The sequence below is a fragment of the Streptomyces albidus (ex Kaewkla and Franco 2022) genome, assembly GCF_013870515.1.
Taxonomy (GTDB): domain Bacteria; phylum Actinomycetota; class Actinomycetes; order Streptomycetales; family Streptomycetaceae; genus Streptomyces; species Streptomyces albidus.
This window is the reverse complement of sequence record NZ_JACBXA010000014.1, coordinates 1-53,464: the sequence shown is the minus strand read 5'-3', so window position 1 is coordinate 53,464 and position 53,464 is coordinate 1. Positions and strand designations below refer to the sequence as shown.

Genomic DNA, 53,464 nt, shown 5'->3' with positions numbered 1-53,464 from the left:
CCTTCTTCCGGCCCTTCTTGCCCTCCCGCATCGCCTGAGCGGCCTCCGCTCGCAGCCCCTGGGCCCCGCGCCCGGGGGCTTCTCTCCGTACGGGCTCCGGCAGATCCCTGCCTCGCCCCTCCGGACGGTTTACCCGTCTGCAACAGGCCCCCGGCAGAATCCCGGCGCATGAGGATCGAGCAGGTCGCCTGGACGCACCCCGACGCCGTCGCGCTGCGCGCCGGGCAGCGGGCCGAGATCGCCGAGCGGTACGGCACCCCGGACAGCGAGCCCGGCACGCCGCCGTCGGCGGTGGACGTCGCGGTGTTCGTCGTGGCGTACGAGGACGGCGGAACCGCGGTCGGGTGCGGAGGACTTCGCGACCTCTCCGATGGCGTGGGCGAGGTCAAGCGTATGTACGTCGACCTGCCCCGGCGTGGCTCGGGCGCGGCGCTGCGGATCCTGCGCGCCCTGGAGGACTGGGCGCGCGAACAGGGGTGGAGCAGTCTCCGCCTGGAGACCGGGGACAGGCAGCCCGACGCCGTCCGCTTCTACACCCGCGCAGGGTACGAGCGGATCCCCAACTTCGGTGCCTACAAGGGCCTCGAAGGCTCCTGGTGCTTCGAGCGTCCGCTCCACGGCGCGCCGGAGCGCCGGGACCCCCTCGGATCCCGGCGCCCGGACAAGGTGTAGCGGAGCGGAGTCGGTACGCCGGGGTCAGCGCGCCCGGTCGAAGTCGACGGCGCTGTACGCGCGCAGCTTGGACAGCTTGTGAGTCGACTCGATCTTCCGGATCGTGCCCGACTTCGACCGCATCACCAGCGACTCCGTGTACGCCCTCTCGCCGCGGTAGTGCACCCCGCGCAGCAGGTCGCCATCGGTGATGCCGGTGGCGACGAAGAAGACGTTCTCGCCGCTGACGAGGTCCTCGGTGTGCAGCACCCGGTCCAGGTCGTGCCCCGCGTCGAGCGCCCGCTGCCGCTCCTCCTCGTCCTTCGGCCAGAGCCGGCCCTGGATCGTGCCGCCGAGGCACTTGATCGCGCAGGCCGCGATGATGCCCTCGGGGGTGCCGCCCACGCCCAGCAGCAGATCGACGCCAGTTCCCTCGCGTACGGCCATGATCGCGCCCGCGACGTCGCCGTCCGAGATGAACTTGATGCGGGCGCCCGACTCCCGCACCTCCTTGACGATCCCCTCGTGCCGCGGGCGGTCGAGGACGACGACCGTCACGTCGTCCGGCGAGCAGCCCTTCGCCTTGGCGATGCGGCGGACGTTGACGGCCGGCGGCGCCGTGATGTCGACGAACTCGGCCGTGTCGGGACCGGTGACCAGCTTGTCCATGTAGAAGACCGCGCTCGGGTCGAACATGGTGCCCCGCTCGGCCACGGCCAGCACCGAGACCGCGTTGGCCATGCCCTTGGCGGTGAGCGTCGTGCCGTCCACGGGGTCCACCGCGACGTCGCATTCGGGGCCCGTGCCGTCGCCGACCCGCTCGCCGTTGAAGAGCATCGGCGCCTCGTCCTTCTCGCCCTCGCCGATGACCACGACACCGTTCATCGAGACGGTCGAGACCAGGGTGCGCATGGCCTTCACAGCTGCACCGTCCGCGCCGTTCTTGTCGCCGCGGCCCACCCACCTGCCGGAAGCCATCGCACCGGCCTCGGTGACCCGCACCAGCTCCAGGGCGAGGTTGCGGTCGGGGGCCTCGGGGCTGACGTCGAGCGGGGAGGGGAGGTGCTGATGATCGGTCATCGGGGCACACCTTTCTGCTCGGCCGAGTCGCCGCCGGGCTACTGAGGGTGCTTACGAGGGTACCCAGCATCCTTCCGGGTGAGCAGAGGGCCCCACGGATGAGCGCCGGTCCCGGCGCTGCCCTGAGGACGGGATGCCGGTGTGCGACCCGTTGTTCAGGCGATTCCGGGTGTAGGGGACGATGGAGCCGTGGCAGCAGAAGCAGACAGGCAGCAGGAGAAGCCGGCCAGGCAGGCCAGGGGACGGACCGTGCGCGGCATGGTGCCCTCCCTCGCCGTCGTCCTGCTCGCCGCCTGGGTGATCTACCTCTTCGTCCCGCACGACGAGGACGTGGACCCGGTCAAGCCCGTCCGGTACGGAGTGGAACTCGACTCCGCCCGCCGCGCAGCCCCCTACCCGGTGCTGGCGCCGGAAGGCCTGCCCCGCGACTGGCGGGCCACATCCGTGAAGTACGAGGCCGACGGACCCGAAGGCTCCGCCTGGCACTTGGGCTTCATCACGCCGGACACCGAGTACGCGGCCGTGGAGCAGAGCGACGAACCGCGCTCCCGGAAGTACATAGAGGAAGTCACGCAGGGCGCCCGCAGAACGGCGAAGTCCACGCGCGTGGGCGGCGAGGAGTGGACCCGCTACGAGGGCGAGAAGTACGACGCACTCGTACGGAAGGTCTCCGGCAAGGCCGCACAGAAGGACGACCCCGAGCAGGGCAGCAGTAAGGGCGGCCACCCGCACACGGTCGTCGTCACCGGTACGGCGGGCTTCCAGCAACTGGAGAAGATGGCCGCCGCGTTGAGCGCGGGACAGGCCGGCGAAGGCGGGGGCGGCGCCCAGCGCTGACCTCACACCGCCCCTCCGGCTCGTCCCGCCCCGCCCGGCCGATGTCGCGGCCCGTCCGTCAGCGGCGTCATCCCCGCCGGTCCGTCAGCGGCGTCAGACCGTGGTGAAGGCGTCCTCGAAGGCGAGGCGCGGCGAACGCGGCCTGTACGCCTCCTCGCCGGGCTTGCCGATGTTGACCACGAGCAGCGTCTTCTGCCTGCCGTCGCCGAAGAACTCCTTGTCGACGCCGTCACGGTCGAAGCCGCTCATCGGGCCTGCGGCGAGCCCCGCGGCGCGGATCCCGAGGATGAAGTAGCCCGCCTGGAGTGCGGCGTTGAAGCTGCCGTGGAGCTCCCGCGTCTCGGCCTCGGAGAAGACGGCGTCCTTGATGTGCGGGGCGTGCGGGAGCAGCTCCGGCAGGCGCTCGTGGAAGTGGAGGTCCACGGAGAGCACGGCGGTGAGCGGGGCCGTCGACGTCTTGGGGCGGTTCCCCTCCGACATGTGCCGCACCAGGCGCTCGCGCGCCTCGGGGGAACGGACCAGGGTCACCCGCAGCGGTGACTGGTTGAACGCTGTGGGGGCGTACTTGACCAGCTCGTACACCGCTCGCATCTGCTCGTCGGTCACCGGCTCGTCGGCGAAGGTGTACGCGGTGTGAGCCTCACGGAAGAGCAGGTCCTGGGCGGTGGGGTCGAGGGCGAGAGTCATGTGCGGAAGCCTTGCCTTTGCGCGCTGTTGATCGAGTCGGACGCTCCACCGTAAACGCGCTCCGCTGGTGGTCTCCAGCGGAATCAGGGCAAACCCCCACCTTCCACTTCGGGGAAGACGTGAGGTCAACGCCCTGTTCATTCCGTGCCCTCGTGGCCCTACGCGTCGGGGCCGGGCTCGGGAGGTTCGAGATCGTCCTCCTCCTCGGCCTCCGCCTCCAGGACGGCGTCGAGGCGCATCCGCGCCCCCTCCAGCCATTCGCGGCAGATGCGCGCGAGCTCCTCGCCGCGCTCCCACAGCGCCAGCGACTCCTCGAGCGTGGCGCCGCCCGCCTCCAACTGCTGGACGACCCGGACCAGTTCGCCCCGGGCCTGCTCGTAGCTCAGGGCGGACAGCGCCGGGTCCGCGTCCGTCCCGGCCTGCGCGCCCGCATCCGTCTCCGTCTCCGAGGTCATGTGGCCACCCTAAGCGTGCGGACCGACAGTCACGTTGAACTCCCCTTCCGAGACCCGGGCACGGAGCTTGTCGCCCTCCGAGGTCTCGTCCGCGGCCCTGATCACGGTGCCGTCCTCCCGCTGGAGCACGGCGTAGCCCCGTTGGAGCGTCGCGGCAGGGGAGAGCGCGACGACGCGTGCGCGGGTGTGCGTCAGCTCGTCCTCCGCCCTCTCCAGACGGTGCCTCAGCGTGCGCCGGGCCCGCTCCAGGAGGAAGGCGACCTCGTCCTCGCGCTCGCTCACCATCGCGTGCGGATCGGCCATGGCCGGGCGGCTCATGACGTCCGTGAGGCCTCGGTCCTCCCGGTCCAGGAAGGCGTTGATCACACGCCAGGAGCGGGCCCTCAACTCCCGTACCCGCTCGTGCTCCTCGCCGACGTCGGGCACGGCGTCCTTCGCCGCGTGCGTGGGGGTGCGGGAGCGCAGGTCGGCGACGAGGTCGAGCAGCGGGGTGTCCGCCTCGTGCCCGATGGCCGACACGACGGGCGTGCGGCAGCCGGCGACCGTACGCACCAGCCGCTCGTCCGAGAAGGGCAGCAGGTCCTCCATGCTGCCGCCGCCGCGGGTCACGATGATCACGTCCACGTCGTCGAGCGCGTCCAGCTCGCGGATCGCCTCGATGACCTGCGGGACGGCGCGTACGCCCTGCACCGCCGTGTGCCGGACCTCGAAACGGACGGCGGGCCACCGCTCGCGTGCCGTGTGCAGCACGTCCCGCTCGGCGTCGGAGGCGCGCCCGGTGACCAGGCCGATGCGGTGCGGCAGGAAGGGCAGCGGACGCTTGCGCTCCGCCGCGAACAGGCCCTCGGCGGCGAGTGTCTTCTTCAACTGTTCGAGCCGTGCGAGCAGTTCACCGATCCCGACGGGCCGGATGTCGGCGGCCCGCAGGGAGAGCGAGCCCCCGCGCTCGTACCAGACGGGCTTGGCATGGACGACGACGCGCGCGCCCTCACCGATCACGTCCTTCACCCGGTCGAAGACGTCACGGAAGCAGGTGACGCTGATCGACACGTCACGCGAGGGGTCGCGCAGGGTGAGGAACGCCATTCCGGCACCCGGCCGGGGCGAGAGCTGGATGATCTGGCCTTCCACCCACACCGCGCCGAGCCGGTCGATCCATCCGCCGATCAGCCGGGAGATCTCACCGACCGGAACGGGGGACTCGGGGGAGGAGATGAGAGCCATACGACGACACTAGTGGGAGCCGCGGACAGCGGTGGCTCGGCGGCAGCCGGTCCGCTTCTTCGGCAGCCGGGTCCGGATCATCCCGGAAAGAGTGGCTTCCGCTACCGGCGCCCGTAGGCCCGGGGCAACGCCTTTACGATGGACGCATGTCTGCAACGCCCTCCCGCCCGTCCGTCGCCGCCGCCACCGACGAACGCCGCCGTGTCCTGCTCGCCGCACCCCGTGGCTACTGCGCGGGTGTGGACCGTGCCGTCATCGCCGTCGAACAGGCCCTCGAGCAGTACGGCGCCCCGATCTACGTCCGCCACGAGATCGTGCACAACAAGTACGTGGTGAAGACCCTGGAGAAGAAGGGCGCCGTCTTCGTCGAAGAGACGGAGGAGGTGCCCGAGGGTGAGATCGTGATCTTCTCCGCGCACGGCGTCGCCCCGCAGGTGCACGAGGAGGCAGAGCGCGGCAAGTTGGCCACCATCGACGCCACCTGCCCGCTCGTGACGAAGGTGCACAAGGAAGCCGTGCGCTTCGCCAAGGAGGACTACGACATCCTCCTCATCGGTCACGAGGGTCACGAGGAGGTCATCGGCACCAGCGGCGAGGCGCCGGAGCACATCACCCTCGTCGACGGTCCGAAGGACGTCTCGAACGTCGAGGTCCGCGACCCGGAGAAGGTCGTGTGGCTCTCCCAGACCACGCTCTCGGTCGACGAGACGATGGAGACCGTGGACGCCCTGAAGGGCCGCTACCCCAACCTCCTCTCCCCGCCCAGCGACGACATCTGCTACGCCACGCAGAACCGCCAGACCGCCATCAAGCAGGTCGCTGCCGACGCCGACTTCGTCCTCGTCGTCGGCTCCAAGAACTCCTCCAACTCCGTCCGCCTGGTGGAGACCGCCATCGCCCACGGCGCGAAGGACGGCCGCCTGGTCGACGGTGCGGACGAGATCGAGGAGGCCTGGCTCGAAGGCGTCACGACGATCGGCCTCTCCTCCGGCGCCTCCGTTCCCGACGTGCTGGTCGACGGCGTGCTGGAGTGGCTCGCCGAGCGCGGCTGGGAGGACGTGGAGATCGTGCAGCCCGTCGAGGAGCGCATGCAGTTCTCCCTGCCGAAGGAGCTGCGCCGCGACCTGCGCGCGGAGGCGGCCCGCAAGTCGAGCTGACGAGGCGCCCCACCCCCTCCCCGGGCTACGGCTCGGGTCGGGGGCGATCAGGGGCGTCGGCGACGGTCAGGGCATCTCGCTCTCGGCGTCTTCGAGCGCCTCGTCCAGGGCTCGGGCCCGCGAACGCTGCACGATCAGCCCCACCTTCCGTACGAGCACGATGAGTCCGGCGATCAGCGTGCCCCCGTACAGCCAGACGGCGTTCACGGCGAGCGCGGGGAAGAGGCTCGTCAGGTGCCCCATGAAACCCTCGGTGCCCGCGCCTCCGCTGATGAAGGCCAGGCCCGCTGTGAAGGCGAGAGGGGCCGCGACGGGTGCGGTGAAGAGGTCAGCCGGCCGTACCCAGGACGCGCACGCCACGCAGACCAGGACGAAGGCGCTTCCGTACGCGGGCATCGAGTTGCTGAGCAGCAGCCTGTCGAGGACACCTGCCAGCACCATCAGCAGCACGGCCAGGAGCCCGGTGCCGAGTGCCGTGAGACGGGCGCGGGGGAGCCAGGAGAGGGCGTCCGTCAGTCGGGCCGGAATGAGGGGGAAGCGAAGTTGCGCGTGGTAGAGCGCGGCGGTCTCCTGCCGTACCGCTCCCGAGTCGCCTCGTCGCCGGGCCTCCCGCGGCATGGATCCGGGCGCACCGGTCAGCGGCGAGGCCGCCTCTCCTCCGGCTGCGGCGGCAGCGGCGGCCCGTGGCTTCGCCCCTTTCCGGCGCCGCATACCGTGCCCATGATCCTGCCCTTGCTTCTGCCCCTGCCCCTGCGGCTGACCGGGACCTTTCCGGTCCTCACGCGCGCTGTGCTGCTGTTCCACCGCTCCAACGTAGGCCGCATCACTGCCGTTCACATGGGACGGACACGCGTTGACCGTCAGTTCGAGCCCTAGACTGGTGGATCGGTCCGGCCGCAAGGACGCTCTCCGCGGCCCGTGCGCCCGGCTCAGCCCGGCACCGGCCGGACGCTCTCCACTCTCCAGACCGCCTCAAAATCGCTACGGGAAGTCGCCACGTGTCGCTCACGATCGGAATCGTCGGCCTGCCGAACGTCGGCAAGTCGACCTTGTTCAACGCCCTGACCAAGAACGAGGTCCTGGCGGCCAACTACCCGTTCGCCACCATCGAGCCGAACGTCGGCGTGGTCGGAGTGCCGGACCCGCGTCTGGGCACGCTCGCCGAGCTGTTCAAGTCGGAGAAGGTCCTGCCCGCCACCGTCGACTTCGTCGACATCGCCGGCATCGTCCGGGGCGCGAGCGAGGGCGAGGGCCTGGGCAACAAGTTCCTGGCGAACATCCGCGAGTCCGACGCCATCTGCCAGGTCATCCGGGCCTTCCAGGACGACAACGTGGTGCACGTCGACGGCAAGATCTCGCCCAAGGACGACATCGAGACGATCAACACCGAGCTGATCCTCGCCGACCTGCAGACCATCGAGAAGGTGCTGCCCCGGCTGGAGAAGGAAGCGCGGGTCAAGAAGGACAAGCAGCCGCAGGTCAAGGCCGTGCAGGAGGCCCAGGCCATCCTCGAGCAGGGCCGCACCCTCTTCTCCGCCGGGCTCGCCCAGGGCAGCGAGAAGGCCGCGCCCCTGCACGAGCTGCACCTGCTGACGACCAAGCCGTTCATCTACGTCTTCAACGTCGACGAGGACGAGCTCACCGACGAGTCGTTCAAGGCCGACCAGCGCGCACTGATCGCCCCCGCCGAGGCCGTTTTCCTCAACGCCAAGCTGGAGGCCGACCTCGCCGAGCTGGACGAGGACGAGGCGCTGGAGCTCCTGCAGACCGTCGGCCAGGAGGAGCCGGGCCTGGCCACCCTCGCCCACGTCGGCTTCACCACGCTCGGCCTGCAGACGTACCTGACGGCCGGTCCCAAGGAGTCCCGCGCCTGGACGATCAAGAAGGGCGCCACGGCCCCGGAGGCGGCCGGAGTCATCCACACCGACTTCCAGCGCGGCTTCATCAAGGCGGAGGTCATCTCCTTCGACGACCTGGTCGCGGCCGGGTCGGTCGCCGAGGCCCGCTCCAGGGGCAAGGCCCGCATGGAGGGCAAGGACTACGTGATGCGGGACGGCGACGTGGTGGAGTTCCGCTTCAACGTGTAGCGGGCGCGGGCCGCCCAGCAGTGCTGGTGTGCCGCGCAGAGAGACCGTGCACGACTTCGAAGGCCGTGTGGAACCGGCGTCAACCGGGCCGCCGCGCCCTCTGTCAGAGACTCCGCGACGCCTTGCGTCCGCACCGCCCCGCGCCGACAACTGGCGAGGGACATCCACTAACGCCTATGTTACTAACATCGTCGTTAGTGTCATGCGTGGAGGTCGACCGCCGTGGTGGATTTCGTAGGCCGTCGCCAGGAGCTGGCGACGTTGGAGCGAGAGCTGCAGAAGGTGGCGGCAGGGGTCGGCGGGGAGCGGCCCGGTCGGTGCGTGATGCTGCGCGGACGGCGCCGGGTGGGCAAGTCGCGGCTGGTCGAGCGGTTTGCGGAGCGCTCCGGGGCCCCGTTCCTGTTCTACGCGGCGACCGGTGCGTCCTCCAGAGGTGATCTCGCACGGCTGGCCCGTGACGCCCAGGCGTCGACGCTGCCGATGGCGCAGCTCGTTGCCGCCGCACGGCCGGAGAGCTGGGACGCCGCGTTCGACGTGCTGGCTGCGGCGCTGCCCGCCGACCGGGCGAGCGTGCTGGTCATCGACGAGGTGCCGTACCTGATGGATGCCGAGGGCGCCTTTGAGGGGATGCTGCAACGGGCCTGGGACCGGGTACTGGAGACCAGGCCGGTGCTGCTGGTCCTCATCGGCTCCGATCTGTCGATGATGGAGGCCCTGAACAGCTACGGACGGCCCTTCCATCAGCGCGGCCGGGAGATGGTGCTGGGACCGCTGAACCCCGCCGAGGTCGGGCGCATGCTCGGGCTGGACCCGGCGGAAGCCTTCGACGCCGCGCTGGTCACCGGCGGACTGCCGCTGATCTGCGCGGAGTGGCCGCACGGAGCAGGGCTGTGGGACTTCCTCGGTGAGGCGCTGAACGATCCGGTATCGGCCCTGCTGGTCTCCGCCGAGCGCTCGCTGGCTGCCGAATTCCCTCCGCAGGCCCAGGCCCGTACGGTGCTGGCGGCCATCGGAAGTGGCGAGCGGACCTTCACCAACATCGCCCGTGCAGCCGGCGGGATCGGGGCCACACCGTTGCAGCGGGCGCTGGAACTGCTCACGGAGAAGCGGATCGTCGCCGCGGAGCTGCCCGTGTCGCCGCGTCCGTCGAAGGACCGCCGCTACCGCGTGACAGATCCCTACCTGCGGTTCTGGCTGCACCTGCTCGGCCCGTCCATGGAGGAGGTCGAGCGAGGGCGCGGCGATCTGACCTTGGCGCGGATCCGGGAGAGCTGGACCAGCTGGCGCGGCAGGGCGATCGAGCCGCTCGTCCGGGAGGCGCTCGCCCGGACACTGCCCGACGACCGACTCCCCGCGGCGCCCGCAGTCGGCGGCTACTGGACCCGCACCAACGACGTCGAGATCGACATCGTCGGGGCTGACCGCGCCCCCGTCGCCAAGGAGCTGCTCTTCGTCGGCTCCATCAAGTGGCTGGAGCAGTCGCCCTTCGACCGGCACGACCTGGCAGCCCTCCATCGGCACCGGGCCGCCCTCACCAGCGAACCTGTTCCAGTCGTGGCGGTCTCGCGCAGCGGAGTCGACTGTCCCGGGCTCGACGCCGCCTACGGCCCCGGCGATCTCCTGACCGCCTGGCCGCTGTGAGAGGCGGATTGCGGGAGAGGCACGGGAGTTGGTGCCCGCGGTAAGGCCTCAGACGTGGCGGGGAGTTCCGCTTCAACGTCTGAGCACCTGACGCGACACCCCCTGCGGGAAGCGGCCGGACCCGCGCTCCGCCGCCGCTCACGCCCCGACGCCGGGCGGCCTGGACTGGCGAAGGTGCGCGGCGAGTTCCCGGCGGGTGGCGATGCCGAGCTTGGCGTACGCCTTCTGGAGGTGGTTGTCGACGGTGCGGACGGACAGGGTCAGGGCGGCGGCTATCTCCTTGCTCGTCTCCCCTGCGGCGGCCAGCGTGGAGATCTCCCGCTCGCGGCTCGTCAGGGGAGTCGTCGTGCGGACCGTGTCCAGCAGTGGCGTCTCGGCTCCCTGGCAGTGCGCCGCCGCGACGGTGTCGGAGCGGACGGTGGCGGCCGTCGCCTGACGTCCCTCACCGCGGCGGCGCCACAGATCGGCGGCCGCCGCGGCGGCCTCGGCGGCCTGGAGATACGAGCCCATGGCTTCGAAGCGTTCCGCCGCCTCCAGGAGCTGAGCGGGTTCGCCCGCGGCGAGCGACGAGGCGAACTGCGCCCGTACGGCCGCCAGGTCACCGTCACACTCCTCGGCGATCTCGCTCAGGCGGTCTGTGACGTCCTTCGCCCCGCCCAGCCTCGCGATCTCGGTCAGCAGCAGGCCCTCCGAGGTGATGTGCCCCGTCGAACGTGCCGCGTCGGCTGCGGTGCGCAGCACCTGCCGCGCCTTGCTCTGGTGACCGCCGGCGGCCAGCAGCCAGGCGTCGCCCAGGAGTTCCTCACCGACGGAGAAGTACCCAGGAGGTTCGTCGGGCAGGGTCCGCAGCTCGGCGAGGGCGCCCTGGGCCGCGTCCACGTCTCCCAGCACGGACGCGCACGCCGCGAGACCGCTGAGGGCGATGCGCAGCGCCTTGACGTGGTCCTCCCTGCGGGCGAGGGCGGCCAGTTCGGCGTACATGCGGCGGGAGGTGGCCGGGCGGCCCGCCACCCATTGCGTACGGGCGTTGAGCAGGGCGGGGAAGACGCGCAGGATCGGGCTGTGCCGGGCGAGGTCGACGCTCACGCTCTCGCAGAGCGCGACGGCCTCGTCCAGCCTGCCCGCCTCGGCGAGCGCGAGGGCCAACGTCCCCTGCTGTACGGCCGGGTGCGCGGGGCGGGCCTCCTCATGGGTCTGCTGATGCGCGACGTGGGCGCGCTCCGCCCAGACGGTGGCCTCCTGGATGCGTCCGACGAGGGCCAGGGCGACGGTCCTCACCGCCGCCGCGCACAGCCACATGCGCCGGTCGAGGGCCTGGTCGACCTCCGGCTCCAGCCGGTCCAGCAGGGCCAGACCGGCGACGGGCCGACCGCTCGCGAGTTTGATGAAGCCCTCGTTGATGAGCAGCAGATCGCGGACGGGGGCGATGGACATGTCGGCGCGGGCCGCCTCGTTGACCTGGAGGACCTCGGCGATGGGAGCGTTGCTGACCAGAAGGTTGGTGGTTCTGGTCACGGTGATCGCGAGCCGCGCCGGCTCGTCGTGGGTGGATTCCGCGGCCTGGGCGAGGACGGCGTCGGCCAGGTCCGGCTGGCCCGTGTGGAAGTACGCCTCGCCCTGCATGAGACGCGTCCCGGTGTCGTGATGCTGCTCGGGGAGCGCGTTGAGGAAGGCGAGGGTCTGCGGATGGTCGTGTGCGTAGTGGGCCAGTGAGGCCGCCCGGCGCAGCAACGCGGGGTCGGCCTCGCCGGAGGCGTCCAGCCGCCACGTGGCTATTCTCAGCGCGTCACCCCGGCGGCGCGCCCCCAACGCCTCGATGCGGTCGGCCTGTTCGAGCTGCGTGGCCCGGTACGTGAGCGCGGGCACGTCGGCCCGCAGGACCTCCTCGTACAGGGGGTGGGTCAGCGAGACCCGGGTACGTCTGCGGTCCGTGTCGAAGTGGATCAGGCCGTTGCGTTCGAGATCCACGAGTACGCCCAGTGGGGCGGTCGCCTCGATCGCGGTGAGGGGGAGCGCCCCGCAGCACGCGAGGAGTTCGAGGGCGTCACGGGCGCAGCCGGACACCGAATCGACCTTCACGCGGATGAGTTCCGTCAGCCGCATCGTGTTCCACCCGGCGCACGGGTCCGCCTCCCAGACCTCCCCGTCGTTGACCAGGGCGTCGCCTTCCAGCGCTCCTCGGACGAGCTCGCGCAGGAAGAGCACGTTCCCGCCCGAGACCTGGTGCAGGTCCCGCACGGTGCGCTGGCCGACGGGCCCGCCGAGGACTTCCTGCAGCAGTGCTTCGGTCTGTTGCAGGTCGAAGGCGTTCAGTTCGACGTGGCGGACGGATTCGCCGGACGTCAGCGCCTGCACCGCCTCGCTGGGGGGCTCCCCGGTGCGGATCGTCGCGATGAGGGTGATCACTCCGGCATCCATCAACTGACGCAGCAGCATTGCCGAAGTCGCGTCCAGCAGATGAATGTCGTCGACGAATACCGCGTACCGGTCCTGCGAATCCTGCGAATTCGAGCCGCGGAGGGCGTCGGCCACCGCGGCGAACCCTTTCACCGGATCGGAAAGGTCCACGCCGGTGGGCAGGAGATGCGCGATGGCCCCCAGCGGGACGGTTCTGGCCGCCGTGCTCGCCACCGCTCTTCCGACGCGAAAACCGGATCGCTCTGCTCCGGCAAGGCATTCTTCGGCCAGGCGGGATTTACCCACCCCCGCCTGACCGAAGATGACCATGCCCGAGTACTCGGACAATGCCTGCGTGAGGTAATCAAGCTCCTCATCCCGCCCGAACAAGGGCCAATTCGCCCTCCGGGCCGCAATGCGCGAGTCGTCCATGCGGCGATTCTACGTATCGGGGTGTGAAGTTCAGCTGGTGAGCGAGGGCTCCTTTTGTGCTCCTGTGCGGCGCCCGTCCTTACCGGAGAGCGTTCTGCGAGCGCTGGTGACGCCCGACAGCGGGAACGGCGCGGGGAGCAGGAGTTCGGCGTTGCGGTCCTTCTCGGCACCACGGTGCGATTCGTCGACCTGGAGGTCGTTGACCGCCAGTTCGCGTGCGAGTGAGGAGAGCGCCTTCGGGCTGCCGAGGTCGCCCGCGTTGCTCAGGGGCGCGTCGATGTCCAGGACGGTGGTGAAGATGGAGATCGATTCCTTGCCGTCCGCGTCCTGTCCGGCGGCGATTTCGATGACCCGGCTCTGGACCGGCCAGTCGATGTGGGCGGCGGCGGAGACCTCCCAGAAACCGCCGGGCTTCGCGTGATCGGCCGGCCGTGCGTGCGGGTTGATCTCGTTCCGGTGGGTGTGACCGTTGGCCATGAGGATCACATTGGGGAAGCGCAGCAGAAGGGCTTCGACTTCCTCCCCGGAATGGTGATCGCCGTCCGTGTTCGTCATCGTGTGGATCGGGTGGTGACAGAAGACGACGATCAGCTTGTCCTTGACGCCGTCCTGGGTGACCTCGTTGCCGTCGGCGTCGAAGTAGGTGTGGCTGTATTCCTTGAGGCGTTCCTCGAGCCACGAGAACTGGTCCTCGTCGATTCCGCCGTCGGCGTTGTTCTGGATGTTGGTGAGCCCGCCGGGGTTCGTGGAGTCCAGCGTGATGTACCGGATCGGGTCGTCCGCCTCGGCCGGTATCGCGTAGTACGCCTTGTCGCTTCCCGCGGAGAATCCGTGCCCCACGGGGAGCCCGGCGGTGCGCTGGTGCTCCTCGATGAACTCCCCAGGCGTGAGCAGACGTCGGGCCGGGTCCGGTGTGACGTCCTCCGACTCCACACCGTCGAAGACGGCCTTGATGACGTCGAAGAGGTCCAAGTCGTCCATCTCGGCCGGGAGTTCCGGGCCCTCGGTCCATTTGGACCCGTTGACGGTGTGGTACTTCAGGGAGTGGAAGAAGGGCAGGTCGGTGTCGATCGGCAGGTTGCCCTGTGCCATCACGTCGTGGTTGCCGTAGACCGCGTACCAGGGCATGCCGAGCCCCCCGGAGGTGAACGGCTTCCGGGCGGCCCCCAACAGGCCGGGGATCTGCGTGAATCCACGCTCGTGGTACTTGTTCCCGGCCTGAGGCGCGTCTTCCGGACGCCAGTAGTGCTCGTCCTTCCCGAACGCCCCGTTCGCGAAGCTCTCGTCCCGGGTCGGTGAACCGGAGTCGGCCTGCACCGACTTGCCGCCGTCGAGCAGGTCGATGTACCAGCGGGTCTCGTTGAGCTGCGCGTTGTCCACGGCGTCGCCCGTCACGACGGTGAACGCCAGCGGAAGGTCCGTCCGGGGGCCCTTGCCGAGTTCCTTGAGCGACCGGCACATCGCGTCGACCAGGTGGAGCGAGAGGAATTCGTGAGCGCGGTAGGCGGCGGAGAACGGCCAGCCCGAATCCGGCTTGTCGTTGTAGCGGTCCAGGAACTCCACGCGTGAGGGTGACTGGTCGTCGATGATGTGGAGGTCGCTGAGGTGCCCGAATGCGACAAGAGGCTGCAACTTCTGCGCGCGTAGAGGCGTGATGTCCGTACGCAGAAGGTGCTCTTCGCCGGCTCCCTCGACGAGCTTCCGGTAGCCCTTCCCGTCGGGCGGGCCGGGCAGCACGGTCTTGCTCAGCGTCGTGCCGGCGCCCTTCTTGGGCAGGGCGGCGCCTGAGGAGAACAAGTCGGCGGCGGCCTGCGCGGCACGTCCCACTCCGCCGACATCGATCGCCGCCGCGGCGACACCCGCCGCAGCAAAGGTCAGCATCCTCCGACGCGAAACAGACACCGCACACCACTCCTCATTCGACTTGCTCGCCATGGCTGGGACTTCGGACTCATGGGTCGACCGATACGGCACACCCCCCGTCTGCGCCGTCACGCCGTCGCGGCCGCGGAACCCCGGCCGCCGTTGCCGTCACCGCACCGGGTGCTGCCTCCGGGGGAGCCCGGCTGCCGCTCCGTACCGCGATGACGAGAGAGACGCTCTGCCGATCAACCCCCTGCGATCCCGTACCTGTTCGCCCGTGCACCGTCCGGACCGCACGATGCGGGCGGATGCCCGGTGCCGGGCACGGTCGTGGAGGAAGGACCCTCGGCGGTCAGTCCGGGCGGCCTTCCTCACGACGGTGGATTCTCGACCGGATCCGGGCCGGGCGCATGAGGAATCACTACTCTTCCTGCCTCCCCGAAGGAGCCCGGCACCCGGACGGGATCCCCCTTTCCGGACGAATGCGGCACGTTCACTCGTGGAAGGGGCCGACCTTCGACTTCGGACCGCAGACGATCAGCCCGCCGGAGACCGGGTCCGCGTCACCCGGTTCGTTGGCACGGATCTCGGCCTGCCAGGTCGCGTCCTTGTTGGAGATCCCGGCGGAGGCGGCCTCCTTGCCGCAGCTGATCCCGTCCTGCGAGCCGCCTTCGCTCACCGGGCCGCTCTCGTACGTCAGATCCGCGGTCGCGACGCCCGCGGGGTCCACGGTGACGAGCAGCGACTCCTGGTTCTCGTCGACGCTCGGCTCGTGATTGAGGATCTCGTCGTCGCCGGACCGCAGTTCGACGTTCGGCGCGTCATGGATGGAGCAGGCGCGCTTGCTGTTGTTCACCAACTGGATCGCCGCCTTCCCCGATCCCTTGGCGGTCCGGACGGTGATCGAGGTGTTCTTCTCGGTGCAGGCGGGCGGGTCCGGCTTGTGATTGCCGATTCCGCCGTCGGCCTCTTCTCCCCCGGAGCCCGACCCGCTCCCGCCGTTCTCGTTCTGCGTGCCGTCACCGCCATTCCCGTCGGCGGAGCCGCCGTCGGTCTTCTCCGTGCTCGCGGTCGGGCTGACGGAGGCGGCTGGTGCACCGGAGTCGGAGTCGTCCGGGCCGCATCCCGTGAGCACGAGGCCGCACGCGGCCAGGACGGTACCTGCGGCAAGAAGCCGGAGTTGAGAGCGCATTGCTGTTCCCTGAGCGTTCGATCGGTCATCGGTCGGTACGGCGGCGGGACCAGGAGGCCCCGTCCTCGCGCGCGGCGACTTCCCCCGCCGTACCGCTCGAGCCCATCACGCACCCTGGGGACGGTCGTGAGTAGAAGTTACTCAGCCGTAGCAGTGCTTTCGGGGGACGCGGTTCCGGCAGCCGAGAAGTGCCGATTCCGCATGTGAGAGTGCTGTACGGGCCTCGGCCGGGCGGCGCGTTCGGCCGCGGACCAGGGCCGGGGAGGAGGTGCTGCCCGTCCCGGTGCCGGGTGCGGCGCGGTGCGTCTCCTCCCGTTCCGCGTCCGGGATTTCCGCTCAGCCTCCCGGTCGGCCGACCGCCTCGTGGCGGATGCGGCAGTGGCCGCCGACCGGTAGGGGGATGTGAACGCAGGCGCTCTTCTGTGGAGGCCCTGAGCAGCTACTCATCACATCGGGTGAAACTCTGGGTCAAAGTTGCAAGTGGCAACAGTGAGTTGCCAAGCTGTTGCCCATTGTCAACTTGGAGACTTGTCGCGACGGCGTCGTGGCTTCTTCGGAACCGGGAGGGCAGCGCATGCCATTCGGTGAACAGCCCGCCTACCTCCGCGTGGCCGGCGATCTTCGGCAGAAGATCATCGGCGGGGACCTGCCCCCTCACACCCGGCTGCCCTCCCAGGCCAGGATCCGCGCGGAATACGGCGTCTCCGACACCGTTGCGCTGGAGGCCCGAAAGGTGCTGATGGCAGAGGGGCTCGTCGAGGGCCGCTCCGGCTCGGGCACATACGTGCGTGAGCACCCGGTCCCGCGCCGCGTCTCGCGCACCGGCTACCGCACGCTGGGAGAGTCCTCGCCCTTCCGCCAGGAGCAGTCCGACGAGGACGTCAAGGGCACCTGGGAGTCCCGCAGCGAGCAGGAGGACGCGAGTCCGCTCATCGCCGAGCGGCTGCGCATCGTCCCCGGCGAGCGGGTCATGCGCACCAGGTACCTCTTCCGGGTGGAGGGCGAGCCGTCGATGCTCTCCACTTCCTGGGAGCCGTTGCTGGTGACGGGCCGTACGCCCGTGATGCTCCCCGAGGAGGGCCCCCTTGGCGGCAAGGGCGTGGTGGAGCGGATGGCCGCCATCGACGTGGTGGTCGACAACGTCGTGGAGGAGGTCGGGGCCCGTCCCGGGCTGGCCGAGGAGATGGCGGAGCTGGGCGGCGTCCCCGGGCACGGGGTGCTGGTCGTGAGCCGTACGTTCTTCGCGGGCGGCCGTGCGGTGGAGACGGCCGACGTGGTCGTCCCGGCGGACCGCTTCCGAGTCTCGTACCACCTGCCCGTGAGGTGATCGTCGGGGCCCGCGTGCGAACGTGTGGCCGAAAACAATGCCCCATTGTGGCAAGTCGAATGCGCTGAGTGAAGGCCGGGCGTAGGGTCCGGCATATGCGAAGTGTGAGCGGTGACAGCGATGCTGTGCTCCCCTGGCATGTCATACGTGAGGACAGCCACGGCAACCGCTACCGCGTGGGCAGCTATGCCACCCGTACGGAAGCAGAGCTGGCAGCGGACCGGCTGTGCGCGGGTGGCAGCCACGCGAGGGGTGCCGGCGAGGGCAGGGCCAGCTATCTGGTCGAGCCTCTGGGGTGCGCGAGCGGCGAGTACGCCTGACTAGGCCCAAAATCGGGTATGTGGACTCTTCAGTCCTCCTCGTCCGGAATGACCGGGCGGGACGGCTACCCGATCAGGGACGTGGGCGGTGTGAGCACAGGACCCTCCGAGGGAGCGGCCTCGATCCTCGACACCCTCCGGGTCGGAACCGTCATGCTCGACGGGAACGGCAGGATCCTGCTCTGGAACCCGATGACGGAGGAGATCCTCGGCTGGCGCGCCGAGCAGGTCGTCGGCCGTCGCATCCAAGACTTTCTGGAGGACGGTTACGGCGAGGGGGAGCGCAAGCGCGACGACGCCCTGAAGCGTGACCGCCGCTGGCGGGGCATCATGAGCATCCTTCACAGCGCGGGCCACCGTGTCGCCGTCGAGGGCCGTGTCTCGTTGCTCTACGACGCCAAGGACCGTCCCGTCATACTGGCGAACATCGTCGAGACCAGCAGGATCCGGGCCGTCGAGCACGACCTGGCCGCGCTCGACGCGCTCTTCGAGTCCTCTCCTCTGGGGATCGCCCTCTTCGACAACGACAAGCGGTTCGTGCGCGTCAACGAGGCCCTCGCCCGGCTCGACCAGATGCCGGTGGAGGAACACGTCGGCAGGTCCGTCTACGAGGTGTTTCCGGCATGGATGGCCGAGGAGGTCTCCACCGTCATGTCGACGGTTCTCGAGACGGGGCGGCCCGTCGTCGACGTGGTGATGCCGGCACCCGACGGCCCCGGATCGCGCTCCGTCTCCTACAGCAGGCTGACCAGTGACGAGGGCGAGGTGCTCGGCGTCAGCTGCGTCGTCATGGACATCACCGAGCGGCGCGAGGCGCTGGAGAAGATCGAGGCCGCGCGGGAGCGGCTGACCCTGCTCGACGAGGTCGGCGTGGGCCTCGCGGACCGCTTCGACGTCACCGCGATCGCGCAGGCCCTGGCCTCCAGCCTCGTTCCCCGGCTCGCCGACTACGCCGGCGTGATGCTCATCGAAGCCGCCGCGCACGGCGGAGACCTGCCCGACATCGAACTGCTCACCGGAACTCCGCTCTTCCAGCTCGGCGTCGCCGCCCGCGACGAGGGGCCGACGGTGAACCGCATGCTCCGCGTCGGCCAGGACGTCCCCTTTCTCGCGGACTCCTTCTTCGGCCGCACCCTCGCCACGGGCGTCCCCCACGTCGCCTCGTCCCAGCGCGAACTGCTCGCCGCCACCTATCCCGGTGACCCCAAGATGCAGGCGGCGCTCGACCTCAACGTCCACTCGCTGATGGCGGTACCGCTCCGCGCCCGAGGCGTCGTCCTCGGCCTGCTCATGGTCAGCCGGGCCGAGGGGCGCCAGCCGTTCGGCCGTGACGACATAGCACTGGCCATGGAACTCGCCGACCGTGCCGGCATCACCCTCGACAACGCCCGCCTCTACGCGCGTGAACGAGCCGGAGCCCTGATGCTCCAGCGCAGCCTGCTGCCCCAGAAGGTCCCGGAGCCGCCCGGCGTGCACGTGGCCTATCGCTACGTTCCGGGAAGCAGCGGCGCCGAGGTGGGTGGCGACTGGTTCGACGTCATCCCTCTGGCGGGCGGCCGAGTGGCCTTCGTGGTGGGGGACGTCATGGGCCACGGACTGCACGCGGCGGTGACGATGGGACGGTTGCGTACGGCCGTCCGTACGCTTGCGGGGCTCGACCTGCCACCCGACGAACTGCTCAGGCGCGTCAACGACCTCGCCGACGACTTCGTCCAGAGCACGGACGACCCCCTCATCGCCACCTGCGTCTACGCCGTCTACGACCCCTCGACGCGCCGTTGCAGCATCGCCAAGGCCGGCCACCCCCCGCCGCTGCTGCTGACCGAGACCAGCGACGGAAGCTGGGAGGCGCACACCCTGGACCTGCCCTCGGGCGCCCCTCTCGGCGTCGGAGGCGTCGCCTTCGAGGCCTTCGAACTTGAGGTGGCCGAGGGATCGGTGCTCATCCTCTACACCGACGGCCTCATCGAGTCGCGGGGGGAGGACATCACCCAGGGCATCGACCGCCTCTGCGAGATGCTCTCCGGCGGCCCCGTCGAGGACGACCCCGAGACCCCGGCCACGCTGGAAGAGGCCTGCGACAGCATCATCGACGACCTGGAGGGGCGGACCGCCTCCCAGCCCAACGACGACGTCGCCCTGCTGATGGCCAAGCTCGGCGGGCTGCCCCAGGGCAGCGCCGCCTCCTGGACCTTCCCGGCCGAGGGCTACGCCGTACGCAGGGCACGTGAGGTCGTCCGGCGGACACTTCACGAGTGGGGACTGGGGGCGTTGGAGGACGCGTGCGTACTGCTCGTCAGTGAGCTGGTCACCAACTCGATGCGCTACGCGCACGGTCCCATCGTCGTCCGCATGGTGCGGGGGAGCTCACTCCTGATCGAGGTATCCGATCCGCTGCCCGATCCGCCGCGCGAACGCAGCGCCCTTCCGGACGACGAAGGCGGCCGCGGCATCCGGCTCGTGGCCAGGGAGGCCCGCCGCTGGGGCACGCGGCACGGGCCCATGGGCAAGACCGTCTGGTTCGAACTGCCCATCCGCTGAGCGCGGTTGACGGGAGCACCGGCTCGCTGACCGTCGAATCACGATTCTGCGTCGCACCTCTGCTCCTGCAGTGCGCCCTCGCACAAAATGGTTCGAACGGCCCCAGCCGGGTTAGGAGTCAGGTGCCCCTGCGTATGACAGGGGGGAACTGCACGGAGGTGTGGGGGCCGCACGGTTGTTGCTTGAAGCGACGGGAACCGCAGAAATTCGTGCGGCGATCGGGAAGAGCGTGTTCCGGGTGCCTTACGCCTGCCACACTGCTCGGAACCGGTCCCACACTGGTCACGGGAAGGGGCGGCGTTGAGCGATATACCGGTGGAGGCGGCGGGGAAGCCGGACGACGTACGTCGCGCACTCGCTCTTCTCAACGCGGCGGGCGCCCGTATCGGCAACTCGCTCGACCTGGAGACCACTGCCCGCGAGCTGCTGGACGTCGGCGTCCCGCAGTTCTGTGACCTCGCGTCCGTCGACCTGTACATGGAAGTCCTCGCCGGGGACGAGCCGCGCCCCGTGGGTCCCGGTGACGGCAGCGGCGAACTGCGCCGGGTCGGGTTCGCCAGCTCGGTCTCCGAAGCTCCGCCGTCCCTGACCCGTGACGGCCAGAGGGGAACGACCGGTTCGAGTCCCGTCACCGTAGGCGCGACCCACTGCTATCCCTTCAACACTCCCTGCGCGAGCGCCCTGCGCACGGGACACGTGCAGCACGTCCCCGGCCAGGACAGCACCGTGCCGCTCCAGTTCGGCGCCGTCGTGCAGTCCACGCTGGCCGTGCCGATGGTCGCCCGCGACCGGGTGCTGGGGCTGGTGCAGTTCTCCCGGGTCAAGGGCAGCGAGCCCTTCGGGGAACGAGACGCGGCCCTCGCCGCCGAACTCGCCTCCCGCGCGGCGGTCTGCATAGACAACGCGCGCCTGTACCGCAGGGAACACGAGCGGGCGTTGATACTCCAGCGCAGCCTGCTGCCGCCAGGCGACCCGGAGGCCGCCGGGCTCGACATAGCCTGCCGCTATCTGCCGGGCAACCCGGCCACCGAGGTGGGCGGTGACTGGTTCGACGTGATCGAACTGCCCGGCCACCGCACGGCTGTCGTCGTCGGCGACGTGATGGGGCGCGGGCTTCGCGCAGCGGTCGCAATGGGTGAACTGCGCACCGCTGTACGGACGTTGGCGCTGACGACCGACATGGAGCCCGCCGAGGTCCTGGGCGCCCTTGACGAGATCGCCAGGGGGCTCGGCGATGCCCCCGGTTCTCAACGCAGCGGCAGCGACGATCTGTCGGAGGTCTATCTCGCGACCTGCATCTTCGCCGTCTACGACCCCGTCTCGCGACGCTGCACGATAGCGAACGCCGGCCATCTGCCCCCCGTGCTCGTCGAACCCGACGAATCCGCGCTGCTGTTGGAGGTGCCCAAGGGGGTGCCGCTGGGCGTGGGCGGCGAGCCGTTCGAGGAGATCGAGATAGAGCTGCCGGACGGTTCGATGATCGCGCTCTACACGGACGGGCTCGTCGAGTCTCGCGAACACCCCATCGACGAAGGCCTGGGAGCGCTGCGTGCGGCGCTCACCGACGCCACCGAGTCGCTGGAGAACGTCGCCGACCGTGTGCTGACCACGCTCAACGTCCACGACGGTGAGGACGACATAGCGCTGCTGGTCGCCCGCGTCCAGGGGCTCCCGGAAGGCGCCGTCGGCGACTGGACGCTCTCGTCCGAACCGCGGTCCGTTGCCCGTGCGCGTGAACTGACCCGCGATCAGCTCGCCGTCTGGGAACTGGACGGACTCGCCGACACCGCCGAGCTGTTGGTCAGCGAGTTGGTCACCAACGCCCTTCGGCACGGCAAGGGCGACATACGTCTGAGGCTGCTGCTGGACCGTACGCTCGTGTGCGAGGTCTGGGACTCAGGGCTGGTGCAGCCCCGCCGCCGCCGCGCCCACGTCACCGACGAGGGCGGCAGGGGACTGCAGTTGGTCGGCCTGCTGAGCACGGGCTGGGGCAGCAGGCGTACGCACCGCGGGAAGACCGTCTGGTTCGAACTCGCCCGCCCTGGACGGGACTCCAAGCCCTCGGACCCGACAGAGGCCTTGCTCAGCCTCTTCTGAGGCCCCAGGCCGATCCGGTGCCGACACCCGGCCCGAGCGCGGGCGGAGCCCGTCAGGGACCGGCCCGGAGGCCGGCCCCCGGAGCTCAGTCCTCGGAGAGCTTCCAACCCTCGGCCTCGATACGGGCGTTGTCAGCCGGCCGCACACTCATGAAGACGGGCCGCTTGCCGCTGAGCACGCGGATGTCGTCCACGTAGACGCCCCGCCCGTGCTGATCCTTGTCCGTGGTGTAGCTCCAGCGCACACCCGTCACCCCGTCGGGCAGCTGCGCTTGGGCGGTCAGCCAACGGCGCCCGGAGAACCCCGAGAGCTTGCCGTCGCTCTCCCAGCGGTACCCGCGCGTCCGCAGACGCATGGGTACGGCCGTCCATTCGGCCTCGCCGCCGGGTGCGCTGGTCGTGGCCTCCACCGTGCAGACGTCCGTGTCGGCCTCGGTGTCGTACCAGAGCCGGAAACGCAGCGAGGCGTCGTCCTTCACCGCTCGCCGCAGCGGGACCCGCAGGGTGCCCGTGCTCTCGTTGACCTGTCCCGAGTACCAGGCGGCCCGCGAGACGGCCGGACGCACCGGGACGGCGCGGGCCAGGTGCCGTGCGGGTGCGCGGCGGTAGACGCTCTCGGTGCCCCAATTGCGCGTCGGGTGCACCCTGTTGGCCATCAGCACGAAGAGGCTGCCGTTGATGGGGTCGCCGACGAGACAGGGGCCGGTGTACCCGGTGTGGCCGAATGTGACGGGGGACGTCATGGCGTCCATGTAGAAGCGCTGGTTCAGCTGCCAGCCGAGCCCGCGGGCGGCCTCCGGACCCATGCCCGGGTTCTCGTTGGTGATCACCTTGCGGACCCAGTCCTCGCCGAGCACCCGATGACCCTTGTACGTACCGCCGTTGAGCATCATCTGCCCGAAGACCGCGAGGTCGGCGGCGGTGGAGAAGACGCCCGCGTGGCCGGCGACACCACCCAGGTAGTACGCCTTCTCGTCGTGCACGGAACCGCGAACGATGCCCCGGCCGGTCCACGGCATCCACTCCGTGGCGGCGATGCGGTCCAGCTTGGAGGCAGCCGGGTTGTAGCCGGTGTCGTCCATGCCCAGAGGCGCGGTGATCAGCTTGGCGACCAGCTCGTCGAGGCCCTTGCCGGTGACCTTCTCCAGGAGACTGCCGGCGGTGATCAGGTTCAGGTCCGAGTACGCGTACTTCTCGCCCGGCGCACTCTGCAGCGGCTCCTTGAAGACCGCGGTGATCCGGGCCGCGTGGTCCGGGTAGGGCTTGAGGTCCATGTCGGGCTTCATGCCGGAGGTGTGCGTCACCAGCTGCTTCACGATGATCGTAGCCTTAGCCGGGTCGGCTTCGGCGAGCGCCGGAAGGTACCGCTTCACGGGCGCGTCCAGGTCCAGCGTCCCCTCCTCGGCCAGGCTCACCAGCACCACCGAGGTGAACAGCTTCGAGACCGAGGCCACGTCGAAGATCGTGTCCTTGCGCGTGGGCACCCACTCGTCGCGCGGCAGCTCGACCGCCGACTGCGTCGGCTCGTCCCAGCTGGCGTACCGCAGGGCGTGGCCGCGCGCGGCGTGCTCCACGACGACGCCGTCCCTGGCGGCGAGCAGCACGAACCCGGGGAGTGAGGGGTTCGGACGCCCGGGGCCCGGCCGCATGTACTCCTCCGCGGCGGGCACGAGCCGCTTGACCTCGGCGCTCAGCAGGCCGGCGCGTGCCGGGCTCCCCGGACGCAGGGTGCGGGGCTGGAAGCGCAGATCGTCGGGCGTCACCGTGGGCGGGCCGTCCTTGACCACTACGGACGGCGATGCCGCCAGAGCGGGTGCGGAGCTGGGGCCCACCCCCGACGCCACGACGAGGCTGCCCACGGTTCCAAGGAAGTGCCGACGTCTCATCGAGGTTCCCCTGCGCTGGTACCGGTCACGGACGTTTCGCATGCACGCGGTCGCACCCTCCCGGCTGCGTCCGAGGGAGCAGCGTATCCAGCCGGAGGGTCGCTGTGACCCGCCGTACGTGGACGCCGTTGGTCCGACCACTGGCGTGCGCGGGCCTTCAGACAGGCCCACACCGGAATTTCGCCGGAACGGCGGACCGGGGGTGTGCTTCAGCACACCCCCGGTCCGGTCCGTCAGTTCGCGTCATGCTCCGTCATGTCCGGCGGCGGATCTTGTTGCCCAGCCAGACGATCGGGTCGTACTTGCGGTCCGCGACCCGCTCCTTGAGCGGGATGAGGGCGTTGTCCGTGATCTTGATGCCCTCCGGGCAGACATCGGTGCAGCACTTGGTGATGTTGCAGTAACCCAGGCCGTGCTCGTCCTGCGCGGTGGTCTTGCGGTCCAGCCCGGACTCCTCAGCGGCGTCCAGGGGGTGCATGTCCAGCTCGGCGACACGCATCAGGAAGCGCGGGCCGGCGAACGCCTGCTTGTTCTCCTCGTGGTCACGCACCACGTGGCAGGTGTCCTGGCACAGGAAGCACTCGATGCACTTGCGGAACTCCTGCGAACGCCCGACGTCCTCCTGCTGCATCCGGTACTCGCCCGGACCGAGGCCCTGAGGCGGCACGAACGCGGGGATCTCACGGGCCTTCGCGTAGTTGTAGTTCACGTTCGTGACGAGGTCCCTCACGACCGGGAAGGCCCGCAGCGGCGTGATCGTGATGATCTCCGACCGGTCGAAGATGGACATCCGTGTCATGCACAGCAGCCGGGGCCGTCCGTTGATCTCCGCGCTGCACGAGCCGCACTTGCCCGCCTTGCAGTTCCAGCGGACCGCCAGGTCGGGGGCCTGCGTCGCCTGCAGCCGGTGGACGATGTCGAGGACGACCTCGCCCTCGAAGACCTCGACCTTGAAGTCCTCCAGGCCGCCGCCGTCGATGTCGCCCCGCCAGACCCGGAACTGCGCGATGTAACTCGTGCCCGAGGCGTCCGGTGCGCCGCCGCTGACGGCGCCCGGCGTGCCGGTGCCCTCCGCCTGCTCCGCGTCTGGGCGCGTATGCGTGCCCGCTCCCTCGCCCGCGTGGGTCTCCGCGCTCATTCGGTCGTCAGCTCCTCGTCCGTCAAGTACTTGATCAGCTCCTCCTTCTCGAAGAGCTCCAGAAGATCCGGGCGGATCGGCGGCATGTCTCGGCGGTGCAGGTCGATGCGTCCGCGGTCGGCGCGCTCAGCGGCTTCGCCGGGCTGCACCGAGGCGTCGACCGAGACCGGTTCGTCGGCGAGCGTGCACACGAGGTTCGAGCGCCTCCACTCGCGGTCCATCTCCGGGAAGTCGTCGCGGGTGTGACCGCCGCGCGACTCCGTGCGTGTGAGCGCCGCGCGCGCCACGCACTCGCTGACCAGCAGCATGTTGCGCAGGTCGATCGCCAGGTGCCAACCGGGGTTGAACTGCCTGTGCCCCTCGACCCCCGCGTACGTCGCCCGTACGCGCAGTTCCGCCAGCCTCTCCAGGGCCTGCGCCATCTCCTCGTCCCGGCGGATGATGCCGACGAGGTCGTTCATGGACTGCTGCAGGTGCTGGTGAAGGGTGTACGGGTTCTCCGCGGGTGCCCCGTCAGCGACCTCTTCGGCGCTGAACGGGCGCAGGGCCTCGGCCGCAGCCGATTCGATCTGCTGCTCGTTGACGGCCGGACGTTCCTCGCCCTTCAGCCCCGCGGCGTACTTCGCGGCGTGCAGCCCCGCACGGCGGCCGAACACCAGCAGGTCGGACAGCGAGTTCCCGCCGAGCCGGTTCGAGCCGTGCATGCCGCCGGCGACCTCGCCCGCCGCGTAGAGCCCGGTGACTCCGACGGCCGCGGCCGTGTCCGGATCGACGTCGACGCCGCCCATCACGTAGTGGCAGGTCGGCCCGACCTCCATGGCCTCCGCGGTGATGTCCACGTCCGCCAGCTCTTTGAACTGGTGGTGCATGGACGGCAGCCTGCGCCGGATCACGTCCGCGGGCATGCGCGTCGAGACGTCGAGGAAGACGCCGCCGTGCGGAGATCCGCGGCCGGCCTTGACCTCGGAGTTGATGGCGCGGGCGACCTCGTCGCGGGGGAGCAGCTCGGGTGGCCGCCGGTTGCGTTCGGGGTCTTCGTACCAGCCGTCGGCCTCGTCCTCGGACTCGGCGTACTTCTCCTTGAAGACGTCCGGGATGTAGTCGAACATGAACCGCTTGCCTTCGGAGTTGCGCAGCACACCTCCGTCACCGCGCACCGACTCGGTGACGAGGATGCCCTTCACCGAAGGCGGCCAGACCATCCCGGTGGGGTGGAACTGGATGAACTCCATGTTGATCAGCGACGCTCCGGCGAGCAGCGCCAGCGCGTGCCCGTCGCCGGTGTACTCCCAGGAGTTGGAGGTCACCTTGAAGGACTTGCCGATGCCGCCGGTCGCCAGGACCACGGCGGGCGCCTCCATGACGAAGAAGCGGCCCGACTCGCGCTCGTAGCAGAAGACTCCGGAGACGCGCTCCTCCCCGGGGGCACCGCCCTCGACCGGGGTCTTCATGATCCGAGTGACCGTGCACTCCTGGAAGATCTTCAGGCGGGCTTCGTAGTCCCCGAAGTTCTTGTAGTCCTCCTGCTGGAGGGCGACGGTCTTCTGCTGGAGCGTGCGGATCAGCTCCAGCCCCGTGCGGTCTCCGACGTGCGCGAGGCGCGGATACTCGTGGCCGCCGAAGTTGCGCTGGGAGATGCGGCCGTCGGCCGTACGGTCGAACAGCGCCCCCCAGGTCTCCAGCTCCCACACCCTCTCGGGCGCCTCCTTGGCGTGCAGCTCCGCCATCCGCCAGTGGTTGAGGAACTTTCCGCCACGCATGGTGTCGCGGAAGTGGACCTCCCAGTTGTCGCCCGCGTTGGCGTTGCCCATGCTGGCGGCGATCCCGCCTTCGGCCATCACCGTATGGGCCTTGCCGAACAGGGACTTGCAGATCACTGCCGTACGCAGACCCTGCTCACGTGCCTCGATCGCGGCCCGCAGCCCCGCACCGCCCGCTCCGACGATGACGACATCCCACTGCTGGCGTTCGACTTGCGTCATTTGTGGTGCATCCCTCTCAGAGAAGCGTGGTCAGAAGAGCTGCGGATCGGTGAAGGCACCGGTCGCCAGCAGGTACACGTACAGGTCGGCGAGGCCCACGCTCAGAAGCGATGCCCACGCCAGCTCCATGTGACGGCCGTTGAGCTTTCCGACCAGGCCCCACATTCGGTACCGCACCGGATGCTTCGAGAAGTGCTTCAGCCGTCCGCCGATGATGTGCCGGCAGGAGTGGCAGGAGAGGGTGTACGCCCAGATCAGCACGATGTTGACGAGGAAGACCAGGGTCCCCAGACCCATGTGCCCCCACTCGTAGTCGGGATTGCGGAAGCCGAGCAGGGTGTCCCAGGTGAGGATCACCGCGACGAGGACGGCGGCGTAGAAGAAGTACCTGTGGATGTTCTGCAGGATGAGGGGGAAGCGCGTCTCACCGCTGTAGCTCTTGTGGGGCTCGGCCACCGCGCAGGCCGGGGGAGAGGCCCAGAAGCCGCGATAGTAGGCCTTGCGGTAGTAGTAGCAGGTGAGGCGGAAGCCCAGCGGGAAGATCAGGATGATCAACGCGGGCGACAGCGGCCACCACTCCCCGAAGAGGGCCCAGTTGGGGCCGCCCTGCATCTTCTCGCAGCTCTCGGCGAGGCAGGGGGAGTAGAACGGCGATACGTAGGGCGCGTGGTAGTAGTCCGTGTTCGCGAAGGCCCGCCACGTCGAGTAGACGATGAAGGCGAACAGGCCCAGCGCGGTCATCGCCGGGGAAAGCCACCAGCGGTCCGTGCGCAGGTGCCGTTCTGCGATGGCGGCGCGCGTGCCGGTGAGCACTCCGCCGGTGCCGGGAGCATCCGGCGGCTTGCTCGTACTGCCCGTGCTGCTCGTATTCGGTTGGGGTTGGGTGCCAGTGGCCAACGGTTTCTCCGGTAGGGGCGACTTGATAGTTGGGGCGTCCTTGTGAGCTCACTCAGCTCGACGGCGCCTGGTTCACGGCGCGTGCCGGTCCTTGGCGCCCACCCCCTCGTCGTCGACGTCCGACCACAGGCCGTGGTCGTAGGGCTTGTCCGGGATCGTGACCATCTCGGGTCGGACGGCGCTCGTCGCCCCCGCGGTCGGTGACGAGGCACGCAGAAGCGCCAGGGACTCCCGCAGGTGCTCGGCGTCGCTGCGGACTCGCCGGATCTCCAGACCGCTGCCGACCTGGCGTTCCAGCCGGTCGACGGTACGGGTCAGTTCATCGAGGCAGCGCTGCGCCGCCGTCAGGTCGTCGTGGAGGGACGTGTGAGGTGACATGACGGGCCTACCTCCGCTGGTGGTGGCGGCTGCTTGTGGTCAAGAGCGGCTTGCGTGTCAAGGTGCGATGGCGAGTGTCGCGCGTCACTCTCCCCCTTGTGAAGGGCGCTGCACGGGTTTACCTCGTGCGGGGCACGATCACCAAGCCCAGTCACCCGGAAGGGTCACGCCGACTTGTCGCTGCTCACAAAGGGGACGGCCAGACGGAGCATCGCCGTATCGGCACCGAGCACGGCCGTGATCCGCGAGGATCAGCCGCCTCCGGGCCCGCCGAGGGTCATGCCGAGGCCGTACGGGCGACCCCGAACAGCTCCCGGCACGGCTCCAGCCCGTGCAGCTCGACCTTCACCGAACGGTGCGCCTCCCAGGAGGCGCGGTCCAGACGGAGCCGCTGCAAGGTCCGGGCGGCACCCCGTACGGCTGCCAGCTCCACCCCGTCCGGGAGGTACCCGAGCTTCCGGGAGACGGCCAGCGAGCGCGGGTTGTCCGTCATCGCGCTCGAGGTCAGCGTTCGCGCTCCCAGCCCCTGGAAGGCCAGGTGCGCCACTCCCGCCCGCATCTCCGTCCCGATGCCCCGGTTCTGGTGCGCGAGCCCCAGCCAGGAGCCGGTGTGGGCCTCACCGGTGACCGCGAAGTCGGACGCCGTCAGGTCCTGCCGCCCCACGACCTCGCCCTCGTGCAGCACGGCGAGGCTTAGGGTCCACTTCTCCGGCTGCCACTGGGCGACGGTGCCGAGCACGTGCTGGAACGTCGTACGGGCGCGCTTCTCGGGGCCGCCGTCCGTCCAGGGGACGCCGAACGGCATGTCGTCCGCCTCGTGCACGCCTGAAGCCGCCACCGCCACCAGCTCCTCGAGCAACTCCTCATCGGGGAGGCGGAGTTCAAGGCGGGGCGTGGTGATCCTCAGCCCGTAGAGGGGCCAGCAGCGAGGTGCCATGACAGGAGCCTGCCGCAGCCCGCCAGGGGGCGTCGACGCAATTTCGAGGCCGCCCGCACCACCGGGTCACAGCCCGAGCCGCCAGTCCTGGCCGACCAGGTCGTGGCCGAAGCTGCGGTGCCGCTCCTCATCGACCAGTTCGAAGCCGGCGCGCTGATAGATGTGCCTCGCCGCGGCCAGTACGTCGTTGGTCCACAGCACCATCTCGCGGTAGCCGGCAGCGCGGGCGAAGCTGACGCACTCCTCCACCAGCCGGTCCCCGAGCCGGTGGCCGCGGGCGCCCGGGTCGACCAGCAGCAGCCTCAGCCTGGCCGTGTCGGGGGCGCTGTCGGCCACGCACATCACGCACCCCGCCCTCCGCCCGTCGAGTTCGGCCACCCAGGCCGCCTCCCTCTGCGGGTCGTGGCCGCCGGCGAACTCGGCGACGATGCGGGCGACGAGCGCCTCGTAGGTGCTGTCCCAGCCGAACTCCTCGGCGTAGACCGAGGCGTTCCGCTCGATGATCCAGCCCAGGTCGCCGGGGCGCGTGGCCCGCACTCGCGCCAGCGGGGCCGTTCCCGCCGAGCCGCCCTCCAGGATTCCGCGAGCCGTGCGCAGATTCTGCGCCAGCAGCTCACGCTCCGGCTCCGGTATCCGGTCCAGCAGCGACTCCACCGCGCCCTGCGAGCGCTCCTCGAGCAGCTGCGCGGCCTCCCTGCCGTCGGAGGTGAGCTCCACGCTGAGCCGCCGGGCGTCGCGCGCCGAGGGCCCGCGGCTGACCAGCCCCCGCTCCTCGAAGCGCGTGAGCATGCGGCTCAGCTGGCCCGCGTCAACGGAGAGCGCGGCGCGCAGATCCGCGGCGTCTGTCTGCGGGGCATGCACCAGCTCGTACAGCACGCGGGCCTCGGTCAGCGTGTACGGGGTGTGCAGGTGACGGCTGTAATCGAGCGCGCCGATGAGGTTGGTGTAGAAGCGGTTGAACGCCCGCATCTCCTGAACCGTCCCGTCAGCCACGGCCGCCCCCTTCGAGTTCTTCGAGCCCACAGCGATTTCCTTGACTGAGTCAAAGGTATCCCACAGGTCTGACGTCGTGGGTCCCGTCGCCGCTCCTGCTCCCTCTGGGTGGCGTGCCGTCTCGCCCGGCCGAGCCTCCGCGCCGCGACGCGTCGCCTCCCCTTCAGTGGTCGATAGATGTGATGAAACGCCTATGCCGCCGAATGTGCTCATTCCGGCAGGCGTGCAAGCACAGTCCGTCCGCGGTCAGCCCCGGAGGTTCAGCCATGCCAGCCGTGCCAGCTCTCGACGCAGCCACCCGGCGTTCCCTCGCACTTCTCTTGGCCGGCGCTCTGATCCCACTCGCCGGGTGCACTTCCTCCGACGACGGGCCGAGTTCCGAAGGGGGCGGGAGCGGTGCGTCCAGGGACGTGCCCCACCTCGACCGCGAACACGTCGCCTCCGGCGGCACGATGCGCTGGGCGATCGACTCGCTGCCCAGCACCCTCAACGCCTTCCAGCCGATGGCCGACTCCTCCACGGAACGGGTCACCGGCGCGACGCTGCCCTCCCTCTTCACGCTCGACTCCGCGGCCCGCCCGCAGCTGAACACCGACTACCTCGAAGCAGCCGACGTCACGGACAAGAAGCCCCGGCAGACGGTCGTCTACAAGCTCAACCCGAAGGCGAAGTGGAGCAGTGGACGGAAGGTCGGCGCGGCCGACTTCAAAGCGCAGTGGAAGGCTCTGAGCGGCAAGCGGAAGTCGTTCAGCGCGGCACGCAACGCGGGCTACGACCGGATCAAGTCGGTGACCAAGGGCTCGGCCCCGAACGAGGTGAAGGTCGTCTTCCGCAAGTCGTACTCCGACTGGAAGTCACTCTTCACGCCGCTGTACCCGACGTCCGTGACCGCCCACGCCGACGACTTCAACAAGGGCGCCCGGGCCTCCCTGACCAACTCGGCGGGCCCCTTCCGGGTCAAGAAGGTCCACGAGGACGACACGTCGGTGACCCTCGTACGCGACAAGCGCTGGTGGGGCGACCCCGCCAAGCTGAAGCGGATCGTTCTGCGGGTCGTACCGCGTGACGAGCGGCAGAAGGCGCTGGCGAGCGGACAGCTGGACCTGGCCGAGATCGACGTCAGCACGCTTCGCCGGATCGTCCGTGCGCACAAGGACGGTGGCGGAGGCGACGCCAAGAGCGAGGCGAAGGAGCGCGGCGAGCACCGCGAGCACGGCCGCCTGACGAAGAAGCAGACGCGTGAGCAGGCACGGCTGGACGGGCAGCTCCGCGACATCGCCGTACGGCACGCGTTCGAGCCCGCCTACACCCAGCTCGCGCTCAACGGCGCCGAGGGGCCGCTCGCGGACGAGCGCGTGCGCCGCGCCGTCGCCCGCGCCATCGACCGAGAGGCCATCGCCAAGCACGCGCTCCGCGGCACGGGACTGCCCGTCAAGGCGCTCGGCAGCCACTTGCGGATGATCGACCAGGACGGATACGCGGACAACAGCGACGCCCTGGGCGACCAGGACGTGGAGTCGGCCCAGTCGCTCCTCGCCGAGGCCGGCTGGAAGGACGGGTCAACCCAGTCCAAGCCCACCGAGGGCGCGGACGCGAAGAAGGCCGACGACGGCAAGAAGGCCTCCCGTGAAGGCGCCCAGCACAGCAGCTCGCACAACCGGGCAGGTGCGGCACCGGGCGTGGCTCCCGTCAGCGCCGCGGAGGCCGCCCGTCTCGCCGGTCAGCCCCTCACCCTCTCCCCGGTCACCGCCGGGCAGCGGGCCTCGCTGCTGGAGCAGGCCGCGCGCGTACAGATGGACAAGGCGAAGGAGAGCGGCTCCGACCGCAAGGTGCGCAAGGCCCGTGCGGCTCTGGAGAGGGCCACGCACGCCCGGGCCGGCGCCGAGGAGCTGCGCCTGCTCTCCGACGGCGGGGCGAAGATGATGCGGACGAAGGGCGGCAAGCCGCTGACCCTGCGCTTCGTGCTCCCCGCGGGCCCCGGCTCCCAGTCGATCAGGGCGACGGGCGCGCGCATCACCAAGGCGCTGAACAAGATCGGCGTCCGCGCGCAGATGAAGAAGGTCGCCGACGAGGACTACTTCGCCAACCACATCGCCCAGGGCGACTACGACCTGGCCCTGTACTCCTGGCCCGGCACCGCCTACCCCGCCACCGACGCCCGCCCGATCTTCGCCAAGCCGGCGGCTGCGGCGGACGGTTCGCTGCTCGTGGAGCAGAACTACACCCGCGTGGGCACCAACCAGATCGACCAGCTCTTCGACCAGGCGTCGACGGAACTGGACGACGGAGCCCGCAACGACCTGATCAAGCGCGCCGACGCCCGCATCTGGGCCGCGGCCGGCTCCGTACCGCTCTACCAGCGGCCCCAGCTGGTGGGAGCCCGCGACAACATCGCCAACGCGGGCGCCTTCGGCTTCCACACGCCGCGCTATCAGGACATCGGCTACGAGCGGTAGAGCCCGGGAGAGAGGGCGGAAATAGGTCGTAGGGTGGTCGGCCCTTACCATGGTTGACGGAGCCGCGGCGAGATCAGCCCGGCAGGGCGCGTGAGAGGCACCGACGCACCGCGTCCCACCCACGATCCGGGAGAAGCGCAGCCAGCCATGCCCACGCGCCATGACATCCGCAACGTCGCAATCGTCGCCCACGTCGACCACGGCAAGACCACCCTGGTCGACGCCATGCTCAAGCAGGCAGGGACCTTCGCCGCGCACCAGCTGGAATCGGTCGACGACCGAATGATGGATTCGAACGACCTGGAGCGCGAGAAGGGCATCACCATTCTCGCCAAGAACACCGCGGTCAAGTACCACCCCAAGGGCAGCGGTGAATCCGTCGTCATCAACATCATCGACACCCCCGGCCACGCCGACTTCGGCGGCGAGGTCGAGCGCGGTCTGTCGATGGTGGACGCTGTGGTGCTGCTCGTCGACGCCTCCGAAGGGCCGCTGCCGCAGACCCGGTTCGTGCTCCGCAAGGCCCTGGAAGCGCGGCTTCCGGTCATCCTCTGCATCAACAAGACGGACCGGTCAGACGCCCGTATCGCCGCGGTCGTCGACGACACCTACGACCTCTTCCTCGACCTGGACGCGGACGAGGAGCAGATCGAGTTCCCGATCGTCTACGCGTGTGCACGCGACGGCGTCGCCTCGCTGACCCAGCCCGAGGACGGGACCGTCCCGGCCGACAGCGACAGCCTCGAGCCCTTCTTCACCACCTTGCTGGAGACGGTGCCGGCTCCCACGTACGAGGAGAACGCGCCCCTCCAGGCGCACGTCACCAACCTCGACGCGGACAACTTCCTCGGCCGGATCGCGCTCCTGCGCGTGAAGAACGGCACGCTGAAGAAGGGTCAGACAGTGACCTGGATGAAGCGCGACGGTTCCGAACAGAGCGTGCGCATCACCGAGTTGATGATGACGGACGCGCTGACGCGCAAGCCCGCCGAAGCCGCCGGACCGGGCGACATCTGCGCCGTCGCCGGCATCCCCGACATCATGATCGGCGAGACCCTCGCCGACCCGGAGAACCCGGTCGCCCTGCCGCTGATCACGGTCGACGAGCCGGCGATCTCCATGACCATCGGTTCGAACAACTCGCCGCTGGTCGGCAAGGGCGGCAAGCGTCACAAGGTCACCGCCCGGCTGGTGAAGGACCGCCTCGAGCGCGAACTCATCGGCAACGTCTCGCTGCGCGTCCTGCCGACCGAGCGTCCCGACGCCTGGGAGGTGCAGGGCCGTGGTGAACTCGCCCTGGCCATCCTCGTGGAGACGATGCGGCGCGAAGGGTTCGAGCTGACGGTCGGCAAGCCGGAGGTCGTCACGAAGGAGATCGACGGCAAGCTTCACGAGCCGGTGGAGCGCATGACGATCGACGCTCCCGAGGAATACATGGGCGCCATCACGCAGTTGATGGCGACTCGCAAGGGCCGCATGGAGACGATGACCAACCACGGGTCCGGCTGGATCCGTATGGAGTGGATCGTTCCCGCACGCGGACTGATCGGTTTCCGCACGGAGTTCCTGACCGAGACGCGCGGAACCGGCATCGCGCACAGCATCTTCGAGGGCCACGAGCAGTGGTTCGGCGACCTGCGCACCAGGCGCAGCGGCTCGCTCGTCGCGGACCGGCCCGGTTCGGCGACCCCGTTCGCCATGATGAACCTCCAGGAGCGCGGGACGATCTTCATCGAGCCCGGGACCGAGGTCTACGAGGGAATGATCGTCGGTGAGAACTCACGCTCCGACGACATGGACGTGAACATCACCAAGGAGAAGAAGCTCACCAACATGCGTGCGGCCGCCGCCGACACCACGGAGAACCTGGTGCCGCCGCGGAAGCTCTCGCTCGAGCAGTCCCTGGAGTTCTGCCGCGAGGACGAGTGCATCGAGGTCACTCCGGACACCGTGCGCATCCGCAAGGTGGAGCTCGACCAGAAGGCGCGTGGGCGCGCGGCGGCACGCGCCAAGCGCTGACGGCCCGCCTCCCGTAAGGCTTCGGCCCCTCATTCTCCGGTCACCCGGCCGGACGAATGGGGGGCCTCTGCTTGTCCCGCCGCGAAATCGGCGTAGCGAGGCCCGAATTCCCCTCCGGCATTAGGGGGTTTCCGCCCCGGCGATGCGCGCACGGCCGTCGGGGCGCCGCGATGAATATGCACAAAGGGTGTTATCTGGTCCGCAAGGCAAGACGTCTGCGGTACGGAGGAGGCACCCCATGCGTGGAGCCACGCGTGTCACGTGGGCATTCGGCTGTGTGACGGCCGTGACCCTGGCGGCTGCCGCCTGCGGCGGGGGAGGTGGGGGCGGCACGACCGCCGGCTCGTCGGCCGGGATCGTCCGGGCCTTCTGGACCGACCCGCAGAATCCGCTGGAGCCGGCCAACACCAACGAGGTGCAGGGCGGCAAGGTCCTGGAGATGACGTTCCGGGGACTCAAGCGCTACAACCCCGACTCGGGCAAGGCGGAGAACGCCGTCGCCCAGTCCATCGACACGAAGGACCAGCAGAACTTCGACATCACCCTGAAGAAGGGCTGGAAGTTCTCCGACGGGACGAAGGTGACCGCCAAGTCCTTCGTGGACGCCTGGAATTACGGCGCGCTGGTCACCAACAAGCAGGTCAGCTCGTACTTCTTCGAGTACATCGACGGCTACGAAGACGTGCACCCCACGGACGAGAGCGCCAAGCCCAAGGCGAAGACGATGTCGGGCCTGAAGGTGACCGGCGAGCGGACCTTCAAGGTGAAGCTCAACCAGAAGTTCTCCCTCTGGCCGGACACGCTCGGCTACGCGGCCTTCTCACCGCTGCCGAAGAAGTTCTACACGGACCACGAGAGCTGGCTGAAGAAGCCGATCGGCAACGGCCCGTACAAGGTCGACTCCTACACCAAGGGCCAGGCCATGAGGCTCTCGGTGAACAAGAAGTACTCGGGGCCGGACAAGCCCCGGAACAAGGGCGTCGAGCTGAAGGTCTACACCGACCAGAACACCGGCTACACCGATCTGCAGGCCGGCAACCTCGACATCTTCGACGAACTCCCCGCCGGGCAGCTCAAGAACGCCAAGAAGGACCTCGACGGCCGCTACATCAACCAGCCCGCCGGAATTCTGCAGACCCTCTCCTTCCCGCTCTACAAGAAGGAATGGCGGACCGAGAAGGCGAAGCAGGTCAGACGCGGACTGTCGATGGCCGTCAACCGGGACGAGGTGGCGCAGAAGATCTACCACGGCACCCGGAAGCCGGCCACGGATCTCACCTCGCCGGTGATCAAGAAGTCCGGCGGCTACAAGCCCGGGTTGTGCGGCGAGACGTGCTCGTACAACCCGAAGAAGGCGAGGAAGCTGATCGAGGACGCGGGCGGTCTGCCCGGCGGCAAGGTCAGCATCACCTCCAACGTCGACACGGGATCGCACCGGCAGTGGATGGACGCCGTGTGCAACAGCATCAACAACACCCTCAAGAAGGACGGCGCGTGCAGCGTCAATCCCGTCCCGACCTTCGGTGAATTCCGCAAGGACATCGCGGAGAAGAAGTTCACGAGCCTCTTCCGCACCGGCTGGCAGATGGACTACCCGCTGATCCAGAACTTCCTGCAGCCGCTGTACTACACCGACGCCTCGTCCAACGACTCCGGATACTCCGACGACCGCGTCGACAAACTCATGAACGAGGCCAACGCCGCCGGGCAGTCGGAGGCGGTCAGCAAGTTCCAGCAGGCGGAGAAGATCGTGCTCGAGGACCTTCCCGCCATTCCCTTGTGGTACCAGGACGGCAACGCCGGTTATTCGGACCGGGTCAGCGATGTCAGGCTGAATCCCTTCTCGGTTCCGGTATTCACCGACGTCAGAGTCAAGTGAGAGTGTGACGGCCCGTGGGGCGCTACGTCATCAGACGACTGCTCCAGATGATCCCGGTGTTCATCGGGACCACATTCCTCATCTTCGTGATGGTCTACGCGGTCGGCGACCCGGTCAACGCGATGTTCGGCGACCGGGCGCCCGACCCCGCCACTGCCGCCCAGCTGCGTGCCGAGTTCAACCTCGACAAGCCTGTCTGGCAGCAGTACCTGCTCTACATGGCGCACATCTTCACCGGTGACTTCGGCAACGCCTTCAACGGCCAGCCCGTCACGGAGCTGATGCGCACCGCCTTCCCGATCACGCTTCGGCTGGCGATCATCGCCATCGTCTTCGAGGTCGTCGTGGGGATCGCGCTCGGTGTGATCACCGGTCTGCGGCGCGGGCGTCCGGTCGACAGCTCGGTGCTCATGATGACGCTGGTCGTGATCTCCGTGCCCACGTTCGTCACCGGCACCCTCGCGCAGTACCTGCTGGGGGTGAAGTGGGGCTGGATCCAGCCCGCGGTCTCACCGGCTGCCCCGGTCGGTGAACTGCTCCTGCCGGGGCTGGTCCTCGCACTGCTGTCGCTGGCCTACGTCACGCGGCTCACCCGTACCTCCATCAGCGAGAACGCCCGCGCCGACTACGTACGCACGGCCGTCGCCAAGGGGCTGCCGCGCTCCCGGGTGACCGGACGCCATCTGCTGCGCAACTCCCTGATCCCCGTCGTCACCTTCCTCGGCACGGACGTCGGCAACCTCATGGCGGGAGCCCTCGTCACCGAGCGGATCTTCAACATCCAGGGGGTCGGCTTCCAGCTGTGGCAGGGCATCGTCCGGCAGAACTCGCCGACCGTCGTCGGCTTCGTGACGATCCTCGTCATCGTCTTCCTGCTCGCGAACCTGATCGTCGACCTGCTGTACGCCGTGCTCGACCCGAGGATCCGCTATGCGTGAACTCACCGGCACCCCGGACCGCGCTCCCTCGACCACCTCGACGAACCCGGGGGTGCCGCGTGGTTGAGCGTGCACCCGAGAGCCCCTCGGCCCCCGAGGATCCGCCCGCGGTCACCGGGGAGGCCGGCGGCGCGGCAGCGGACCTGGCCTCCTTCGAAGGCGAGCTGCTGGAGACGCCGCTCGCTCCGCAGGAGCCCGCGCCGGGGAAGGCACGCAGTCTGTGGTCGGACGCGTGGCACGATCTGCGCCGTAACCCCGTCTTCATCGTGTCCGGGCTGCTGATCCTCTTCCTGGTCGTCGTCTCGGTCTGGCCGAGTCTGATCGCGACCCGCAACCCGCTGTCCTGCCAGTTGAACAAGTCGCTGGACCCGGCCTCCCCGGGTCACTGGTTCGGGTACGACACCCAGGGCTGCGACGTCTACACGCGCGTGGTGTACGGCGCCCGTACGTCCGTCACCGTCGGCATCTGCTCCACGCTGGGCGTCGCCCTCGCGGGCAGTGCGCTGGGCGGGCTCGCGGGCTTCTTCGGCGGCTGGTGGGACTCCCTGCTCTCCCGGCTCACCGACATCTTCTTCGGCATCCCGATCATGCTCGGCGGACTGGTCTTCCTGTCGATGACGGGAAGCCGCTCGGTCTGGACGGTCGTCGCGTTCATCGTGCTGCTGGGGTGGCCGCAGATCGCGCGCATCGCGCGCGGATCGGTGATCTCGGCGAAGCAGAACGACTACGTGCAGGCCGCACGCGCGCTGGGTGCCGGCAACGCACGGATGCTGGTCCGGCACATCATGCCGAACGCCGTCGCGCCCGTGATCGTGACCGCGACCATCGCGCTGGGGACGTACATCGCGCTCGAGGCGACGCTCAGCTATCTCGGTGTCGGGCTGCAGCCGCCGACCGTCTCCTGGGGAGCCGACATCTCGGACGCCTCGCAGGGGATGCAGTTCCGCAACGCGCCGCACATCCTGCTCTATCCCGCCGCCGCTCTGAGCCTGACCGTGCTGGCCTTCATCATGCTCGGCGACGCTGTGCGCGACGCCCTCGATCCCAAGCTGCGCTGAGGGAGACGTACGTGACCCAGACACAGGCCCAGTCGCCTCCCCCTTCCTCTTCCGGTCCCTCCCCGTTGCTCCAAGTACGGGACCTGCACGTGGAGTTCCACACCCGGGACGGTGTCGCCGATGCCGTCAACGGCGTGAGCTTCGGTGTCGAGGCGGGGGAGACGCTCGCCGTGCTCGGCGAGTCCGGCTCGGGCAAGTCGGTGACCGCGCAGGCGGTGATGGGCATCCTCGACATCCCGCCCGGCCGCATCACGGGCGGCGAGATCCTCTTCGAGGGACGGGACCTGCTGAAGACGCCCGCCGAGGAGCGCCGCCGGATCCGGGGCGCCCGGATGGCGATGATCTTCCAGGACGCGCTGTCCTCGCTCAACCCCGTGCTGAGCGTGGGCTATCAGCTCGGTGAGATGTTCCGTGTGCACCGCGGCACGTCCCGCAAGGAGTCACGGATCAAGGCCGTCGAACTCATGGAGCGCGTGCGGATCCCGGCGGCCCGCGCGCGGGCGAACGACTACCCGCATCAGTTCAGCGGCGGCATGCGCCAACGCATCATGATCGCGATGGCGTTGGCCCTCGAACCGCAGCTGATCATCGCCGACGAGCCGACCACCGCGCTGGACGTCACGGTCCAGGCGCAGGTGATGGGGCTGCTGGCCGACCTCCAGCGCGAGTACCGCATGGGCCTGATCCTGATCACCCACGACCTGGGCGTGGTCGCCGACGTCGCCGACAGGATCGCCGTCATGTACGCCGGGCGGATCGTGGAGACCGCCCCGGTCGGCGAGCTCTACCGGGCCCCCGCCCACCCGTACACGAAAGGCCTGCTCGACTCCATTCCACGGCTCGACCAGAAGGGGCAGCAGCTCAACGCCATCAAGGGGCTGCCTCCGAGCCTGCTGCGCATCCCGTCCGGGTGCAGCTTCCACCCGCGCTGTCCGGTGGCACGCGCCGTGTGCCGGGCCGACGAACCACCGCTGTACGAGGTCGGCACGGGCCGGGCCAGCGCCTGCCATTTCTGGAAGGAGCTCCTGGATGGACAGTGACGGTGCGGGGGCGCAGACCTGGCAGCAGGGGGGCCCCGAAGGCGGAGGGCCGGCGGTGGCGGAATCGGCCTCCCCGGCCGGCGTCCCGTACGCGCCGCGCGAGGCGATCCTGGAAGTACGCGATCTGGTCAAGCACTACCCGCTGACCCAGGGCGTCGTCATCAGACGGCAGGTGGGGGCGGTCAAGGCCGTCGACGGCATCTCCTTCGAGCTCGGGCGCGGCGAAACCCTGGGCATCGTGGGGGAGTCGGGGTGCGGCAAGTCGACGGTGGCCAAGCTGGTGACGAATCTGGAGGCACCCACCGCCGGGAGCATCCTCTACAAGGGCGAGGACGTCACACGGCTGAGCGGACGGGCGCTGAAGGCCGTACGGCGCAACATCCAGATGGTCTTCCAGGATCCCTACACCTCGCTCAATCCCCGCATGACCGTGGGCGACATCGTCGGGGAGCCCTTCGACATCCACCCCGAGGTGGCTCCCAAGGGTGAACGGCGGCGCAAGGTACAGGAGTTGCTGGACGTGGTCGGGCTCAATCCCGAGTACGTCAACCGCTATCCGCATCAGTTCAGCGGAGGCCAGCGGCAGCGCATCGGCATCGCCCGCGGCCTCGCGCTGCGGCCCGAGGTCATCGTGGCGGACGAGCCGGTGTCAGCCCTGGACGTCTCGGTGCAGGCCCAAGTGGTCAACCTGATGGAGCGGCTGCAGGACGAGTTCGATCTGTCCTACGTCTTCATCGCGCACGACCTGTCCGTCGTACGGCACATCTCCGACCGCGTCGGCGTCATGTATCTCGGCAAGCTCGTGGAGATCGGCACGGAGAGCGAGATCTACGAGCACCCCACCCACCCGTACACCCAGGCACTGCTCTCGGCGGTGCCCGTGCCGGATCCGGACGCCGAGGCGGAACGCACCCGCATCGTCCTGGAGGGAGAGGTGCCCTCCCCGGCGAACCCTCCCTCGGGCTGCCACTTCCGCACCCGCTGCTGGAAGGCGCAGGAGAAGTGCGCGCGTGAGGAACCGCCGTTGACCGTGCCGGAGCGCTTCGCGCACGCGGAGGGATCCGCACACCATCCCTCGGCCTGCCACTACGCGGAGGAGAGGGACCCGATCGGGCCGGAGTGAGGTTCCGCCCCGGTGGACTGCCCGCCGCGCCCGGCGAGGGCCGCCAGCACGGCGAAGGCGGCGACGATCTCGAACACCGCTGTGCACAGCCGCAGTTGGTCGCGCAGGGCGAGGACGCCGACGTCCTCCAGCAGTCCCGCCTTGGCCGCGAAGGAGAGATGGAAGAGGCCGAGCCCGAGCAGGGGCGCGCTCACGATCATGCCGAGGGGTCGGGAGAAGCGGGCGTGCTTGCAGGCCGCGACGGAGGCCGTCAAGGAGAGCAGGGCCAGCGCCCACCCGTACCAGCTCTCGGGGACGGCGAGCAGCGTGACCAGACTGCGGTCGCCGGTGAAGTGGCGTGAGTACAGCTTCCAGCCCTGTTCGTTCCAGGAGTGGATCTCCCACGAGACGAGCAGGACCACCGTCGCGCCCAGCAGCAAGGAGGCAGCGAAGCCCCCGCGGCTCGTGGGCGGAGCGGGAGCTTCGTCGCGCGTGCTGGAAAAGACCGAGCTGCCGTCTCCCTCGTCGTCGGGCCCGGCTTCGGCTGCCGGCCGCCGGCCGGACACCGCGGTGACGACGAGCGCGACCGCGAGCACCAGCATGGCGACGGCGCTGAAGAGGACCTTGTTCCTGAGCCCGTCGGAGACGCCGCCCTGGACCCAACTGGCGTTCAGATTCCACAGGGTGGGGACGCGCAGCACGACGGTGAGCACTCCGGCGGAGACCATGACCCCGGCGGCGGAGGAGGAGAGCACGACGGTCACGGCGCAGACCGTGTAGAGGACGAGCAGCGTGGGTTCGACGAACGAGCTTGCCCAGATACCGTCCTGGGCCCGGAAGAGGAGCCCGGACCACATCCACCAGGCGTCGGTGACGGTGGCGGCCTTCTCGAAGTCCCGGATGATCCAGGCGAGGTTGAGCACGGCGAGCGCGGCCAGCAGCAGAGCGCCGGCGGCACGCGCACCGGGTCTCAGCGTCCTGTCCTGACTCATGTCCGGCCCCCCGCGGTGCGGTTACCCGCGCACCGTACGGCCGGGTTCGCCCCGTACAGCATCGGACAAGCCTACTTGTGCCCCCGAGGGCGACCGGGCCGGGGCGGCATGGCTCCGCTCCGGCCCGGTCCTACGGCACCCGCACGGCCGTACGAAGTTCAGGGTGGAGAGTTCGTATATCGGAGCAGCGTCGACTGAGTTGCGGTCGTGTTAACGCGTTTGAAGCCTTCTTATAACGATATGTCTATTACCTTCGAAGGTCGTCAAGCACGCTTGGACCTCAATCTGCAAAACCTTCGCTCAAGATGCGCTGCGGGTCCACAAGCTGCCGCCGGTACCCCTTGACTGAGCAGTTATTCACTTGCAAAGTCTCCTCAACCCATGGCACCCAATGCCAGCTGGCAGCAGCCGGATCTATCCGCATAGATGACGAGCGCGGGGGCGCAATCACAATGACAAGTCCATCCCAGGCCGCGATCGCCGGGTCAGAGACCCCAGATCCCGACGGCGTCGGCCTGACCACCGAGCCGGTCGGCCAAGAAGGCAGCAGTGACCAGCAGGTGGGCCGGTCCCCCGGTCAGTTGATGTGGATACGGTTCAAGCGTGACCGCGCGGGCGTCATATCCGCGTTCGTCGTCATCGCCATGTTCGCGGTCGCAGCCCTGGCCCCGGTGATCTCCTCGCTGTACGGCAAGGACCCCTGGACGCGGTACGGGCAGCTGCGCGAGGGCCTGCTCAACGACAACGGCTACCCGATCAAGGCCAACGGCGGCATCGACTCCGAGCACTGGTTCGGCCTCGAGCCGGGTCTGGGCCGTGACGTCTTCATGCAGCTGGTCTACGGGATGCGGACGTCGCTCTCGCTGGCCGTGGTCATCGCGATCCTGTCGGTGCTGCTCGCCATCGTGATCGGTGTCGCCGGCGGCTACCTGGGCGGCAAGACTGACTACTTCCTCGGCCGGCTCACCGACCTGATGATGTCGTTCCCGAGCCAGCTCTTCTTCGTCGCCTTCGTCCCCGTCATCGGGGCCCTGGCGGTCGACCCCCAGGACGAGATGCCCACGTGGCTGCGGGCCTCCGTCCTGATCTTCGTGATGTGGCTGCTCGGCTGGATGACGCTGGCGCGACTCCTGCGCGGTCAGGTACTGACCCTGCGCGAGCGGGAGTTCGTCGAGGCGGCCAAGGTCGCGGGCACCCCGCCCTGGCGCATCGTCCGCAAGGAACTGCTGCCGAACGTGGTGACGCCCATCCTGGTGCAGTCGACCTACATGCTTCCCAACTTCGTCACCGCCGTCGCGGGACTCTCCTTCCTCGGCGTGGGAATGCCGGCCTCCACGCCCGACTGGGGCCGGATGTTCGCCACCGGAGCCGAGGTCTACCAGAGCGACATCACCTACATGATCTTCCCCGGCGTAGCGATGGTGATCTTCATCGTCGCGTTCAACCTGCTCGGGGACTCGGTCAGGGACGCCTTCGACCCGAAATCGGGACGTTGAAGACCGAGAAGTGGGGGGCGCTGCCACCCCGGCGCCTTATACGTCAGGCAGCAACAGACAACCGACAGGCAGGTGCTACCACCACCATGAGCAGATTCAGAATGCGTACGGCGCGCGTCTCCGTCGTGGGGCTCGCCGCCAGCGCGCTCATCCTCACAGGATGCAGCAGCGGCGGTGGCGGCGGCGACGAGGGCGTGAGCAAGGACGACGCCGCCAAGCAGCAGGTGAAGTACGAGTTCGGTGACGAGCAGGCGTCGACCGGGCCCGCGGAAGAGGTCAAGGGTGCGAAGAAGGGCGGTGTGCTGACCGTCTACCAGCGTGACAGCTTCGCCCACCTCGACCCCGCGCAGATGTACGTCAGCGACGAGGGCTCCATGTCGACCCTCATCCACCGTCGCCTGACCACTTACAAGCGCGACAACAGCGGCAAGTACACCGTCGTCGGCGACCTCGCCAAGGACAGCGGCCAGTCGTCCAACGGCGACCGGACCTGGAAGTACGAGCTGAAGGACGGGGTCAAGTGGGAGGACGGCTCCCCGATCACGTCCAAGGACATCCGGCACACCTTCGAGCGGCAGTTCGCGCCGTTCGTCTCGGAGGGCCCGGTCTTCATCCAGCAGTGGCTGGCCGGCAAGAGCGGAACCGGCTACCGCAAGATGCTGCCGGACGGTCCGTACAAGGGTAAGCACCTGCCGGACAAGGTCCTCGAGACGCCGAACGACAAGACGATCGTCTTCCACTTCAAGTCCCCGCAGCCCGACCTTCCGTACGCGCTGGGCATGGCCGGCTACGCGGCCGTCCAGGAGAAGGGCGACACCAAGGAGAAGTACGACAAGAAGCCGGTGGCTTCGGGTCCGTACAAGGTCGCGTCCTTCAAGTCCGGCAAGAGCATGAAGCTCGTGCGCAACGACAACTGGGACCCGAAGACGGACGCGGTGCGCCACGCGTACCCGGACTCGCACGACATCCAGTTCGGTGTCTCCTACGAGGCCTCCACCAAGCGCCTCAGCTCGGACAGCGCCGAGAACAAGACCGCGGTCAGCTACAGCAACCAGGTCGACGCCTCCAGCATGCAGGAGGTGCGTTCCAACCCGGACGTGAAGAAGCGCTCGCTGGCGGGCTACCAGCCCTACGTCGGCAAGATCTCCTTCAACATGGACCGTCTGAAGGACAAGAAGGTCCGTGAGGCGATCGCCTACGCGCTGCCCGCGAAGTCGCTGATGCAGGCCTTCGGCGGTTCCGGCGGCGGCGAGCTCGGCGGCAGCTACCTCAGCCCGACCGTCGCAGGTCACACGGGTGCCGACCCCTACGGCAAGGCCAAGAAGCCGCTGGGTGACGTGAAGAAGGCCAAGAAGATCCTCAAGGAGTCCGGCAAGTCCGGCATGAAGCTCACCTTCGCCTTCCAGAACTCGCCCGAGTGGCAGGAGTTCTCCATCGCGGCGAAGGACAACCTGTCGAAGGCCGGCTTCGACGTCCAGCTCAAGGACATCGTCTCCGACACGTACTACGACCAGATCGGCAAGACCAAGAACAAGTACGACATGTACCACTCCTCCTGGGGTGCCGACTGGCCCAGCGCGTCCACGGTGATTCCGCCGACGCTGGACGGCCGTCAGGTGCAGGACGGTGCGTCGAACTACTCGCACTACAACAACCCGCAGATGAACAAGGAGATGGACCGCATCTCCAAGATCACTGACGCGGACGCGGCAGCCAAGGAGTGGGGCAAGCTCGCGGACAGCATCCTCAAGGAGGACCTGCCCGACATCCCGCTCATGTACTACAAGCAGATCCAGCTGCACGGGTCCAAGGTCGGCGGTGTCGTCCTGAACGACGTCATCAGCGGCATCGACCCGACCCAGCTGTACGTCAAGAAGTAACAGCGCTCTCAGCGCCGTTGCACGAGGCCACGTGGTGCCCGCCCCCTGGGGGGACCCCCCAGGGGGCGGGCACCACCGGTCCGTATCCCCCACCCACGAATCCGCTGCCCACGAGAGCTGCGTTCCGTCATGCTACGTTTCTTCAGCCGCCGGCTGGCCGGCGCGATCGTGATCCTGCTGGTCATCAGCGCGGTCACTTTCTTCCTCTTCTACGCGGTACCGCGAGACCCGGCGATGCTCGCCTGCGGTAAGAACTGCACACCGGACGCGCTGGAAGTCATCCGAAAGAACATGGGCATCGACAAGCCCATCCCGGTGCAGTACTGGGAGTTCATGTCGGGCATCGTGACCGGCCGGGACTTCGCGCAAGGAGCCTGCCCGGCCCCGTGCTTCGGCTACTCCTTCGCCAACTCGGACCCCGTCTGGGACACCATCCTGGACCGCTTCCCGACCACCGTCTCGCTGTCCATCGGCGGAGCCGTCGTCTTCCTCTTCATCGGTCTCGGCGCCGGCATGATCGCCGCCTGGAAGCGCGGCACCCTGGCGGACAAGGTCTTCAGCACCGCCTCCCTCGTGCTCAGCTCGATGCAGATCTACTTCGTCGGGCCGCTGGTGATGGCACTGTTCGTGTTCAATCTGGGACTTCTCGATCAGCCCAAGTACGTGCCACTGTCGGAGGATCCGGCGGCCTGGTTCATGGGCCTGCTCATCCCGTGGCTCGTCATCCAGATCATCTTCACCGCGAACTACACACGTCTCGCGCGGTCCTCGATGATCGAGCAGCTCGCGGAGGACCATGTCCGTACGGCGAGAGCCAAGGGCATGTCGGGGAAGTTCGTCTTCTTCCGCTACGCGTGGCGCGGCTCGCTCATTCCGATCGTCACCATCTTCGGTGTGGACCTCGGCTCGCTGCTCGGCGGCGCGATGATCACCGAGTGGACGTTCTCGCTGCCGGGCCTCGGCAAGCTCGCGGTCGAATCCGTGCAGAAGACCGACCTGCCCATGGTGATGGGCGTGATGCTCTTCTCGGCGACCTTCATCGTCCTGTTCAACGTCCTCGTGGACGCCGCCTACGCGTTCATCGACCCGCGCGTGCGGCTGGCCTAGGAGTACCGCTGTGACCACCCTGACCAAGGAAGCGGACGTCCCGGCTCCGCGCGATGCGGGCGCCTCGGGCGCGTTCCTGTCCGTACGCGACCTGTATGTGCACTTCGACACCGAGGGCGGCACCGTCAAGGCCGTCGACGGCCTCTCCTTCGACCTGGAGCGGGGGAGCACCCTCGGCATCGTCGGTGAGTCCGGCTCCGGCAAGTCGGTGACCAACCTGTCGATCCTCGGGCTGCACAACCCGAAGAAGACCGACGTCTCCGGTCAGATCCTCCTGGACGGCCAGGAGCTGACCGGCGCCCGGGAGAAGACCCTGGAGTCGCTGCGCGGCAACAAGATGGCGATGATCTTCCAGGACCCGCTGACGGCGCTCTCGCCGTACTACACGGTGGGCCGCCAGATCTCCGAGCCGTACCGCAAGCACACGGGCGCCTCCAAGCGTGACGCGCACCTGCGGGCGATCGAGATGCTGGACAAGGTCGGCATCCCCAACGCCAAGCTGCGCGTGAACGACTACCCGCACCAGTTCAGCGGCGGCATGCGGCAGCGCGCCATGATCGCGATGGCGCTGGTGTGCAACCCGGACCTGCTCATCGCGGACGAGCCGACGACCGCGCTGGACGTGACCGTGCAGGCGCAGATCCTCGACCTGCTCAAGGACCTCCAGCAGGAGTTCGGTTCGGCGATCATCTTCATCACCCACGACCTGGGCGTGATCGCCAACGTTGCCGACGACATCCTCGTGATGTACGGCGGCCGCGCGGTCGAGCGCGGCTCGGTGGAGGAAGTGCTGCGGTCGCCGCAACACCCCTACGCCTGGGGCCTGTTGACGTCCATGCCGCGGCTCTCCAGCGACGTGAACGAGGAGCTCGTCCCGATCAAGGGCACCCCTCCGAGCCTTCTCGCACCGCCGCCCGGCTGCCCGTTCCACCCGCGCTGCGACTACGTGGACCAGGTGGCCGGCGGCAAGTCGTGCAGCGGCGACCGGCCGATGCTCCCCGCCGGACGTGGCGCCGCCTGCCACCTCACGGCTGAGCAGAAGCAGACCTTCTTCATCGAGCAGATCAAACCCCGGCTGGGCTAGGGAGAATGACAATGAGCGAAGAACTCACCCTGACCAAGCCGAAGGACGCAGTGCCGGGTTCGGGCGAACCCCTGCTCAAGGTCGAGGGTCTGACGAAGCACTTCCCGATCATGGGCGGGTTCCCCTTCAAGCGGCAGGTGGGCGCGGTCCAGGCTGTCGACGGGATCGACCTGAGCGTGATGCCGGGCGAGAGCTTCGGCCTCGTCGGCGAGTCGGGCTGCGGCAAGTCCACGACGGGGCGGCTGCTGACGCGGCTCCTGGAGCCCACGAGGGGGAAGATCTCCTACCGGGGGCGGGACATCTCGCACGCCAACCGCAAGCAGATGGCGCCCGTACGCTCCGAGATCCAGATGATCTTCCAGGACCCGTACTCGTCGCTGAACCCGCGGCAGACCGTCGGTTCCATCATCGGCGGGCCGATGGAGGTCAACGGCATCAACCCGCCCGGCGGCCGCGAGAAGCGCATCCAGGAGATGCTGGAGACCGTCGGTCTCAACCCGGAGCACTACAACCGCTTCCCGCACGAGTTCTCGGGCGGTCAGCGGCAGCGCATCGGTGTCGCCCGCGCGCTCGCCCTGGAGCCGAAGCTGATCGTCGCGGACGAGCCGGTCTCGGCGCTGGACGTCTCCATCCAGGCGCAGGTCGTCAACCTGCTCCAGCAGGTGCAGCGCGACATGGGCATCGCCTTCGTCTTCATCGCGCACGACCTCGCCATCGTGCGGCACTTCTCGCAGCGCCTCGCGGTGATGTACCTGGGGAAGATAGTCGAGGTCGGCGACCGCGACTCGATCTACCAGCGTCCTCGCCACCCGTACACGCACGCGCTGCTGTCGGCCGTGCCGGAGGCCAAGCTGAACGACGGAGAGAGCGACGACCGCGAGCGCATCCGCCTCGCCGGTGACGTGCCCTCCCCGATCAACCCGCCTTCCGGCTGCCGCTTCCGTACGCGCTGCTGGAAGGCGCAGGACAAGTGCGCCACGGAGGAACCGCCGCTGGTCCAGATCTCGGGGAACACGGCGGGCCACCTCACCGCGTGCCACTTCCCCGAGGAGGGCTCGACGACGGCCCGCGAAGAGGACATCGTCCTCGACAAGGCCCTCAAGGCGATGGAGAGCTAGAACGGGAGAGCTGGAAGGGGTGTGACGGCCCTCTCAGCAGCCTCAGGGGCGCCGCCGCGAGCAGTTCGCGGCGGCGCCCCTCCGCGTTGTACGGCGCCCTTTCGCGGCGTGGACGCGCGAGCGGCGGGCAGTGCCGCCGGCCCCCCCCGACGCTGCGGACACTCCCTAGGACATGCCCAACGTGCGCTTCAAAAAGGCCACTTGGAGCAGCAGCAGGTTCTCCGCGATCTGCTCCTGCGGCGTCATGTGCGTGACGCCGGACAGCGGCAGCATCTCGTGAGGGCGGCCCGCCGCGAGCAGGGCGGAGGAGAGCCGGAGGGTGTGCGCCACCACGACGTTGTCGTCCGCGAGCCCGTGGATCAGCATCATCGGACGGTGCTGTTCGGCGGCGCCCGACAGGCCCTCGTCGGTGACAAGGGACGAGCGCGCGTAGACCTCGGGGTCGTCCTGCGGCGTGCCGCAGTAGCGCTCGCTGTAGTGGGTGTCGTAGAGCCGCCAGTCCGTGACGGGAGCGCCGGCGACGGCGGTGTGGAACACGTCGGGACGGCGCAGCACGGCCATCGCGGCGAGGTAACCCCCGTACGACCAGCCGCGGATGCCGACACGGCCGAGGTCCAGGGGGTGGCTCGCCGCCAGGGCCTGCAGCGCCTCGACCTGGTCGTCGAGGGTGACGTCGGCGATGTCCCGGGAGACCGACTTCTCCCAGGCGGGTGAGTGCCCGGGAGTGCCGCGGCCGTCCGCGACCACCACGGCGAAGCCCTGGTTCGCGAACCACTGCGACGTCAGATAGGCGTTGTGCGCGGCCAGGACGCACTGGCCGTGCGGACCGCCGTATGGGTCCATCAGCACCGGCAGCGGTCCGTCGCCGTCCCGGTAGCCGTCGGGCAGCACGACGGCGGCCGGGATCTCGCGCTTGCCCGCGCGCACCAGGAGCGGGGAGGTGCCGATCCCGGGTCGTTCGGCGTGCGAGGGCACGGCGTCGACGGGCTGGAGCCCGCCGTCGGGGCCGGACCTCGCGTCACCTGCGAGACGGAGGATGCGCACCCGTGCGCCCGGCTGAGCGAGCGAGGCCGTGGACAGCACGAGAGTGTCGCCGCCGCGCACCGCTCCGGCCACATGGGCCGTCCCGTCGTCGTCCGCGTCGGCCAGGCGCTCGACACCCGCACAGGAGCCGTCCGTTGCGAAGCGCGCGAGATGGACGCCGATGTCGCCGACGCCCCTGCCGGCCGCCCCTGAGGTGCCGTGGGACGCGGCAACGACGCCCTGCGTGGATCCGGCACCCGGGGAGGCGGAGAAGAGGATCCCGTCGGCGCTGACGTCGAGCACGGACCGCACGTGCAGGGCCGCCGTGGAGAACGCCTGATCGCCCACCATCAGCAGCCGCGCCCCGGTGGAGTCGTCGATGCGCACGAGCCGGCCGTCCGCCGTCCAGGCCGGCACGCCGCTGAACAACTCCAGCCAGTCCGGGTCCAGTTCGGCGTGGAGCGTGGTCGTGGTGCCTGCGCCCGGGTCGACGCCGAGGTGGAGCTGTTCGCGCTGGTCCCGCGACTGTACGAGCAGCAGCGGCGGACCGCCCGAGGACCAGTGGACGCGGGCGAGGTAGGGGTGGGACGTGCTGTCCCACTCGATCCGGCGGCGCTCCTCACCGTCGACGCTCAGCAGGTGGAGCGTGACCTCGGCGTTGGGCGTACCGGCCGCGGGATAGGCCACGTCGGAGGGTGCCTGGTCCGGGTGCGCCGGGTCCGCGATCCACCACCGCTGCACGGGCGTCTCGTCGGCACGGGCGACGAGCAGCCGGTCGCTGTCGGGGGACCACCAGAAACCGCGGCTGCGCTGCATCTCCTCGGCGGCGATGAATTCGGCCAATCCGTAGGTGACGCCCTCTGCTTCGGGAGCGGCGAGCACACGGTCGCCCGTGCCGTCTGCGCCGATGACGCGCAGGGTGCCGTCGCACACGTAGGCGATGTGCCGACCGTCCGGAGAGGGACGCGGGTCGACGACCGGTGTGGGCGTGCTGAGTTCGCGAGCCGTGCCGGTGCGGAGATCGGTGGTGAAGAGGCGTCCCGACAGCGCGAACGCGGCGAGATCGACCGCCTTGTCGGTGGCATATCCGACGATGCCGGCTGATCCCTCGCGGCTGCGTTCACGGCGGGCGCGCTCCTCGGGCGAGAGCTCCTCCGCTGCGCCCTCCAGGAGGCGGGCCGGGTCGGCGGCGACGTATTCGCGTTGGCCGTCGGGCTCGCGGACCCAGAGGAGATTCGCCCGGTCAGTGCCCTCCAGGGAGCGCAGGAAGACGACGCGTCGACCGTCCGGAGAGACGGTGAACGCGCGCGGAGCGCCGAGGGAGAACCGCTGGGTGCGTGCGTACTGCCGGGGGAAAGTGGTCGCCATGTGGCAGAGCGTAGGCCCTGGTGGGGGCTCCGTGCGGTGGCCGGAACCGAATATGCGCCCCTCCTCTGCACCCGTGCACCCGGCCCATGCCATCTGACGGATAGTTATGATCCATTGCACGAGGCGGGAGCCGGGTATGAAGCCGGTGTCCCGCTCGTGCCATGGGCTCATGCTGCCCGGATCCGTTGCCGACCGCGCGTAGTTGGAGGTGAACCGTCGTGGCACTCTCGATTTCGGCGGTCGTGCTGTTCTTGATCATCGTCGTGCTGCTCGTGAAGAAGTCCGGGCTCAAAGCCGGACACGCGGTGGTCTGTGTGCTGTTGGGCTTCTACCTGGCGAGCTCGTCCGTGGCGCCGACCATCAACGAGCTGACCACGAACGTGGCCGGAATGCTCGGCGACATCAAGTTCTGACCTCTGGGCCGGCGGCGCGATGCGGAGCCGTAGGGTCGGGGGATGAGCACAGCCCCCGGCCGCCGTCTGATGCTGGTGCACGCGCACCCGGACGACGAGTCGATCAACAACGGCGCCACCATGGCGAAGTACGCCGCCGAGGGGGCCCGCGTCACGCTGGTGACCTGCACCCTGGGCGAGGAGGGCGAGGTCATCCCGCCGGAGCTCGCCCATCTGGCACCGCAGGAGCAGGACGAGGACGCCCCGGCTGGTGAGCCGACTCCGCTCGGAGCGCACCGCATGGACGAACTCGCCGAGGCCATGCGCCGGGTGGGCGTCACGGACCACCGCTTCCTCGGCGCACCGGGCCGCTACCGGGACTCCGGAATGATGGGCCTGTCCACGAACGAGCGTCCCGGCAGCTTCTGGGGAACGCCGCTGGACGAAGCCGCCATGGACCTGGTCCCGGTGATCCGGGAGGTGCGCCCCCAGGTGCTCGTCACCTACGACCCGGACGGCGGCTACGGGCACCCCGACCACATCAAGGCGCACCGCGTGGCCATGCGGGCGGCCGAGTTGGCGGCCGACCCGGGGCGCGCACCTGAAGCGGGCGAGCCGCACGAGGTGGCGCGGATCTACTGGAACTGCGTTCCCCGCTCGGCCCTGGAGGGCGGATTCGCGCGGCTGAGGGCGGCGGCAGCCGACCCCGGCACGGACTTCCCCTTCCCGTCCGTCGCCGAACCCGCCGACGTACCCGGAGTGATGGACGACGACGAGGCCGTGGACGTCGTGATCGACGGCAGTGCGTACGCGGAAGCGAAGAAGCGGGCCATGAGCGCGCACGCGACGCAGATCACGGTCGTGGGGGACTCGTTCGTGCTCTCCAACGGCCTGGGCCAGCCGTTGCTCAGCACGGAGTACTACCGTTCCGCGCATCCCTCGGGAGATCACGGCGGCGGTATCGCAAAGGACTTGTTCGCAGGAGTGGGCGTATGAAGAGCGGCAAGGACGAGGGCCGGGACGGCCCCGCCGAGGGCGGGAAGGGCGCAGGGCGTCAGCTGCCTGACTGGCCGGCGCCCGTGCCCTCCGCGCGTATCGCGCGCATGGGTGTCTACTTCGTCCTTCTCGTGCTCGGCGCGGTGGCCGGGACGGCCGGATCGCTGATGCAGAGCGGCTGGTTCCCCGGCGGTCTCGTGCTCGCCCTCGCCGGAGCCGTCGGACTCTTCTGGGGCGGCGGCAAGTTGTGCCGTACGCGCGTCGGAGCGGCGGCCCCCGGGGTGGGCTGGGCGGTCACGGTCGTGCTGCTGACGACATCCCGTCCGGAGGGCGACTTCCTCTTCGGGGCGGGGGTTGGTTCATATGTCTTTCTCCTGGGCGGGATGCTCGCCGCTGTGATGTGTGCCACGATCGCGCTGCCGGCACCGCCAGTGCCAGGGCACAAGTACCGCTGATGAGGCCGTTGTCCAGGCGATTCCGTGGGATCGGGTCCCGGGACGGCGACCCCAAGTATGGTGGTGCGCGCCGGCGAGCCGCTCTTGGACAAGCATGATGGGCGGCGAACCCAACCGGGAGTACCTGCTTTGAGTCGTGAAACTGACCGTTCGTCCTCCGGGCCGCAGGGCCGTGGCGGCTCGTACCCGCCTGGCAGCGAGCCGTACGGACCCGGCGCCGCCGGGGACTCCGCCGACGCCGAAAGCGCGTCGGGCGCGGGCTCGGATCCGAACGCGGCCGCGAAGGGAAAGCCCTCGGACCGCAAGACCGAGACGACCCTGACCACCCGCATCCGGATCAACATCCCTGGCTCGCGGCCCATTCCACCCGTCGTGATGCGCACGCCCGTCAACGAGGACGACACCGGCGTCGGTACGCCCGAAACCGGGCCGTCCACGCCGATCCACACCGACGACGGGCAGACGGGAGGCGCGCCGCGCCCCATGGGCGCCAACGGGCCCTCAGGCCCCGCTGGTGTGCCCGGTTCGCCGGGTTCGCCCGAAGATGCGTCTGTCGGTGGTGAGTTCAAGCAGGAGACGAGCGACTGGTTCGCCCCCCGCAAGGGCAAGGCCGGACCGGCAGGTCCCGGCGGTGCCGGCGGCCAGGGCGGCGCCGGTCAGGCACCGGGCGCCGGCGACCCCGCATACGGCTCGAACGACCCGTACGGAGTGGGGAGCCCTTACGGCGTCGACGACCCGTACGGCTCGAGCGATCCCTACGACACCGGTTCGTACCCGTTCCCGCGTACGGACACCCCTGCCACCGGCACCCCGCGCAGCGCCATCCACGGGCTGCTGGACGACACGGGGACACCGGCCCACGG

The 53,464-nt window shown here is 69.2% G+C and carries 41 protein-coding genes and 1 pseudogene; 25 read left to right on the top strand and 17 right to left on the bottom strand.

The annotated features are described in order from the left end of the window. Positions 1-168: 168 nt before the first annotated feature. Positions 169-672 (top strand): GNAT family N-acetyltransferase, encoded by a 504-nt coding sequence (locus tag H5J26_RS04735; RefSeq protein ID WP_181764400.1) that lies wholly within the window; start codon positions 169-171, stop codon positions 670-672. Between the two features lie 24 nt (positions 673-696). On the opposite strand, the gene glpX is transcribed toward H5J26_RS04735, so the two are convergent. Further along, positions 697-1,731 carry a class II fructose-bisphosphatase gene (gene glpX / locus H5J26_RS04730; RefSeq protein WP_181764399.1) on the bottom strand — a complete coding sequence of 345 codons (1,035 nt, stop codon included), beginning with the start codon at positions 1,729-1,731 and terminating at the stop codon, positions 697-699. A 189-nt stretch (positions 1,732-1,920) separates the two neighbouring features. Here glpX and H5J26_RS04725 point away from each other — a divergent pair, with 189 nt between their 5' ends. Then, complete coding sequence (locus H5J26_RS04725) at positions 1,921-2,568, top strand: DUF4245 domain-containing protein (protein WP_309237776.1); 648 nt, start codon at positions 1,921-1,923, stop codon at positions 2,566-2,568. Between the two features lie 93 nt (positions 2,569-2,661). Here H5J26_RS04725 and H5J26_RS04720 read toward each other — a convergent pair whose 3' ends face one another. From H5J26_RS04720 to xseA, 3 genes are all read right to left on the bottom strand, one after another. Further along, positions 2,662-3,255 carry a malonic semialdehyde reductase gene (locus H5J26_RS04720; protein WP_181764398.1) on the bottom strand — a complete coding sequence of 198 codons (594 nt, stop codon included), beginning with the start codon at positions 3,253-3,255 and terminating at the stop codon, positions 2,662-2,664. Between the two features lie 158 nt (positions 3,256-3,413). Beyond that, entirely contained in the window at positions 3,414-3,710 is a 297-nt protein-coding gene (locus tag H5J26_RS04715; RefSeq protein WP_181764397.1) for an exodeoxyribonuclease VII small subunit, read from the bottom strand. A gap of 9 nt (positions 3,711-3,719) precedes the next feature. Further along, positions 3,720-4,934, bottom strand: a complete 1,215-nt coding sequence (gene xseA / locus H5J26_RS04710) for an exodeoxyribonuclease VII large subunit (protein WP_181764396.1) — start codon at positions 4,932-4,934, stop codon at positions 3,720-3,722. Between the two features lie 146 nt (positions 4,935-5,080). Here xseA and H5J26_RS04705 point away from each other — a divergent pair, with 146 nt between their 5' ends. Next, positions 5,081-6,091, top strand: a complete 1,011-nt coding sequence (locus H5J26_RS04705; protein WP_181764395.1) for a 4-hydroxy-3-methylbut-2-enyl diphosphate reductase — start codon at positions 5,081-5,083, stop codon at positions 6,089-6,091. 66 nt (positions 6,092-6,157) lie between these two features. Here the strand turns inward: H5J26_RS04705 and H5J26_RS04700 are convergent, their stop codons facing one another. Continuing rightward, a complete protein-coding gene (locus tag H5J26_RS04700; protein WP_181764394.1) occupies positions 6,158-6,802 on the bottom strand; it encodes a DUF6542 domain-containing protein in 645 nt (214 codons plus the stop codon). A 287-nt stretch (positions 6,803-7,089) separates the two neighbouring features. Here H5J26_RS04700 and ychF point away from each other — a divergent pair, with 287 nt between their 5' ends. Both ychF and H5J26_RS04690 read left to right on the top strand, forming a co-directional pair. Further along, entirely contained in the window at positions 7,090-8,178 is a 1,089-nt protein-coding gene (gene ychF, locus H5J26_RS04695; RefSeq protein ID WP_181764393.1) for a redox-regulated ATPase YchF, read from the top strand. 222 nt (positions 8,179-8,400) lie between these two features. Continuing rightward, positions 8,401-9,819 (top strand): ATP-binding protein, encoded by a 1,419-nt coding sequence (locus H5J26_RS04690; RefSeq protein WP_181764392.1) that lies wholly within the window; start codon positions 8,401-8,403, stop codon positions 9,817-9,819. 138 nt (positions 9,820-9,957) lie between these two features. Here the strand turns inward: H5J26_RS04690 and H5J26_RS31875 are convergent, their stop codons facing one another. From H5J26_RS31875 to H5J26_RS04675, 3 genes are all read right to left on the bottom strand, one after another. Further along, a complete protein-coding gene (locus H5J26_RS31875; protein WP_181764391.1) occupies positions 9,958-12,648 on the bottom strand; it encodes a LuxR C-terminal-related transcriptional regulator in 2,691 nt (896 codons plus the stop codon). 30 nt (positions 12,649-12,678) lie between these two features. After that, positions 12,679-14,529: a TIGR03767 family metallophosphoesterase gene (locus tag H5J26_RS04680; protein WP_181764390.1), complete on the bottom strand. Its 1,851-nt coding sequence runs from the start codon at positions 14,527-14,529 to the stop codon at positions 12,679-12,681. A gap of 475 nt (positions 14,530-15,004) precedes the next feature. Then, a complete protein-coding gene (locus H5J26_RS04675) occupies positions 15,005-15,703 on the bottom strand; it encodes a DUF4232 domain-containing protein (RefSeq protein ID WP_181764389.1) in 699 nt (232 codons plus the stop codon). Positions 15,704-16,277: 574 nt separating this feature from the next. On the opposite strand from H5J26_RS04675, the gene H5J26_RS04670 reads away from it, so the two are divergent. The 4 genes from H5J26_RS04670 to H5J26_RS04655 all read left to right on the top strand — a co-directional run bounded on the left by H5J26_RS04670 (position 16,278) and on the right by H5J26_RS04655 (position 21,988). After that, positions 16,278-17,030 (top strand): GntR family transcriptional regulator, encoded by a 753-nt coding sequence (locus H5J26_RS04670; protein ID WP_181764388.1) that lies wholly within the window; start codon positions 16,278-16,280, stop codon positions 17,028-17,030. Between the two features lie 95 nt (positions 17,031-17,125). Next, a complete protein-coding gene (locus H5J26_RS31250; protein ID WP_235980397.1) occupies positions 17,126-17,350 on the top strand; it encodes an SPOR domain-containing protein in 225 nt (74 codons plus the stop codon). Positions 17,351-17,440: 90 nt separating this feature from the next. After that, entirely contained in the window at positions 17,441-19,891 is a 2,451-nt protein-coding gene (locus tag H5J26_RS04660; protein WP_309237775.1) for a SpoIIE family protein phosphatase, read from the top strand. A gap of 300 nt (positions 19,892-20,191) precedes the next feature. Then, the gene (locus tag H5J26_RS04655; protein ID WP_181764387.1) at positions 20,192-21,988 is read left to right on the top strand and encodes a SpoIIE family protein phosphatase; all 1,797 of its coding nucleotides are present in this window, start codon (positions 20,192-20,194) and stop codon (positions 21,986-21,988) included. Between the two features lie 85 nt (positions 21,989-22,073). Here H5J26_RS04655 and H5J26_RS04650 read toward each other — a convergent pair whose 3' ends face one another. The 7 genes from H5J26_RS04650 to H5J26_RS04620 form a co-directional block, all read right to left on the bottom strand. After that, on the bottom strand, positions 22,074-23,846 hold the full coding sequence (locus H5J26_RS04650) for a serine hydrolase (protein ID WP_210771004.1): 1,773 nt from the start codon (positions 23,844-23,846) through the stop codon (positions 22,074-22,076). Between the two features lie 280 nt (positions 23,847-24,126). Beyond that, a complete protein-coding gene (locus H5J26_RS04645; protein WP_181764385.1) occupies positions 24,127-25,011 on the bottom strand; it encodes a succinate dehydrogenase/fumarate reductase iron-sulfur subunit in 885 nt (294 codons plus the stop codon). Further along, on the bottom strand, positions 25,008-26,993 hold the full coding sequence (locus tag H5J26_RS04640) for a fumarate reductase/succinate dehydrogenase flavoprotein subunit (RefSeq protein WP_181764384.1): 1,986 nt from the start codon (positions 26,991-26,993) through the stop codon (positions 25,008-25,010). The genes H5J26_RS04645 and H5J26_RS04640 overlap by 4 nt, the downstream gene beginning before the upstream one ends. A 30-nt stretch (positions 26,994-27,023) precedes the next feature. Further along, positions 27,024-27,890, bottom strand: a complete 867-nt coding sequence (locus H5J26_RS04635; RefSeq protein ID WP_210771003.1) for a hypothetical protein — start codon at positions 27,888-27,890, stop codon at positions 27,024-27,026. A 72-nt stretch (positions 27,891-27,962) separates the two neighbouring features. Continuing rightward, the gene (locus H5J26_RS04630; protein ID WP_181764383.1) at positions 27,963-28,268 is read right to left on the bottom strand and encodes a hypothetical protein; all 306 of its coding nucleotides are present in this window, start codon (positions 28,266-28,268) and stop codon (positions 27,963-27,965) included. A gap of 277 nt (positions 28,269-28,545) precedes the next feature. Beyond that, positions 28,546-29,205, bottom strand: coding sequence for a GNAT family N-acetyltransferase (locus tag H5J26_RS04625; RefSeq protein WP_181764382.1), 660 nt, complete (start codon positions 29,203-29,205; stop codon positions 28,546-28,548). Positions 29,206-29,271: 66 nt separating this feature from the next. Beyond that, positions 29,272-30,174 (bottom strand): bifunctional helix-turn-helix transcriptional regulator/GNAT family N-acetyltransferase, encoded by a 903-nt coding sequence (locus tag H5J26_RS04620; RefSeq protein ID WP_181764404.1) that lies wholly within the window; start codon positions 30,172-30,174, stop codon positions 29,272-29,274. A gap of 434 nt (positions 30,175-30,608) precedes the next feature. Here H5J26_RS04620 and H5J26_RS04615 point away from each other — a divergent pair, with 434 nt between their 5' ends. The 7 genes from H5J26_RS04615 to H5J26_RS04585 all read left to right on the top strand — a co-directional run bounded on the left by H5J26_RS04615 (position 30,609) and on the right by H5J26_RS04585 (position 40,711). Next, positions 30,609-32,654, top strand: coding sequence for an ABC transporter family substrate-binding protein (locus tag H5J26_RS04615; protein ID WP_309237774.1), 2,046 nt, complete (start codon positions 30,609-30,611; stop codon positions 32,652-32,654). Between the two features lie 147 nt (positions 32,655-32,801). Continuing rightward, the gene (gene typA, locus H5J26_RS04610; protein WP_181764380.1) at positions 32,802-34,673 is read left to right on the top strand and encodes a translational GTPase TypA; all 1,872 of its coding nucleotides are present in this window, start codon (positions 32,802-32,804) and stop codon (positions 34,671-34,673) included. 238 nt (positions 34,674-34,911) lie between these two features. Next, on the top strand, positions 34,912-36,552 hold the full coding sequence (locus H5J26_RS04605) for a peptide ABC transporter substrate-binding protein (RefSeq protein ID WP_181764379.1): 1,641 nt from the start codon (positions 34,912-34,914) through the stop codon (positions 36,550-36,552). Between the two features lie 14 nt (positions 36,553-36,566). After that, entirely contained in the window at positions 36,567-37,490 is a 924-nt protein-coding gene (locus H5J26_RS04600; protein WP_181764378.1) for an ABC transporter permease, read from the top strand. A gap of 143 nt (positions 37,491-37,633) precedes the next feature. Then, a complete protein-coding gene (locus H5J26_RS04595; protein WP_181764403.1) occupies positions 37,634-38,548 on the top strand; it encodes an ABC transporter permease in 915 nt (304 codons plus the stop codon). An 11-nt stretch (positions 38,549-38,559) separates the two neighbouring features. Continuing rightward, entirely contained in the window at positions 38,560-39,588 is a 1,029-nt protein-coding gene (locus tag H5J26_RS04590) for an ABC transporter ATP-binding protein (RefSeq protein WP_309237772.1), read from the top strand. Next, positions 39,578-40,711 (top strand): ABC transporter ATP-binding protein, encoded by a 1,134-nt coding sequence (locus H5J26_RS04585; protein WP_181764377.1) that lies wholly within the window; start codon positions 39,578-39,580, stop codon positions 40,709-40,711. Before H5J26_RS04590 ends, H5J26_RS04585 begins: the two co-directional genes overlap by 11 nt. Here H5J26_RS04585 and H5J26_RS04580 read toward each other — a convergent pair. Then, complete coding sequence (locus H5J26_RS04580; RefSeq protein WP_181764376.1) at positions 40,675-41,682, bottom strand: hypothetical protein; 1,008 nt, start codon at positions 41,680-41,682, stop codon at positions 40,675-40,677. The genes H5J26_RS04585 and H5J26_RS04580 overlap by 37 nt on opposite strands. Positions 41,683-42,134: 452 nt before the next feature. On the opposite strand from H5J26_RS04580, the gene H5J26_RS04575 reads away from it, so the two are divergent. From H5J26_RS04575 to H5J26_RS04555, 5 genes are all read left to right on the top strand, one after another. Continuing rightward, complete coding sequence (locus H5J26_RS04575) at positions 42,135-43,178, top strand: ABC transporter permease (RefSeq protein WP_181764375.1); 1,044 nt, start codon at positions 42,135-42,137, stop codon at positions 43,176-43,178. Between the two features lie 86 nt (positions 43,179-43,264). Beyond that, entirely contained in the window at positions 43,265-45,058 is a 1,794-nt protein-coding gene (locus H5J26_RS04570; RefSeq protein ID WP_181764374.1) for an ABC transporter substrate-binding protein, read from the top strand. Between the two features lie 129 nt (positions 45,059-45,187). Further along, the gene (locus H5J26_RS04565; protein WP_181764373.1) at positions 45,188-46,165 is read left to right on the top strand and encodes an ABC transporter permease; all 978 of its coding nucleotides are present in this window, start codon (positions 45,188-45,190) and stop codon (positions 46,163-46,165) included. A 10-nt stretch (positions 46,166-46,175) separates the two neighbouring features. Continuing rightward, positions 46,176-47,249 carry an ABC transporter ATP-binding protein gene (locus tag H5J26_RS04560; protein ID WP_181764372.1) on the top strand — a complete coding sequence of 358 codons (1,074 nt, stop codon included), beginning with the start codon at positions 46,176-46,178 and terminating at the stop codon, positions 47,247-47,249. Positions 47,250-47,260: 11 nt separating this feature from the next. Next, positions 47,261-48,367: an ABC transporter ATP-binding protein gene (locus tag H5J26_RS04555; RefSeq protein ID WP_181764371.1), complete on the top strand. Its 1,107-nt coding sequence runs from the start codon at positions 47,261-47,263 to the stop codon at positions 48,365-48,367. A gap of 165 nt (positions 48,368-48,532) precedes the next feature. Here the strand turns inward: H5J26_RS04555 and H5J26_RS04550 are convergent, their stop codons facing one another. Beyond that, positions 48,533-50,758, bottom strand: a complete 2,226-nt coding sequence (locus tag H5J26_RS04550) for a prolyl oligopeptidase family serine peptidase (protein WP_181764370.1) — start codon at positions 50,756-50,758, stop codon at positions 48,533-48,535. Between the two features lie 218 nt (positions 50,759-50,976). Here H5J26_RS04550 and H5J26_RS04545 point away from each other — a divergent pair, with 218 nt between their 5' ends. The 4 genes and pseudogenes from H5J26_RS04545 to H5J26_RS04530 form a co-directional block, all read left to right on the top strand. Then, the gene (locus tag H5J26_RS04545) at positions 50,977-51,171 is read left to right on the top strand and encodes a hypothetical protein (RefSeq protein ID WP_181764369.1); all 195 of its coding nucleotides are present in this window, start codon (positions 50,977-50,979) and stop codon (positions 51,169-51,171) included. Positions 51,172-51,213: 42 nt separating this feature from the next. Continuing rightward, positions 51,214-52,146 (top strand): N-acetyl-1-D-myo-inositol-2-amino-2-deoxy-alpha-D-glucopyranoside deacetylase, encoded by a 933-nt coding sequence (gene mshB, locus H5J26_RS04540; protein WP_181764368.1) that lies wholly within the window; start codon positions 51,214-51,216, stop codon positions 52,144-52,146. Further along, positions 52,143-52,601, top strand: coding sequence for a DUF6113 family protein (locus tag H5J26_RS04535; protein WP_268932983.1), 459 nt, complete (start codon positions 52,143-52,145; stop codon positions 52,599-52,601). Before mshB ends, H5J26_RS04535 begins: the two co-directional genes overlap by 4 nt. A 129-nt stretch (positions 52,602-52,730) precedes the next feature. Then, positions 52,731-53,464: pseudogene (locus tag H5J26_RS04530) on the top strand (hypothetical protein); the annotation flags it as partial.

Excerpts from the sequence above, each read along its gene's own strand:
- H5J26_RS04735 (WP_181764400.1), top strand. The coding sequence starts at position 169 with ATGAGGATCGAGCAGGTCGCCTGGACGCACCCCGACGCCGTCGCGCTG.
- glpX (WP_181764399.1), bottom strand. The coding sequence starts at position 1,731 with ATGACCGATCATCAGCACCTCCCCTCCCCGCTCGACGTCAGCCCCGAG.
- H5J26_RS04720 (WP_181764398.1), bottom strand. The coding sequence starts at position 3,255 with ATGACTCTCGCCCTCGACCCCACCGCCCAGGACCTGCTCTTCCGTGAG.
- H5J26_RS04715 (WP_181764397.1), bottom strand. The coding sequence starts at position 3,710 with ATGACCTCGGAGACGGAGACGGATGCGGGCGCGCAGGCCGGGACGGAC.
- xseA (WP_181764396.1), bottom strand. The coding sequence starts at position 4,934 with ATGGCTCTCATCTCCTCCCCCGAGTCCCCCGTTCCGGTCGGTGAGATC.
- H5J26_RS04705 (WP_181764395.1), top strand. The coding sequence starts at position 5,081 with ATGTCTGCAACGCCCTCCCGCCCGTCCGTCGCCGCCGCCACCGACGAA.
- H5J26_RS04700 (WP_181764394.1), bottom strand. The coding sequence starts at position 6,802 with ATGCGGCGCCGGAAAGGGGCGAAGCCACGGGCCGCCGCTGCCGCCGCA.
- H5J26_RS31875 (WP_181764391.1), bottom strand. The coding sequence starts at position 12,648 with ATGGACGACTCGCGCATTGCGGCCCGGAGGGCGAATTGGCCCTTGTTC.
- H5J26_RS04680 (WP_181764390.1), bottom strand. The coding sequence starts at position 14,529 with ATGCTGACCTTTGCTGCGGCGGGTGTCGCCGCGGCGGCGATCGATGTC.
- H5J26_RS04675 (WP_181764389.1), bottom strand. The coding sequence starts at position 15,703 with ATGCGCTCTCAACTCCGGCTTCTTGCCGCAGGTACCGTCCTGGCCGCG.
- H5J26_RS04670 (WP_181764388.1), top strand. The coding sequence starts at position 16,278 with ATGCCATTCGGTGAACAGCCCGCCTACCTCCGCGTGGCCGGCGATCTT.
- H5J26_RS31250 (WP_235980397.1), top strand. The coding sequence starts at position 17,126 with ATGCGAAGTGTGAGCGGTGACAGCGATGCTGTGCTCCCCTGGCATGTC.
- H5J26_RS04645 (WP_181764385.1), bottom strand. The coding sequence starts at position 25,011 with ATGAGCGCGGAGACCCACGCGGGCGAGGGAGCGGGCACGCATACGCGC.
- H5J26_RS04640 (WP_181764384.1), bottom strand. The coding sequence starts at position 26,993 with ATGACGCAAGTCGAACGCCAGCAGTGGGATGTCGTCATCGTCGGAGCG.
- H5J26_RS04630 (WP_181764383.1), bottom strand. The coding sequence starts at position 28,268 with ATGTCACCTCACACGTCCCTCCACGACGACCTGACGGCGGCGCAGCGC.
- H5J26_RS04625 (WP_181764382.1), bottom strand. The coding sequence starts at position 29,205 with ATGGCACCTCGCTGCTGGCCCCTCTACGGGCTGAGGATCACCACGCCC.
- H5J26_RS04620 (WP_181764404.1), bottom strand. The coding sequence starts at position 30,174 with ATGCGGGCGTTCAACCGCTTCTACACCAACCTCATCGGCGCGCTCGAT.
- typA (WP_181764380.1), top strand. The coding sequence starts at position 32,802 with ATGCCCACGCGCCATGACATCCGCAACGTCGCAATCGTCGCCCACGTC.
- H5J26_RS04605 (WP_181764379.1), top strand. The coding sequence starts at position 34,912 with ATGCGTGGAGCCACGCGTGTCACGTGGGCATTCGGCTGTGTGACGGCC.
- H5J26_RS04585 (WP_181764377.1), top strand. The coding sequence starts at position 39,578 with ATGGACAGTGACGGTGCGGGGGCGCAGACCTGGCAGCAGGGGGGCCCC.
- H5J26_RS04580 (WP_181764376.1), bottom strand. The coding sequence starts at position 41,682 with ATGAGTCAGGACAGGACGCTGAGACCCGGTGCGCGTGCCGCCGGCGCT.
- H5J26_RS04575 (WP_181764375.1), top strand. The coding sequence starts at position 42,135 with ATGACAAGTCCATCCCAGGCCGCGATCGCCGGGTCAGAGACCCCAGAT.
- H5J26_RS04570 (WP_181764374.1), top strand. The coding sequence starts at position 43,265 with ATGAGCAGATTCAGAATGCGTACGGCGCGCGTCTCCGTCGTGGGGCTC.
- H5J26_RS04565 (WP_181764373.1), top strand. The coding sequence starts at position 45,188 with ATGCTACGTTTCTTCAGCCGCCGGCTGGCCGGCGCGATCGTGATCCTG.
- H5J26_RS04555 (WP_181764371.1), top strand. The coding sequence starts at position 47,261 with ATGAGCGAAGAACTCACCCTGACCAAGCCGAAGGACGCAGTGCCGGGT.
- H5J26_RS04550 (WP_181764370.1), bottom strand. The coding sequence starts at position 50,758 with ATGGCGACCACTTTCCCCCGGCAGTACGCACGCACCCAGCGGTTCTCC.
- mshB (WP_181764368.1), top strand. The coding sequence starts at position 51,214 with ATGAGCACAGCCCCCGGCCGCCGTCTGATGCTGGTGCACGCGCACCCG.
- H5J26_RS04535 (WP_268932983.1), top strand. The coding sequence starts at position 52,143 with ATGAAGAGCGGCAAGGACGAGGGCCGGGACGGCCCCGCCGAGGGCGGG.